This is a genomic window from Caballeronia calidae (genome assembly GCF_900044055.2).
In the GTDB taxonomy this organism is placed as follows: domain Bacteria; phylum Pseudomonadota; class Gammaproteobacteria; order Burkholderiales; family Burkholderiaceae; genus Caballeronia; species Caballeronia calidae.
The window spans coordinates 1-57,671 of the sequence record NZ_FCOX02000005.1 but is presented as its reverse complement, the minus strand read 5'-3'; the positions used below and the strand labels follow the sequence as shown (position 1 = coordinate 57,671).

Annotated in this window: 44 protein-coding genes, 1 tRNA gene, 1 pseudogene and 1 CRISPR repeat array (1 of these 47 running past the window's edge); of the genes and pseudogenes, 20 read left to right on the top strand and 26 right to left on the bottom strand. The window is 64.6% G+C overall.

The genetic code is table 11. From position 1 onward, the window contains the following. Positions 1-230 (top strand): annotated as a pseudogene (locus AWB78_RS07020) (tyrosine-type recombinase/integrase) (its annotated part extends 211 nt beyond the left edge of the window); the annotation flags it as partial. A gap of 112 nt (positions 231-342) precedes the next feature. Beyond that, positions 343-1,752: direct repeats of the CRISPR family, unit length 28 nt; unit sequence TTTCTAAGCTGCCTACGCGGCAGCGAAC. 443 nt (positions 1,753-2,195) lie between these two features. On the opposite strand, the gene AWB78_RS07015 reads toward AWB78_RS07020, so the two are convergent. From AWB78_RS07015 to AWB78_RS06995, 5 genes are all read right to left on the bottom strand, one after another. Next, positions 2,196-2,272, bottom strand: a tRNA-Ile gene (locus AWB78_RS07015). Positions 2,273-2,408: 136 nt separating this feature from the next. Next, positions 2,409-4,466, bottom strand: coding sequence for an RNA polymerase sigma factor RpoD (rpoD, locus tag AWB78_RS07010; protein WP_074173405.1), 2,058 nt, complete (start codon positions 4,464-4,466; stop codon positions 2,409-2,411). 457 nt (positions 4,467-4,923) lie between these two features. Next, positions 4,924-6,804, bottom strand: coding sequence for a DNA primase (gene dnaG / locus AWB78_RS07005; RefSeq protein ID WP_062603609.1), 1,881 nt, complete (start codon positions 6,802-6,804; stop codon positions 4,924-4,926). Positions 6,805-6,824: 20 nt separating this feature from the next. Then, complete coding sequence (locus AWB78_RS07000) at positions 6,825-7,271, bottom strand: GatB/YqeY domain-containing protein (protein WP_062603606.1); 447 nt, start codon at positions 7,269-7,271, stop codon at positions 6,825-6,827. A gap of 259 nt (positions 7,272-7,530) precedes the next feature. After that, positions 7,531-8,757 carry a BaiN/RdsA family NAD(P)/FAD-dependent oxidoreductase gene (locus AWB78_RS06995; RefSeq protein WP_062603605.1) on the bottom strand — a complete coding sequence of 409 codons (1,227 nt, stop codon included), beginning with the start codon at positions 8,755-8,757 and terminating at the stop codon, positions 7,531-7,533. Positions 8,758-8,833: 76 nt separating this feature from the next. Here AWB78_RS06995 and tsaD point away from each other — a divergent pair, with 76 nt between their 5' ends. Further along, on the top strand, positions 8,834-9,862 hold the full coding sequence (tsaD, locus tag AWB78_RS06990) for a tRNA (adenosine(37)-N6)-threonylcarbamoyltransferase complex transferase subunit TsaD (RefSeq protein ID WP_062603603.1): 1,029 nt from the start codon (positions 8,834-8,836) through the stop codon (positions 9,860-9,862). A gap of 16 nt (positions 9,863-9,878) precedes the next feature. Here tsaD and AWB78_RS06985 read toward each other — a convergent pair whose 3' ends face one another. Together AWB78_RS06985 and AWB78_RS06980 are read right to left on the bottom strand one after the other, a co-directional pair. Further along, complete coding sequence (locus AWB78_RS06985) at positions 9,879-10,505, bottom strand: glutathione S-transferase family protein (RefSeq protein WP_062603602.1); 627 nt, start codon at positions 10,503-10,505, stop codon at positions 9,879-9,881. A 37-nt stretch (positions 10,506-10,542) separates the two neighbouring features. Further along, positions 10,543-11,772: an MFS transporter gene (locus AWB78_RS06980; protein ID WP_062603600.1), complete on the bottom strand. Its 1,230-nt coding sequence runs from the start codon at positions 11,770-11,772 to the stop codon at positions 10,543-10,545. A 105-nt stretch (positions 11,773-11,877) separates the two neighbouring features. On the opposite strand from AWB78_RS06980, the gene AWB78_RS06975 reads away from it, so the two are divergent. Beyond that, complete coding sequence (locus AWB78_RS06975) at positions 11,878-12,795, top strand: LysR substrate-binding domain-containing protein (protein WP_062603598.1); 918 nt, start codon at positions 11,878-11,880, stop codon at positions 12,793-12,795. A gap of 7 nt (positions 12,796-12,802) precedes the next feature. Here the strand turns inward: AWB78_RS06975 and folE2 are convergent, their stop codons facing one another. The 4 genes from folE2 to AWB78_RS06955 all read right to left on the bottom strand — a co-directional run bounded on the left by folE2 (position 12,803) and on the right by AWB78_RS06955 (position 16,984). Next, positions 12,803-13,609 (bottom strand): GTP cyclohydrolase FolE2, encoded by an 807-nt coding sequence (gene folE2, locus AWB78_RS06970; RefSeq protein ID WP_062603597.1) that lies wholly within the window; start codon positions 13,607-13,609, stop codon positions 12,803-12,805. A gap of 150 nt (positions 13,610-13,759) precedes the next feature. Beyond that, on the bottom strand, positions 13,760-15,676 hold the full coding sequence (gene dxs / locus AWB78_RS06965; protein ID WP_062603591.1) for a 1-deoxy-D-xylulose-5-phosphate synthase: 1,917 nt from the start codon (positions 15,674-15,676) through the stop codon (positions 13,760-13,762). Between the two features lie 88 nt (positions 15,677-15,764). After that, the gene (locus tag AWB78_RS06960; RefSeq protein WP_062603589.1) at positions 15,765-16,652 is read right to left on the bottom strand and encodes a polyprenyl synthetase family protein; all 888 of its coding nucleotides are present in this window, start codon (positions 16,650-16,652) and stop codon (positions 15,765-15,767) included. Continuing rightward, a complete protein-coding gene (locus AWB78_RS06955; RefSeq protein ID WP_062603588.1) occupies positions 16,649-16,984 on the bottom strand; it encodes an exodeoxyribonuclease VII small subunit in 336 nt (111 codons plus the stop codon). The genes AWB78_RS06960 and AWB78_RS06955 overlap by 4 nt, the downstream gene beginning before the upstream one ends. A 311-nt stretch (positions 16,985-17,295) precedes the next feature. Here AWB78_RS06955 and AWB78_RS06950 point away from each other — a divergent pair, with 311 nt between their 5' ends. Then, positions 17,296-18,402, top strand: coding sequence for an aromatic ring-hydroxylating oxygenase subunit alpha (locus AWB78_RS06950; RefSeq protein WP_062603585.1), 1,107 nt, complete (start codon positions 17,296-17,298; stop codon positions 18,400-18,402). Between the two features lie 99 nt (positions 18,403-18,501). After that, a complete protein-coding gene (locus AWB78_RS06945; RefSeq protein ID WP_062603584.1) occupies positions 18,502-19,371 on the top strand; it encodes a sulfurtransferase in 870 nt (289 codons plus the stop codon). Between the two features lie 15 nt (positions 19,372-19,386). Here the strand turns inward: AWB78_RS06945 and AWB78_RS06940 are convergent, their stop codons facing one another. The 3 genes from AWB78_RS06940 to polA form a co-directional block, all read right to left on the bottom strand. Next, positions 19,387-20,262, bottom strand: coding sequence for a dienelactone hydrolase family protein (locus tag AWB78_RS06940; protein ID WP_062603582.1), 876 nt, complete (start codon positions 20,260-20,262; stop codon positions 19,387-19,389). Between the two features lie 206 nt (positions 20,263-20,468). Beyond that, positions 20,469-21,842, bottom strand: coding sequence for an NAD(P)/FAD-dependent oxidoreductase (locus AWB78_RS06935; protein WP_062603580.1), 1,374 nt, complete (start codon positions 21,840-21,842; stop codon positions 20,469-20,471). A gap of 163 nt (positions 21,843-22,005) precedes the next feature. Next, positions 22,006-24,744 carry a DNA polymerase I gene (polA, locus tag AWB78_RS06930; protein WP_062603577.1) on the bottom strand — a complete coding sequence of 913 codons (2,739 nt, stop codon included), beginning with the start codon at positions 24,742-24,744 and terminating at the stop codon, positions 22,006-22,008. Between the two features lies 1 nt (position 24,745). Here polA and AWB78_RS06925 point away from each other — a divergent pair, with 1 nt between their 5' ends. Further along, a complete protein-coding gene (locus AWB78_RS06925; RefSeq protein ID WP_062603575.1) occupies positions 24,746-25,495 on the top strand; it encodes an LOG family protein in 750 nt (249 codons plus the stop codon). A 252-nt stretch (positions 25,496-25,747) separates the two neighbouring features. Here AWB78_RS06925 and AWB78_RS06920 read toward each other — a convergent pair whose 3' ends face one another. Beyond that, on the bottom strand, positions 25,748-27,274 hold the full coding sequence (locus AWB78_RS06920; RefSeq protein ID WP_062603964.1) for an AMP nucleosidase: 1,527 nt from the start codon (positions 27,272-27,274) through the stop codon (positions 25,748-25,750). Positions 27,275-27,504: 230 nt separating this feature from the next. Between AWB78_RS06920 and AWB78_RS06915 the strand changes: the two genes are divergently transcribed. From AWB78_RS06915 to AWB78_RS06905, 3 genes are all read left to right on the top strand, one after another. Then, the gene (locus tag AWB78_RS06915) at positions 27,505-27,906 is read left to right on the top strand and encodes a hypothetical protein (RefSeq protein ID WP_062603573.1); all 402 of its coding nucleotides are present in this window, start codon (positions 27,505-27,507) and stop codon (positions 27,904-27,906) included. Between the two features lie 125 nt (positions 27,907-28,031). After that, positions 28,032-29,018 carry a homoserine kinase gene (locus AWB78_RS06910; RefSeq protein ID WP_062603572.1) on the top strand — a complete coding sequence of 329 codons (987 nt, stop codon included), beginning with the start codon at positions 28,032-28,034 and terminating at the stop codon, positions 29,016-29,018. Beyond that, positions 29,009-29,830: a BPSS1780 family membrane protein gene (locus tag AWB78_RS06905; protein WP_062603571.1), complete on the top strand. Its 822-nt coding sequence runs from the start codon at positions 29,009-29,011 to the stop codon at positions 29,828-29,830. Before AWB78_RS06910 ends, AWB78_RS06905 begins: the two co-directional genes overlap by 10 nt. 199 nt (positions 29,831-30,029) lie before the next feature. Here AWB78_RS06905 and AWB78_RS43145 read toward each other — a convergent pair whose 3' ends face one another. Both AWB78_RS43145 and AWB78_RS06900 read right to left on the bottom strand, forming a co-directional pair. Next, complete coding sequence (locus tag AWB78_RS43145; RefSeq protein WP_064506645.1) at positions 30,030-30,203, bottom strand: DUF3563 family protein; 174 nt, start codon at positions 30,201-30,203, stop codon at positions 30,030-30,032. 137 nt (positions 30,204-30,340) lie between these two features. Further along, on the bottom strand, positions 30,341-31,501 hold the full coding sequence (locus AWB78_RS06900) for an extracellular catalytic domain type 1 short-chain-length polyhydroxyalkanoate depolymerase (RefSeq protein ID WP_062603570.1): 1,161 nt from the start codon (positions 31,499-31,501) through the stop codon (positions 30,341-30,343). A gap of 330 nt (positions 31,502-31,831) precedes the next feature. On the opposite strand from AWB78_RS06900, the gene AWB78_RS06895 reads away from it, so the two are divergent. After that, positions 31,832-32,527, top strand: coding sequence for a phosphatase PAP2 family protein (locus AWB78_RS06895; protein ID WP_062603569.1), 696 nt, complete (start codon positions 31,832-31,834; stop codon positions 32,525-32,527). 31 nt (positions 32,528-32,558) lie between these two features. Here AWB78_RS06895 and AWB78_RS06890 read toward each other — a convergent pair whose 3' ends face one another. Together AWB78_RS06890 and AWB78_RS06885 are read right to left on the bottom strand one after the other, a co-directional pair. Next, positions 32,559-33,383, bottom strand: a complete 825-nt coding sequence (locus tag AWB78_RS06890; protein WP_062603568.1) for a TOBE domain-containing protein — start codon at positions 33,381-33,383, stop codon at positions 32,559-32,561. Positions 33,384-33,426: 43 nt separating this feature from the next. Further along, on the bottom strand, positions 33,427-34,953 hold the full coding sequence (locus tag AWB78_RS06885) for a CHAD domain-containing protein (protein WP_062603960.1): 1,527 nt from the start codon (positions 34,951-34,953) through the stop codon (positions 33,427-33,429). 179 nt (positions 34,954-35,132) lie between these two features. Here AWB78_RS06885 and AWB78_RS06880 point away from each other — a divergent pair, with 179 nt between their 5' ends. Together AWB78_RS06880 and AWB78_RS43140 are read left to right on the top strand one after the other, a co-directional pair. Next, positions 35,133-36,719, top strand: a complete 1,587-nt coding sequence (locus AWB78_RS06880) for an inorganic phosphate transporter (RefSeq protein ID WP_062603958.1) — start codon at positions 35,133-35,135, stop codon at positions 36,717-36,719. Positions 36,720-37,051: 332 nt separating this feature from the next. Beyond that, on the top strand, positions 37,052-37,210 hold the full coding sequence (locus tag AWB78_RS43140; RefSeq protein ID WP_064506474.1) for a DUF3309 family protein: 159 nt from the start codon (positions 37,052-37,054) through the stop codon (positions 37,208-37,210). A gap of 88 nt (positions 37,211-37,298) precedes the next feature. On the opposite strand, the gene AWB78_RS06875 is transcribed toward AWB78_RS43140, so the two are convergent. Then, positions 37,299-37,607, bottom strand: a complete 309-nt coding sequence (locus tag AWB78_RS06875; RefSeq protein WP_062603567.1) for a hypothetical protein — start codon at positions 37,605-37,607, stop codon at positions 37,299-37,301. Between the two features lie 17 nt (positions 37,608-37,624). Further along, positions 37,625-37,849, bottom strand: a complete 225-nt coding sequence (locus AWB78_RS06870; RefSeq protein ID WP_062603566.1) for a hypothetical protein — start codon at positions 37,847-37,849, stop codon at positions 37,625-37,627. A gap of 277 nt (positions 37,850-38,126) precedes the next feature. On the opposite strand from AWB78_RS06870, the gene AWB78_RS06865 reads away from it, so the two are divergent. The 3 genes from AWB78_RS06865 (at position 38,127) to AWB78_RS06855 (ending at position 39,661) form a co-directional block, all read left to right on the top strand. Then, positions 38,127-38,399: a DUF2866 domain-containing protein gene (locus AWB78_RS06865; protein WP_062603564.1), complete on the top strand. Its 273-nt coding sequence runs from the start codon at positions 38,127-38,129 to the stop codon at positions 38,397-38,399. 93 nt (positions 38,400-38,492) lie between these two features. After that, positions 38,493-38,930, top strand: a complete 438-nt coding sequence (locus AWB78_RS06860; protein ID WP_062603562.1) for an MbcA/ParS/Xre antitoxin family protein — start codon at positions 38,493-38,495, stop codon at positions 38,928-38,930. Positions 38,931-38,935: 5 nt separating this feature from the next. Next, positions 38,936-39,661, top strand: coding sequence for an RES family NAD+ phosphorylase (locus tag AWB78_RS06855; RefSeq protein WP_062603955.1), 726 nt, complete (start codon positions 38,936-38,938; stop codon positions 39,659-39,661). Positions 39,662-39,718: 57 nt separating this feature from the next. On the opposite strand, the gene AWB78_RS06850 is transcribed toward AWB78_RS06855, so the two are convergent. From AWB78_RS06850 to AWB78_RS06830, 5 genes are all read right to left on the bottom strand, one after another. After that, positions 39,719-41,047 carry a DNA topoisomerase IB gene (locus AWB78_RS06850; RefSeq protein WP_062603560.1) on the bottom strand — a complete coding sequence of 443 codons (1,329 nt, stop codon included), beginning with the start codon at positions 41,045-41,047 and terminating at the stop codon, positions 39,719-39,721. A gap of 92 nt (positions 41,048-41,139) precedes the next feature. After that, positions 41,140-41,877, bottom strand: a complete 738-nt coding sequence (locus tag AWB78_RS06845) for a metallophosphoesterase (protein WP_062603559.1) — start codon at positions 41,875-41,877, stop codon at positions 41,140-41,142. A 153-nt stretch (positions 41,878-42,030) separates the two neighbouring features. Continuing rightward, a complete protein-coding gene (locus AWB78_RS06840; RefSeq protein WP_062603557.1) occupies positions 42,031-43,272 on the bottom strand; it encodes a cytochrome c in 1,242 nt (413 codons plus the stop codon). Next, on the bottom strand, positions 43,269-44,864 hold the full coding sequence (locus AWB78_RS06835) for a GMC family oxidoreductase (protein ID WP_062603556.1): 1,596 nt from the start codon (positions 44,862-44,864) through the stop codon (positions 43,269-43,271). The genes AWB78_RS06840 and AWB78_RS06835 overlap by 4 nt, the downstream gene beginning before the upstream one ends. 51 nt (positions 44,865-44,915) lie before the next feature. Then, a complete protein-coding gene (locus tag AWB78_RS06830) occupies positions 44,916-45,413 on the bottom strand; it encodes a sugar dehydrogenase complex small subunit (RefSeq protein ID WP_062603553.1) in 498 nt (165 codons plus the stop codon). Positions 45,414-45,497: 84 nt separating this feature from the next. On the opposite strand from AWB78_RS06830, the gene AWB78_RS06825 reads away from it, so the two are divergent. The 5 genes from AWB78_RS06825 to glgB all read left to right on the top strand — a co-directional run bounded on the left by AWB78_RS06825 (position 45,498) and on the right by glgB (position 57,569). Next, positions 45,498-46,154, top strand: coding sequence for a DUF1345 domain-containing protein (locus AWB78_RS06825; RefSeq protein WP_062603552.1), 657 nt, complete (start codon positions 45,498-45,500; stop codon positions 46,152-46,154). Between the two features lie 308 nt (positions 46,155-46,462). Continuing rightward, entirely contained in the window at positions 46,463-48,124 is a 1,662-nt protein-coding gene (gene glgA / locus AWB78_RS06820) for a glycogen synthase GlgA (protein WP_082883259.1), read from the top strand. A 365-nt stretch (positions 48,125-48,489) separates the two neighbouring features. Beyond that, positions 48,490-51,891: a maltotransferase domain-containing protein gene (locus AWB78_RS06815; protein ID WP_063958950.1), complete on the top strand. Its 3,402-nt coding sequence runs from the start codon at positions 48,490-48,492 to the stop codon at positions 51,889-51,891. A gap of 79 nt (positions 51,892-51,970) precedes the next feature. Next, positions 51,971-55,357 (top strand): maltose alpha-D-glucosyltransferase, encoded by a 3,387-nt coding sequence (gene treS, locus AWB78_RS06810; protein ID WP_062603548.1) that lies wholly within the window; start codon positions 51,971-51,973, stop codon positions 55,355-55,357. Then, on the top strand, positions 55,344-57,569 hold the full coding sequence (glgB, locus tag AWB78_RS06805; RefSeq protein WP_062603546.1) for a 1,4-alpha-glucan branching protein GlgB: 2,226 nt from the start codon (positions 55,344-55,346) through the stop codon (positions 57,567-57,569). Before treS ends, glgB begins: the two co-directional genes overlap by 14 nt. Positions 57,570-57,671: the final 102 nt, after the last annotated feature.

The following is a 57,671-nucleotide window of genomic DNA, read 5'->3' as shown; positions in this document are numbered from 1 at the left end:
TCACACAGGTGGCGGGCGGGCGCGTGTTTCAGGACCCGCGTACCGGTAAGCCCTGGCACAGCGAGGAGGCGTTTCAACGGGTCTATTGGAAGCGCATCTTGAAGCGCCTCGGACTGCGCTACCGCCGCCCCTACAACATGCGCCACAGCTATGCGACCAGCATGCTCATGGCCGGCATGACGCCGGCTTTCTGCGCACGCCAGCTCGGCCACACCGTCGAGATGTTCCTGCGTACCTACGCCAAGTGGATCGACGGCAGTCAGAACGACCTGGAGATGGCAAGACTCGAGAATGCGCTCACGGGTAACGAGGCCGCGTCGAATAGCGCAACTCCAGTTTCCGGTTTTTAGCTGCCTATGCGGCAGCGAACTTTATCGAGCTTCTTCGGCCCGAAACGATCATTTTCTAAGCTGCCTATGCGGCAGCGAACCTCGCAACAGACGATCGGCTCGCGGCGCGTTCCTTCTAAGCTGCCTATGCGGCAGCGAACTTCACGGTCAATCGGCGACATGTCAGCGTGTCTTTCTAAGCTGCCTACGCGGCAGCGAACCGATGGGTCAGCGAGTGGCGCACGTCATAACATTTCTAAGCTGCCTACGCGGCAGCGAACACGATCAAGTTGTCATGCTTTGCGAAACCGATTTTCTAAGCTGCCTACGCGGCAGCGAACATCGTAAAACGGCCCGGTCAATCGACGCGGATTTTCTAAGCTGCCTACGCGGCAGCGAACTTGATGGTTCTCTGGTGGTTCTGATGGTTCTTTTTCTAAGCTGCCTACGCGGCAGCGAACGTACTTGATCAGGAAGGCGCGCACCTCGGCGTTTTCTAAGCTGCCTACGCGGCAGCGAACGTGCGCGGCGAGCATCGCGGCGATATCTCGCGTTTCTAAGCTGCCTACGCGGCAGCGAACCGTCGAATGAAAGCCCGACGAGCGCACTCATCTTTCTAAGCTGCCTACGCGGCAGCGAACCCTTGCGGCTCCCCCACCATGTTCCGCCCATATTTCTAAGCTGCCTACGCGGCAGCGAACGGCTGGATTCGTTCGCGTCGGGGAGCTTCAAATTTCTAAGCTGCCTATGCGGCAGCGAACTCGCCTACCCGGCTCTCGCGTCTGGCGCGTCTTTTCTAAGCTGCCTATGCGGCAGCGAACCCGAAGCGCAGCGCGCCGTTCGTGGCGTGCTCTTTCTAAGCTGCCTATGCGGCAGCGAACTCGCGCATCGTGCCTGGCGTTCACAAGATGAATTTCTAAGCTGCCTACGCGGCAGCGAACGCGCAGTCTCCCGAGCCGAGCTATCTGAAGAATTTCTAAGCTGCCTACGCGGCAGCGAACGATTGAAAGTCCGACCTGCTTGTCCGACGCGCTTTCTAAGCTGCCTACGCGGCAGCGAACCGTATCCGCTTTCACCTGCGTCATGCCGTGCTCTTTCTAAGCTGCCTACGCGGCAGCGAACAACTCGATCAAGGCGGCGCACAACCGCACCGCTTTCTAAGCTGCCTACGCGGCAGCGAACGCTCGAAATGCGCCCCGGCGGTGTATTGTCGGCTTTCTAAGCTGCCTACGCGGCAGCGAACGTTCGTGATCAACGCCGACCGCTTCTCGGTCTTTTCTAAGCTGCCTACGCGGCAGCGAACGCGGCGATGGACGAAATACGCGAGGGAGACAATTTCTAAGCTGCCTACGCGGCAGCGAACTAGAACGTCTGGTCATCCACGTTCACCCAGATTTTCTAAGCTGCCTACGCGGCAGCGAACTAGGCGAATCAGTCACCATCCTCTTGATTCATCGAGAGAATAACGCCTTTTTCGCCCAAGCACCCAAATTTCCGCCCCGCCGCTAAGCCATTGATTTTTCAAGCGCCAACAAAATGGCCAGAAAAAGGGGTAAGGCGGTGCCCCGCTCTCCGTCGGTTGGCCACCAAGTTCGGCCTTGCGCCGGGCTGCGTTCTGACGCCCAAGCGTCATAAATTAAAGCGCCGTCGTGGCCTTCACCCACTAGGGGGCCGACGAACAGAAAAAAAAGGGGGTAGCTGACGACCCATATACGCCGCAAAGCCGCGAGGGTAAAGGACGTGGCTTGAGCGGCCCTAGTGGGTAACGTGACCCACATGGTCCCCACAACTGTCCCCGGACTGTCCCTGAAAGGCGATTGTCAGGGGCGGCATCGCGCTAAGTATTTGACTTTAAAATCAAAGACTTGGTGGGCCGGGTGGGACTCGAACCCACTATCGGTCGATTATGAGTCGACAGCTTATACCAGTTAAGCTTCCGGCCCTTCGTGACAAGCGAGGGCAAAAAGAAAGCGCCGTTAGCGGGCGCTTTCTGTCACTTCCGAACATTGCGCTGGGCGGCTCTCGAGGGATAGCGAGTTTGCCTCACAACGCCTCTCAATACAAGCCCGAACCGCCTTGTCAGTTCCCTTCGAGGAACGATTTGAGCTTGTCCGACCGGCTCGGATGACGTAGCTTGCGCAGCGCCTTCGCCTCGATCTGGCGAATCCGCTCACGCGTGACGTCGAACTGCTTGCCGACCTCCTCCAGCGTGTGATCCGTACTCATCTCGATGCCGAAGCGCATCCGCAACACCTTCGCCTCGCGCGGCGTCAGCGAGTCGAGCACGTCCTTCACGACATCGCGCATGCTGGCATGCAAGGCCGCATCCGACGGCGCCACCGTGTTCGTATCCTCGATGAAATCGCCGAGATGCGAGTCGTCGTCGTCGCCGATCGGCGTTTCCATGGAGATCGGCTCCTTCGCGATCTTCATGATCTTGCGGATCTTGTCCTCCGGCATTTCCATCTTCTCGGCGAGCGTCGCCGGATCCGGCTCGAGGCCGGTTTCCTGCAAAATCTGCCGCGAGATGCGGTTCATCTTGTTGATCGTTTCGATCATGTGAACCGGAATGCGGATCGTGCGCGCCTGGTCCGCGATCGAACGCGTGATGGCCTGACGGATCCACCACGTCGCATATGTCGAAAACTTGTAACCGCGGCGATATTCGAACTTGTCCACCGCCTTCATCAGACCGATGTTGCCTTCCTGGATCAAATCGAGGAACTGCAGGCCGCGGTTCGTGTACTTCTTCGCGATCGAGATCACGAGGCGCAGGTTCGCCTCGGTCATCTCGCGCTTCGCCTGACGGGCCTTCAGCTCGCCCGCCGCCATCTGCCGGTTGGTTTCCTTCAGATCCTTCAGCGGCAGCACGACGCGCGCCTGCAGATCCAGCAGACGCTGTTGCTGCTCGCGGATCGCCGGAATATTGCGCTCCAGCACCGCGCTGTACTCGTGCCCTTCCGCGACAACCTTGTCGGCCCATTCGAGGTCCGTTTCGCTGCCCGGGAAGCGCGTGATGAATTCGGCACGCGGCATGCCGCATTTGTCGACGACCGTATGCAGAATCTGGCGCTCGACCTGGCGCACCTCATCCACCTGCGCACGCAACGTGTCGCACAGACGCTCGACGGTGCGCGCCGTAAAGCGGATGTTCATCAACTCCGTCTGGATGGCTTCCTGCGCCTTCAGATACGCCTTCGACTTGTAGCCTTCCTTCTCATAGGCACGGCGCATCTTCTCGAACCACTCGCTGATGAGCGAGAACTTCTCGAGCGACTGGAGCTTGAGGGCTTCGAGCTGTGCGGCGTTCGCGCTGGCTTGCGCGCTGCCGTCGTCCTCTTCTTCCTCTTCCTCGTCGCCTTCTTCCTCGGCTTCCTCGTTCTCCGACTCGATCGCCTCGGCCTCCTGCTCCGAGAAGCCGTCCGTGTCCTCGGCGTTCGGATCGATCAGGCCGTCGACGAGCTCATCGACGCGCACTTCCTCGTTCTGCACGCGCTCGGCCATCGCGAGGATATCCGCGATGGTCGTCGGGCAGGCGGAGATCGCCATGACCATGTGCTTGAGGCCGTCTTCGATGCGCTTCGCGATCTCGATCTCGCCCTCGCGCGTCAAGAGCTCGACCGTGCCCATCTCGCGCATGTACATGCGCACCGGGTCGGTCGTGCGGCCGAATTCGGAATCGACGGTGGAAAGGGCGACTTCGGCTTCCTCCTCGACTTCGTCGTCGGAGGAGGCGTTCGGCGCGTTGTCGTTCAGCAGCAGCGTTTCGGCATCGGGCGCCTGCTCGTACACCGCCACGCCCATGTCATTGAACGTGCTGATGATGCCTTCGATCGCCTCGGTTTCCGTGAAGTTGTCCGGAAGGTGATCGTTGATTTCGCCATAGGTGAGAAAGCCGCGCTCCTTGCCGAGCTTGATGAGCGCGCGCAGCTTGCCGCGCCGCTCTTCGAGTTCCTCGACGGTGCCGGGCGCGCTCGATGAAAACGCGTCCTTCAGAAGCGCCTTCTCCTTCGCGCGGCGATCGCGAGCCCTGGCCTTTTCGACCTTCGCCGCGGGAGCGGCGCCAGACTCTGCGTTTTGCGTTGCGTCGTCTTCGACGGATACATCGTTCAGCTTTTTCGTCATGGAGTTCGCCATACCGGCTCTAGTCTCGACTCGCGGCTGCTGGACAACAGCCGATGGAACCGTGAATACCCAATACGCGCACGCTGCTTCGTCCTGCGTGCCCTGCCCGGGGCGCCATTGCGGTTCGGACGAGTGTGAATCGCCTCTCCTCGCCTACCCTCAATAGCAGCCGCTTCCCTTGCGCCCGTCTGTTCGTCGGCGTGCTTAACCGTCCGTTTCGTGTGATATATGCGGCATGCGCCACGTAGAACCGCATCGCGCCACATCACGGACAGCCGATTCAGCCTGGCCTTTCTGCTCCCCCAACCGGCCAACGCGCCGGCTTTACTGCATGACTGCTTCGAATGCTCGTTGCCAAATGATCTTTGCCAACTGCTCGACGCCTCGTTCGCCTCTAAATCGAAAGGCAGGAAAAACGTTCAAACAGTTGACAAAAAGCAATTCATTTTGAACTTTTTATTATAGCAGTTCACCTTCCGCCAGCCGGGCTTGCGCCCCGCCCGGCCTTGATCTGCGCGACTTTCGCCGACAGCTCCGAAAACTCCGCGACCTCCTCCGCCGACAGGCTCGACTGCCGCGCCAATTGGTCCAGCCGCGCCCGATAGCTGTCGTGCCGCAGCTTGACGACGGTCGCCTGCAATTCCTCGGCGAGCAGGCGCCGCTGCTCCTCGACTCGCTGCGCGGCGTCCTCGTCGGCCGGGTCGCGCATCAGCAAATCGCGAACGTTTTCATCATAGGCGAGAATTTCCTGGAAGATATCGTCGTACGTGGGCGCGTTTGCTGCATTTCTCAAGATCTCCGACAGCAACTGAAATTCCGCTGCGTTCCCCAGTTCGCGAGCGTGCGAGATCACTTCGCTGAACAGTTCGCCGTGCTCGGTCATCGTGACGAGGGTGCGCTCGCTGTCCTGATCGAGCGATACCGCGATGCCCGGATACATCACCAGATTGCGCAACGCGCGCTGCTCCTGCCCCGTCACGCGACGGCGCTCGCTCTTCGGCACGTTCGCGCGCGCAACGGCCGCCGCGCGCGAATCGATGTCGCACAACGCGGCGATCTCGGTGAACGGCGTGTCGAGCCGATCCGCGAGCATATGCAGGATCTGCACCCGCAGCGCGTTCGCGGGCAGCGCCTGAAGCAGCGGCTTCGCGTCGAAGAGTGCTTTCGCGCGGCCTTCGGGCTGCTCCAGCTCCTTGTCGTTCAGCACCTCGTTCAGAAGAAACTGCGACAAGGGCATCGCGCGATCGACCTGCTCGCCGAAACCGTCCGTGCCGAATTCGCGCACGTAGCTGTCCGGATCGTGCTCTTTCGGCAGAAAGAGAAATTTGATCGTCCGGTTGTCCGCCGCGTGCGGCAACGCCGCCTCCAGCGCGCGACGCGCGGCGCGGCGGCCGGCCGAATCGCCGTCGAAGCTGAAGACGACGGTATCCGTCTGGCGAAAGAGCTTTTGCACGTGGACCGGCGTGCAAGCCGTGCCGAGCGTCGCCACGGCGTTCGCAAAGCCGAGTTGCGCGAGCGCGACGACATCCATATACCCTTCGACGACGAGCACGTAGCCCAGTTCGCGAATCGCGAGGCGCGCCTCGAACAGCCCGTATAACTCGCTGCCCTTGCTGAAGAGCGGCGTTTCCGGCGAGTTCAGATACTTGGGCTCGCCGCCGTCGAGCACGCGCCCGCCGAAGCCGATCACGTTCCCTTTCACGTTACGGATCGGGAACATCACCCGCTCGCGGAAACGATCGTAGCGGCGCGCCTGGCCCTGCGAATCGGTTTTCTCGCTGACGATCACGAGACCCGATTCCACCAGGTTGTCATCCCGATAATCGGGAAATGCAGCTTCGAGGTTCTGCCAGCCGTCCGGTGCGTAGCCGAGCCCGAAGCGCGCGGCGACCTCGCCGGTCAATCCGCGTTTCTTGAGATAAGCGACGGCGTTCGCCGCACCGCGCAATTGCTTGCGATAGAAATCGCACGCGGTCTGCATCACGTCGGTGAGCGCGACGCTGACCGCCTTGCTCGGTGCGCTCTCGCCGCCGGCGCCGCCGCGGAACGAATTCGAAGGTTCCTGCGGCACGGTCAAACCCGCGCCCTGCGCGAGTTCCTTCACGGCCTCGGGAAACGTGAGACCGGTGTGCTCCATCAAAAATCCGATCGCGGTGCCATGCGCGCCACACCCGAAGCAGTGATAGAACTGTTTCGTCGGGCTGACGGTGAACGACGGGCTCTTCTCGTTGTGAAACGGGCAAAGGCCCATGAAGTTCGCGCCGCCCTTTTTCAACTGGACGTAACGGCCCACCACGTCGACGATATCGACGCGGTTGAGCAAATCCTGCAGGAATGCGTGCGGAATCACCGATCAATAAGCCGCGGAGGTTACTTGGCGAGTGCTGCCTTCACCTGCGCCGAGACGGCGGTCATGTCGGCTTTGCCGGCCAGCTTCGGCTTCAGCACGCCCATCACCTTGCCCATGTCCTGCGGGCCGGCGGCACCCGTCGCGGCGATGGCGGCCTGCACTTCGGCGGCGATCGCATCGGCGGAAAGCTGTTCCGGCATGTACGCCGACAGCACCGCGAGCTCCGCCTTTTCCTTGTCGGCGAGATCGGTGCGGCCCGCGGCCTCGAACTGGCTGATCGAATCCTTGCGCTGCTTGATCATCTTGTCGATGACGGCGGTGATGCCCGCGTCGTCGAGCGTGACGCGATCGTCGACTTCACGCTGCTTGATTGCCGCGAGCAGCAGGCGAATCGTGCCGAGGCGCTCGGTTTCCTTCGCGCGCATGGCAGTCTTCATGTCGTCGTTGATCTGGTCTTTGAGGCTCATCGTTCACCCGGTGCAATTGCGAAAGTTTGAATTCCGGCGGGCGCCGACCGTGCCGCGAAAGCAAAAACCCGCTTGGGAAACGCCTCCTCAAGCGGGATTGTTTGCGAGCCGTTTTGAGCCGCGGCGAACCATGCATCCATGCCTTGCCGCGATAACCGTCCGAGCGCCAGCCAGAGCGGAGAGAATCCTCCGATGACCGACTGAGTATAGCAAACGGGTACGCATTTCGAGACTCGCCAAAACCCCCGCGAGTGCGCGCTCAGCCGGCCGTCGCCGCGCCGCGCGCGAACTCGGCGGCGGCCTTGCCCGCCGCGACGCCCGACGCCCACGCCCACTGGAAGTTGTAGCCGCCGAGCCAGCCGGTGACATCCACCGCCTCGCCGATGAAATAGAGCCCGGCGACGCGCTCGCTCATCATCGTCGCCGACGAAAGCTCGCGGGTATCGACACCGCCGCGCGTCACTTCCGCCTTGCGATAGCCTTCGGTGCCGCTCGGCATCAGCGTCCAGTTCGACAGCGACGCGCCGATGGCGCGCAAAGTGCGGTCGGGCAGATCGGCGAGGCGCGCATCGACGGACACGCGCTGCGCTTCGAGCCAGGCGTGCGCGAGACGCGCGGGGACGTGCTCGCCGAGGAAGTTGCCGATCTGCTTCTTCGAGCCCGCTTTCGCTTCGATCAGCATTTCGGCGGCGTCGGCGTCGGGGAGCAGATCGACGTGGATCGGCTCCGACGTGTTCCAGTAGCTCGATATCTGCAGCACGCCCGGCCCCGACACGCCGCGATGCGTGAGCAGCAGATCCTCGTCGAACTCGCCGCGCGCTTTGCCCTTGCCTGTGCCGATGCGCACCGGCAGCGAAAGCCCCGAGAGCGCGGCGAACGGCGCCCAGTCGGCGGACGTGAACGTCAGCGGAACCAGCGCGGGACGCGTATCGACGAGCTTGTGGCCGAACTGCTTCGCGACGCGATAACCGAAGTCCGTCGCGCCGATCTTCGGAATCGACAGGCCGCCCGTCGCGATGATGAGCGCCGCCGCGCCGATCGCGCCCGCGGTCGTGTCGAGCGCAAAGCGCGCGCCGTCGTGACGGATCTCATGCACGCTGACCGGACGCCGCCACGCGACGCCGCCCGCATCGCACTCGCTTTTCAGCACGTCGATGACCGTATCGCTGGAGTCGTCGCAAAAAAGCTGGCCCTTGTGCTTCTCGTGCCACTTCACGCGGTATTGCTTGAGCAGCGCGAGAAAATCGCGCGGCGTGTAACGCGCAAGCGCGGAGCGGCAGAAATGCGGATTCGCCGATAAAAAATTGGCCGGCTGAGCATTGATGTTGGTGAAGTTGCAACGCCCGCCGCCGGAGATGCGGATTTTTTCGGCGAGACGCTCGGCGTGGTCGATGAGCACGACGCGGCGCCCGGATTGAGCGGCCACGGCCGCGCACATCATGCCGGCCGCGCCCGCGCCGATGACGGCGATATCGAAGGATTCCATGGCGCGCATTTTACCTGCGGGACGCGATTTACCCGCCGCTGCTATACTTTTCTGTTACCTCTGACGCTTTGAATCCATGCTCGTTCTAGGCATCGAAAGCTCCTGCGACGAAACCGGCCTCGCCCTCTACGACACCGAGCGCGGCCTGCTTTCGCACGCTCTCCACTCGCAAATCGCGATGCATCGCGATTACGGCGGCGTCGTGCCGGAACTCGCTTCGCGCGATCACATCCGGCGCGCGCTGCCGCTGCTCGAGGAAGTACTGGAGAAGTCCGGCGCGAGGCGCGGCGATATCGACGCCATCGCGTTCACGCAGGGGCCGGGTCTCGCGGGCGCGCTGCTCGTGGGCGCGAGCATCGCCAATTCGCTCGCGATGGCGTGGGACAAGCCGACCGTCGGCATCCATCATCTCGAAGGGCATCTGCTGTCGCCGCTGCTCGTTGCCGAACCGCCGCCCTTTCCGTTCGTCGCGCTGCTGGTGTCGGGCGGGCACACGCAGCTGATGCGCGTCACCGATGTCGGCGTGTACGAGACGCTCGGCGAAACCCTCGACGATGCCGCCGGCGAAGCCTTCGACAAAACCGCGAAGCTGCTCGGCCTCGGCTATCCGGGCGGGCCGGAAGTGTCGCGGCTCGCGGAGTTCGGCACGCCGGGCGCGGTCACGCTGCCGCGTCCGATGCTCCATTCCGGCGATCTCGACTTCAGCTTCAGCGGCCTGAAAACCGCCGTGCTCACGCAAAGCCGCAAGCTCGGCAACAACGTATGCGAGCAGGCGAAGGCCGATCTCGCGCGCGGTTTCGTCGATGCGGCGGTGGACGTGCTCGTCGCCAAATCGCTGGCCGCGCTGAAGAAGACGGGCTTGAAGCGGCTCGTCGTGGCGGGCGGTGTCGGCGCGAACCGGCAGTTGCGCGAGGCGCTGTCGGCGGCGGCGAAGAAGCGCCGCTTCGACGTGCATTATCCCGACCTCTCGCTGTGCACCGACAACGGCGCGATGATCGCGCTCGCGGGCGCGCTGCGGCTTGCGCGCTGGCCCGAGCAGGCCGTGCGCGACTACGCGTTCACCGTGAAGCCGCGCTGGGACCTGACATCGCTCGCGCGCGCGTGAGCCTGAAGCCGAGCGTTTAGCGCGGCGGATTGAACGGCTGCACGATCGCCTTGAAGACCGCCAGCATCTCGCAGCGGTCGCTATGGCCGATGAGCGTCGGCCAGCGCGTCGAACTGAAAATCTCCGGATGCGCCTCGCGCGCGAAGCGCAGTGCACAGGCCACGGCGATATCCGCGTGGCCGATGGCATCGCCGAACCAGTAAGGCGTCGCGCGCGCGGCGCGGTCCGCTTCCAGCGCATTGAGCACGCGCTCGACCTGCCCCGCGCAGCGATCGAGCCACGCCTGCGATTTCTCCTTGTGCAGCACGCGTTCGTAGACGAGCGCGACGGCCTTGTCGGCGAGGCCCGTTGCCAAGGCGCAGACCTTCAGCGCCTGACGCCGTTGCTCGCCGCGCGATGCGACCAGCGCGCGCGCATCGCCCGCCTGTTCATCGAGGTAATCGAGGATCATCGTGCTCTCGATGAGCGCATCGCCGGAATCGAGCACGAGCGTCGGCACGCGGCACAGCGGGTTGTACGGCGCGATCTTGTCGGCATCCCCGAAGGTCGACCACGGGCGATGCTCGTACGCCATGCCGTAAAGATTCAGCGCGATGGCAACGCGCCGCACGAACGGGGAATCGTATTGGCCGATGAGAATCACGATGCGCTCCGCGTGGTCGATTTCTCGGACGGACAGTTTAAGGTCGCTCGGGCCGGGGAAACAACAGCAGCGCAAACGACGCGCACACGCCCGCCGCGAGCCATACGACCGTCCACGATCCCGCCGCGAGCACCTGCGGAATGACGAGCGGCGTCAGGAAGAAGCCGGCGTAGACGGCCGTATTCGCCATGCCGAGCGCGGTGCCCGCACGTTCGGTGCCGGCGAGCGTCGCCAGTTCCGTGTACGCGACGCCGTGCCACGCCGAGACGCAGATGCCGGCGAAGACAAGAATCGACGCGAGCAGCACGGGCGCATGCGCGGCGCCGCTCGCGGTCGCCGCCGCCAGCACGACGAACGACGCCGACGCCACGATCACCGACACGCGCATGTACGCACGCCGGTTGCCGTGCCGGTCCGTGTGACGGCCGCTCCAGACGCGCATCGCCATCGCGCCGAGCTGGATCGCGCCCATCGTCGCGCTGATCGCGGTCACGCCGAAATGACCGGCATCGTGCAGAAACACGGTCGCGAACGTCAGCACCGCGAACTGCGGCACGCACAGGATGCCGATGCCGAGCACGACGCGCCAGACCAGCGCGTTCGTCAGCGGTGCCGCGCTCTTGTTCGCGGCCGCGCGATGCGTCGCGTCAGGCGGCTCGTGCAGCCAGCGCCAGGCCAAGGCACCCGAGACCGCGCACATCGCCGCCAGCGCGCCGAACACCGCCGCAAAGCCATGCGACGACGCGAGCCACGGCAACAGCGCCGCGCCGATGCCGCCGCCGAGCGGCACCGCCGTCTGCCGGATGCTCATCGCGAGGCCGCGCTCGCCTTCCGCGAACCACGCCATCACCGCGCGTCCGCTCGATCCGTTCACGCTGCCGCCCAACAGACCGAGCGCGCACATCGCGAAGACGAGCCAGCCGAGCGTGGCCGACGACGGCAGCGCGAAGAAGCTCATCGCGACGAGCACCGCGGCGGTGGACAGCAGGCCTGTCAGCAGAACCGGACGGTCGCCCCAGCGATCCGTCAATACGCCCCAAGGCAATTCAGAAAGCGCGACGCCCAGTCCGAGCGCACCGAGCACGAGTCCCAGTTCGCCGTTGCTCAGGTGATAGCCGCTGCGCATCCACACGGCCGTGGTCGGAATGCCGGCCGCAGCCGCCGAGAAACTCGCGTTCGCCGCGACGCCGACACCGAGCACCTTCCAGCGATGCCCGCCGCCGAGCGCGGGCGCATTTTTCGATTTCAGTACGAGAGGAGTGGCCATCGTGCAGTCCATGTCGAATTTGACTGCGGCCAGTTTGAGGGCTTAGGATCGTCCTTAAAATCACAAAGTTCTTCATCGATCATTCGAAAAATCAGGACGATTGCCATGAGCCAGACGACATTCGATCTCGCGGTGCTGCGCAGCTTCGTCGCGGGCATGGACCTGGGCAGCTTCGCGAAGGCGGCGGACCGCGTCGGACGCTCGACATCGGCGGTGAGTGCGCAGCTTCGCAAGCTGGAGGAACAGGCGGGCGCGGCGCTCTTTCGCAAGTCCGGGCGCGGGCTCGCGCTCACGGACGCGGGCGAAGTGATGCTCGGCTACGCCCGGCGGCTCGTCGAACTGAACGACGAAGCCGCCGTCGCCATTCGAGGCGTCGATCTGGAAGGCTGGATCCGGCTCGGCTTGCAGGAAGATTTCGGCGAAGTCGTGCTGCCCGACGTGCTCGGCCGCTTCGCGCGGGCGCATCCGAAGGTGCGGATCGAAGCGCGTGTGGCGCGCAATACCGAGCTGCTGGAGCGCATCGATACGGGGCAACTCGATCTCGCGCTCGTGTGGGGCACGGGCGGCGTCACCGGCGACAGCAACGCCGCGATGATCGCCGAGCCGATCGCCGCGCCGCCGATGCGCTGGATCGCGTCATCGACGGTTCCCTGGCAATACGATCCCGACGAGCCCTTGCCGCTCATCGCGTTCGATCGGCCGTGTCTGTTTCACAGCGCGGCGGCGGCGGCGCTCGACCGCGCGGGCATCAAATGGCGGGTGGCGTTCACGAGCCCGAGCCTGTCGGGCTTGTGGGCCGCGGCGGCGGCCGGTCTCGGCGTAACGGTGCGCACGCGCTACGGATTGCCGTCGACGGTGCGCGCGCTCGATGCCGGCGACTGCGGCCTGCCCGCGTTGCCGTCGATTCCGCTGGCGTTGCATCGCGCGCCGGGAAGCGCATCGCCGCCGGTCGAGCGGCTGGCGTCGCTGGTGATGGCTTCGGTGCGGGAAGCGCACGTTTCATCGGAAACGGCGCTCGCCTGACGCCGACTCAGGCGTCGCGGCGCTTGTCCCGCTCGATCACCGCAAACGCGCTGTGATTGTGGATCGACTCGAAGTTCTCCGCTTCGAGCACATACGCGACGATGCGCTCGTCCGCGTTCAGGCGCGTCGCGACATCGCGCACGAGGTCTTCGACGAACTTCGGGTTCTCATACGCGCGCTCGGTCACGAACTTCTCGTCGGGGCGCTTCAGCAAGCCCCACAGTTCGCACGACGCCTCTTCTTCCGCGATGCGGATCAGATCCTCGACCGCGACGTCGCCCGCGAGCTCCGCCGTGATCGTCACGTGCGAGCGCTGGTTATGCGCGCCGTATTGCGAGATTTTCTTCGAGCACGGGCACAGGCTCGTCACGGGCACGAGCACTTTCATCGACAGGCGGGTTTCGTCATCGCGCCGCTCGGCGATGAAGGTCGCTTCGTAGTCGAGCAGGCTTTGCACGCCGGAGACGGGCGCCGTCTTCATCACGAAGTACGGCAGGCTCACTTCGATACGCCCCGAATGCGCTTCGAGCTTGGTCAGCATCGCGGCGAGCAGCGTGCGCAGCGCGGCCTGATCGAGCGGTTCGCCATTCTCTTCCAGCAGCGCGACGAAGCGCGACATGTGCGTGCCCTTCTGGTCGGCGGGCAGATGCACATCGAGATTCCACACGCCGACGCTCGGCTGCACGCCGTTCGCCGTGCGCACCGACAACGGATGCCGCACGCCCTTCACGCCGACGCGCTGAATCGCGATCTGGCGCACGTCGGGGGTGCTTTGAACATCGGGCATCACGAAGGCGGGATTCATCTGATTCATTTGTTTTGTCCTTATGCGCCGCGCGTCATGAAGACGCGAGCGGATCGAAACGTTGAAGCGCACACGGCGCGGGACAGTGCCCGCGCCGTGTGTCGAAGCGTTGATGCGTTGATGCGCGGCGCGCCCCGAGCGCGCCGTTCCAGCGATGCGTCAGGCGACGCGCTTGGTCAGCTTGCCTGCGTGCGCGCTTTCGACGGCGTCGATGAAGCGTTCGCGAATCGACTTGACGATGCCGGCCGCATCCAGCCCGACGCTCGAAAGCAGCTTGGCCGGATCGCCGTGATCGATGAAGGCATCCGGCAGGCCGAGTTGCAGCACGGGCTTCAAGATGGAGCTTGCGAGCAGCGCCTCGACGCACGCCGAGCCCGCGCCGCCCATGATCGCGCCTTCCTCGATCGTCACGATCGCGTCGTGCGTCGCGGCGAGCTCGCGCAGCAGATCGGCATCGACCGGCTTCACGAAGCGCATGTTGGCCACCGTCAGATCGAGTTGCTCGGCGGCGGCGATCGACGGCGCGACCATCGTGCCGAACGCGCAGATCGCGATGCGCTTGCCCGAGCCGAGCTTCTGCGACGACTCGCGGCGAATCTCGCCCTTGCCGACGGGAATCGCGCTCATCTGCTTGACGGTCGCGACACCGGTGCCCGCGCCGCGCGGATAGCGCACGGCCGTCGGGTTCGGCTGCTGGAGCGCCGTGTAGAGCATCTGGCGGCACTCGTTTTCGTCCGATGCGGCCATCACCGTCATGTTCGGGATGCAGCGCAGGAACGCGAGGTCGTAGTTGCCCGCGTGCGTCGCACCGTCCGCGCCGACGAGCCCCGCGCGGTCGATCGCGAACACGACAGGCAGGTTTTGCAGCGCGACGTCGTGGATCAGCTGGTCGTACGCGCGTTGCAGGAAGGTCGAATAGATCGCGACGACGGGCTTCATGCCGTCCGCCGCGAGACCGCCCGCGAACGTCACGGCGTGCTGCTCCGCGATGCCGACATCGAAATAACGGTCCGGAAAGCGCTTCTCGAACTCGACCATGCCGGAGCCTTCGCGCATGGCCGGCGTGATGCCGACCACGCGCGAATCCTGCGCCGCGGCGTCGCACAGCCATTCGCCGAACACTTGCGTGTAGGTCTTCTTCGATGGCGCCGTCGACGGCTTGATGCCTTCGGCCGGATTGAACTTGCCCGGGCCGTGATAGAGCACCGGATCGGCTTCGGCGAGCTTGTAGCCCTGGCCTTTCTTCGTCACGACGTGCAGGAATTGCGGGCCGCGCAGTTCCTTGATGTTCTGCAACGTCGGGATCAGCGAATCGAGATCGTGGCCGTCGATCGGTCCGATGTAGTTGAAACCGAACTCTTCGAACAGCGTGGCCGGCACGATCATGCCCTTCGCGTGCTCTTCGAGCTTGCGGGCGAGATCGAGCATGGGCGGCGCCGCGCGCAGCACGCGCTCGACGCCCGCGCGCGCGGCTGCGTAGAAGCGGCCCGACATCAGTCGCGCGAGATGGCGATTCAGCGCGCCGACCGGCGGCGAAATCGACATGTCGTTGTCGTTCAGGATGACGAGCAGCGGCAGATCGTCGGCGACGCCCGCGTTGTTCATCGCCTCGAAGGCCATGCCCGCGGTCATCGCGCCGTCGCCGATCACGGCGATCGAATAGCGGTTGTCGCCCTGCAGCTTGTTGGCGATCGCCATGCCGAGCGCCGCCGATATCGACGTGCTCGAATGCGCGGTGCCGAAGGTGTCGTACTCGGACTCGGCGCGTCGCGGGAAGCCGGAAATGCCGCCCAGCTGGCGCAGGCCCGGCATCTGATCGCGGCGGCCGGTCAGGATCTTGTGTGGATACGTCTGATGACCGACGTCCCAGACGATGCGGTCATTAGGCGTATCGAACACATAGTGCAACGCAATCGTCAGCTCGACCGTGCCCAGATTGGACGACAGATGGCCGCCCGTCTGCGACACGCTGTCGAGCACGTAGGCTCGCAGCTCGTCGGCCAGCGGTTGCAGTTGGCGGCGATCGAGGGCGCGCAAATCGGCCGGATCGTCGATGGTTTTCAGCAAGTCGTACATCGTCGTCCCATTTTAGGAAAACTGGCGTGATTCGTTCGGCGCGATTGTTTCATGCCTCGCGCCGTGGGGTTCGTCACGCGTTCAACAATCAATTCACCCGGTTCACGACCAGGTCGGCAAGTTCGGCGAGACGCTGGCCGCGCGCACCGAACGGCTGGATCGCGGCGTGCGCGTCGCGGCCGAGCTGTGCGGCGAGCTCGCGCGACGCGTCGAGCCCGATGATCGATACATAAGTGGGTTTGTCGTGCTGCGCATCCTTGCCGGCGGTCTTGCCGAGCGTCGCGGAATCGGCGGTGACGTCGAGGATGTCGTCGACCACCTGGAACGCAAGGCCAATCGCGGCGGCGTACTGGTCCAGCGCCATGAGCGCGTCCGCGCCAGGATGCGCGCCCGCGAGCGCGCCCATGCGTACCGACGCGCGCAGCAGCGCACCCGTTTTCTTGCGATGCATCGTCTCGAGCTCGGGCCGCGACAGCTTGCGCCCGACGCTTTCGAGGTCGATGGCCTGTCCGCCCGCCATGCCGAGCGAGCCGCTCGCGACCGCGAGCTCGCGCACGAGCGCGGCTTGCTGGCCATCGTTCAGACCGTTGCCTTCGGCGGTCAGCGCGACGAACGCCTGCGATTGCAGCGCGTCGCCGACGAGCAGTGCCGTCGCTTCGTCATATTGGATGTGTACCGTGGGCTTACCCCGGCGCAATGCGTCGTCGTCCATGGCGGGCATGTCGTCATGCACCAGCGAATAGACGTGAATCATCTCGAGCGCGGCGCTCGCCGCTTCCACGGCTTGCGCGCTCGCGCCGGTCAGCTCGCCCGCCGCATGAACGAGCAGCGGTCTCACCCGCTTGCCGCCGCCCAGCACGGCATAGCGCATCGCTTCGTGCAGGCGCGCGGGCGCGACGTCCGTGCCCGGAAGATAGTGTTCGAGTGCGGTCTCGACGCGGTCGAGCGTCGCGCGCATCCATTGTTCGAAGGTCATAGGTCGTCGTCCCCGTTGTCGTTCAAGGCTCCCGCACCCTGGGTCGCACGCTGTACCTCGGCGGGCAGCGGCTTGAGCGTCTCGCCGTCGAGAACGCGCACCTGCTGCTCGACTTTTTCGAGCTGTTGTTGGCAAAAGCCCACAAGCGCCGCGCCGCGGCGATACGCCGCAAGCGATTCTTCGAGACTCAGCGCGCCCTCTTCCATGCGCGCGACGAGCGATTCGAGCTCTGCCAGCGCCGCCTCATAATTTTCCGGAAGCTGCGCGGCGTCCGCGCTCTGCGCGTCGGCGCCGGTTTTATCGCCTGTTTCCTGGACAGCGGTTTTCGCCATGAATCGTGGATGTGCAATTGAATTTTTGGAACCAAGTCGCACATTCTACGGCAAAAGCCAATTTTTCGACCCGCATCCCGTCCGCAGCCAAGGCTGGTCACCGCCTTCCGGCATTTTCGCCCGAACCTTGCGGGCCATGCCATCCGCACTCGTCCACGGGGCGATTGTGAGGAACTCTCGCGACAATTTATACCCAAATCAAGACCTTATGCGCCCCTTCGTGGCGAATTTCGGTATAATCGCGGGCTCCCTAAATCGAATCTTCGATGGTTGGGTTGTTCACTGCTTTCACGTTTTCATCGGGAGTGGGAATGTCCAATCTGAGCAATGCATTGCAGCTGAACGCCATTCACAGTCAGCTGCCAGTCACGGCTTACTTTGACGAAGCGCTTCTTACGCGCGAACTCGACACACTTTTCAAGCAGGGTCCACGCTACATCGGGCACGAACTCATGGTTCCCGAAGCGGGAAACTATTTCGCGCTTCCCGGCGAGGGCGAAGGGCGCGTGCTCGTCCGCAACCAGCAGAACAATATCGAGCTGCTGTCGAACGTGTGCCGCCACCGTCAGGCGATCATGCTCAACGGCCGCGGCAGCGCGGACAACATCGTCTGCCCGCTGCATCGCTGGACCTACGATCTCGACGGTCAACTGCTCGGCGCGCCGCACTTCGCGGACAAGCCCTGCCTGAACCTCGGCAAGACTTCATTGCAGAACTGGCAAGGCCTGCTCTTCGAATCGGAGGGCCGCAACGTCGCTGCGGATCTCGCGAGGCTCGGCACGGCGAAGCATTTCGACTTCTCGGGCTTCATGTTCGATCACGTCGAAGTGCACGAGTGCAACTACAACTGGAAGACCTTCATCGAGGTCTATCTCGAGGACTATCACGTCGCGCCGTTCCATCCGGGCCTCGGCAGCTTCGTGTCGTGCGACAACCTCGAGTGGGAGTTCGGCGACTGGTACAGCGTGCAGACCGTCGGCGTCCACAAGAATCTGGAGAAGCCGGGCAGCCCGACGTACCGCAAATGGCACGACCAGGTCCTGCGCTTCCGCAACGGCGCGCCGCCCGAATTCGGCGCGATCTGGATGGTCTACTACCCCGGTCTGATGATCGAGTGGTATCCGCACGTGCTGGTCGTGTCGTGGCTCATTCCGCACGGCACGCAAAAGACGACGAACATCGTCGAGTTCTATTACCCCGAGGAAATCGCGCTGTTCGAGCGTGAGTTCATCGAGGCGGAACGCGCCGCGTACCTGGAAACCGCGCGCGAGGACGATGAAATCGCCGAGCGCATGGATGCGGGCCGCCGCGCGCTGATGTCGCGTGGCGAGAACCAGGTCGGGCCGTATCAGAGCCCGATGGAATCCGGCATGCAGCACTTCCACGAGTTCTTGCGGCATCAACTCGGCGCCATTTGACGGCGATGCGGTCATCAGGAAAAGACGGGCTTTCGGGCCCGTTTTTTCTTTTAGACTATTGATTCATCCCGCATCACAAGCGCCGCTTCAGGAGCCGTCATGCCGCACACCCACTACACCACGCTCATCTCGGCGACGAATCTCGCCGAACGGCTCGCCGCCGCGCCCGGCAGCATCCTCGTGTTCGACTGCCGCTTCGATCTCGCCGCGCCCGATTCGGGCGAAGCGGCTTACGCGCAAGGGCATATTCCCGGCGCGCACTATCTTCATCTGGATCGCGATCTGTCCGGCGTGAAGACGGGCACGAACGGACGCCATCCGTTGCCGGAACGCGCCGCGCTCGTTGCGAAGCTGGCGAGCTTCGGCCTGAATGAAGGCCAGCAGGTGGTCGCCTACGACGCGCACGGCGGCATGTACGCCGCGCGTCTCTGGTGGCTGTTGCGCTGGCTCGGGCACGATTCCGTCGCGCTGCTCGACGGCGGCCTGCAGGCGTGGGAAGCGGCGGGCAATCCGCTCGAGACCGCCCCGCCGCCGAAGACGCAGGGCACGTTCAAGGCCGCCGCGCCGCTGCAGGTGACCATCGACGCGCAGGCGATCGAGCGCAGCATCGGCACGCGCGATCATCTGCTAATCGATGCGCGCGCCGCCGACCGTTATCGCGGCGAGAACGAGACGATCGATCCCGTCGGCGGGCATATTCCCGGCGCGCTCAATCACTTCTTCAAGAACAACCTGACGGCCGAAGGCCGCTTCAAGACCGCGCACGAACTGCGTGAGGCGTTCGGCACGCTGATCGGCGCGACGCCGGCGGACCGCATCGTGCTGCAATGCGGCTCGGGCGTGACGGCGTGCCACAACGTGCTCGCGATGGAAATCGCCGGCCTGCACGGCGCGGCGCTCTATCCCGGATCATGGAGCGAGTGGAGCGCCGATCCGGGCCGGCCGGTCGCGACCGGGCCGAACCCCTGACCGGCGCGATGCGCGCTATTTGACGCCGTGCTCGCGGAACCACGCGAGCGTGCGCTTCCAGCCGTCCTCGGCGTCCGCCTTGCGATAGCTCGGACGATAATCCGCGAAGAACGCATGCCCCGCGTCGTCGTACACGACGAACTGCGAGTTCTTCGCGGGCGGCGGATCGTCCGCGAGCGCCTGTTTCATCTGCTCGAGGGTGTCCTGCGGGATGCTCTGATCCTGCCGTCCGTACAGGCCGAGCACAGGCACCTTGAGCTGGCTGGCGAGATCGAGCGGATTATTCGGCGTCATCGCGGTCTTGTTGCCGACGAGCCGCCCGTAGAACGCGACCGCCGCCTTGAGATTCGGGTTGTGCTCCGCATACAGCCACGAAATGCGCCCGCCCCAGCAGAATCCGACGATGCCCGCGCGCTTCGGATCGCCGCCATGCTCGCCGGCCCATTTGATGGCCTGATCGATGTCGGAGATCACCTGCGAATCCGGCACTTTCGATACGACCTGCTCGTTGAGTTGCTGAATCGACGGATACGCCTTCGGATCGCCCTGACGCGTGAAGAACTCCGGCGCAATGGCCAGATAACCCTGCTTCGCGAAGCGCCGGCACACGTCGGCGATATGCTCGTGAACCCCGAAGATCTCGTGAACCACGATGACGACCGGCAGATGCGTCTTGCCCTTCGGTTGCGCGCGATAAGCGGGAACGAGCGTGCCGTCCGCGCCGCGAATGCCGATGGCGCCGGCTTCGAGGCCGTTGTCATCGGTATGGATGGTTTGCGCCGACACCGGCAGCACCGCGGCCGCGAAGCCCGTGCCGATGGTTGCCTTGATGAAGGTGCGTCGGTCGAACGGGACGTGCGGAATGAGGCTGTCGACTTCAGGGTCTAGCATGTGTCGCTCCCGCGGCAAGGCCGTCGCGGCGAGTGCTCCCTTGCGCGAACGGCACGGATCGTTGAAAACCGCGCGACGTGTTCAAGGCGTCACGAGGCGCGGCGCTGCACGACAGTGAACCGGCGAACCAGCGAAATGCTTCGCCTTCTCACGCGCCGCCCATTCTAAACAGCTTTCAACGAATGACGCAGGCGTTCTATTCCGCGTCAGTGCAACTTCACGCGAGGCGCGGTGGAGCGGCGCAGCCAGTGCGCGACGGTGTCGAGCACCATGCGCGCGTAGCCGTGCAGCGCGGCGACGTGCAGCCGGTAGAGCGACATGTACATGAAGCGCGCGAAGAGCCCTTCGATCAGCATATTGCCGCCGATCAGCCCGCCCATCAGATTGCCGACCGCGCTGTAATGCCCGAGCGACACCAGCGAGCCGAAGTCGCGATAGGTGTACTCGGGCAGCGGTTTGCCCTGCAAAAGCCGCTCGAGCGACTTGAACAGAAAGCTCGCCTGCTGATGCGCGGCCTGCGCGCGCGGCGGCACGTTGCGCTCGTTGCCGGGCCACGGGCACGCGGCGCAATCGCCGAGCGCGAAGACGTTGTCGTCGACTTCCGTCTGCAGCGTGCGGCGCACGAGGAGTTGGCCGAGGCGGTTGGTCGGCAGACCGTCGAGATTGGAGAGGATAGCCGGCGCCTTGATGCCCGCCGCCCAGACCGTGAGATCCGCGCGGATCGTCTTGCCGCCCGCGGTGCGGATCGAATCTTTCGACACTTCCGCGACCGTCTCGCCCGTCATCAGCTTCACGCCGAGCTTGGTGAGCAATTCCGCGGTCGCGCTGGACACGCGCTCCTGCAGCGCGGGAAGAATGCGCGGCCCCGCTTCGATCAGCACGATGCCGATATCGTGCTTCGGATGGAGTTTGTGCAGCCCATAGGCCGACAGCACTTGCGCGGTGTTGCGCAGTTCCGCCGACAATTCGACGCCCGTTGCGCCCGCGCCGACGATCGCGACCTGGATGCGCGGCGCGTCTTCGACGACCGGTTCGGCGGATTCGATCTCGCCGTTCGCGACTACCGCCGCGACGGGCTCCGGCGCGAAATGCTCGGCACGCATGCATGCCGCGATCAGGCGCTTGCGGAAGAGCTCGGCCTGACCGACGGTATCGAGCGCGATCGAGTTCTGCTGCGCGCCTTCGACGCCGAAGAAATGCGTCGTGCTGCCGATCGCGATGACGAGCGTGTCGTACTCGAGTTCGCGCTCGGGCAAGAGCTCGCCTGCTTCTTCATCGCGCAGCGCGCCGATCGTGATGCGCCTTGCCGCGCGATCGAGCCCGACGAGCTCGCCCTGCTGGAATTCGAAGCCATGCCACAAGGCCTGCGCGGCGTATTCGAGCTCCTGCGTGAACGGGTCCATGCTGCCCGCCGCGACTTCATGCAGGAGCGGCTTCCAGATATGCGTCGGGTTGCGGTCGACGAGCGTGACTTGCGCTTTCGGCGGTGTCTTTTCGTCCGTCGACCCGAAACGGTCGCCGAGGCGAGTCGCGAGTTCGAGGCCGCCAGCCCCTCCGCCGACGATGATGAAGCGATGCATGGCACTCTCCCTATGCTTTTATATTCGATCGACCTTCGTGCTTGACTTCCTCGTCTGACTTGATTGTGCGTGAGCTTCGATGACAGTCACAAGCGCGTCACCAACATGTCGGACATATGCGACATGTGCCGCATATGCCTTGCGCAAAGTATTTCAGTGCGCCTCAGTGCGCTTCTTCCCAGTTGTTGCCGACGCCCACTTCCGCGATGAGCGGCACCTTCAGCTTCGCGACGCCGCACATCAGTTCAGGTAAGCGCTTCCTGACCTCGGGAAGTGCTTCCTCGGGCACTTCGAGCACGAGTTCATCGTGCACCTGCATGATCATCTTCGCGCCGATGCCCGAGCTTTCGAGCCAGTCCTGCACGGCGATCATCGACAGCTTGATGAGATCGGCGGCGGTGCCCTGCATCGGCGCGTTGATCGCGGCGCGCTCGGCGGCCTGACGACGCGGCCCGCTGCCGCCGTTGATCTCGGGCAGCCACAAACGCCGGCCGAACACGGTCTCGACGAAACCGTTCGCCTTCGCGCTCAGGCGCGTGTTCTCCATATACGCCGCGACGCCAGGATAACGCGCGAAATAGCGGTCGATATAAAGCTTCGCCGCATCGCGCGTGATGCCGAGATTCGACGCGAGCCCGAACGAGCTCATGCCGTAGATCAGGCCGAAGTTGATGACCTTCGCGATGCGCCGCTGATCGTTGTCGACTTCGAGCGGCGTGACGCTGAACACTTCGGACGCGGTTGCGCGATGCACGTCCTCGCCTTCCTTGAACGCGCGCATCAACGATTCGTCGCCGGAAATATGCGCCATGATGCGCAGCTCGATCTGCGAGTAATCCGCCGATACGATCTTGCTGCCCGGCGGCGCGATGAACGCTTCGCGAATGCGCCGGCCTTCGCCCGTGCGCACCGGGATGTTCTGCAGGTTCGGCTCGTTCGACGACAGGCGCCCCGTCACCGCGACGGCCTGCGCATAGTTCGTATGCACGCGCCCCGTCGACGCGTTCACCATGCGCGGCAGCTTGTCCGTGTAAGTGGACTTGAGCTTCGACAGCCCGCGATGTTCGAGCAGCACTTTCGGCAGCGGATAGTCTTCGGCGAGCTTTTGCAGCACTTCTTCATCGGTGGAAGGCGCGCCGCTCGGCGTTTTCTTCACGACCGGCAATTCCAGCTTCTCGAAGAAGATCTGCCCGATCTGCTTCGGCGAGCCGAGATTGAATTCGCCGCCTGCGAGCTCATACGCCTGCGCCTGAAGATCGATGAGACGCTTCGCGATCTCGTTGCTTTGTGCATCGAGCCTCTGGCGATCGATCAGCACACCGTTGCGTTCCATCTTGCGCAGCACGCGCGACGTGGGCATTTCGATGTCGCGATACACACGCAGCAGGCCTTCTTCCTGCGCCACTTGCGGATACAGTGCGTGATGCAGACGCAGCGTGATATCGGCATCTTCGGCGGCGTATGCGGATGCCTTGTCGAGCGGCACTTCATCGAAGCCGATCTGCGATGCGCCCTTGCCCGCGACGTCCTCGTACTTGATCGTCTTCACACCGAGATGACGCAGCGCGAGGTTATCCATGTCGTGCGGACGATGCGATTCGAGCACGTACGATTGCAGGAGCGTGTCATGCTCGACGCCGCGCATCTCGATGCCGTAGCTGGCAAGCACCTGCTCGTCGTACTTCAGGTGTTGACCGACTTTTTTCTTCGACGCATCCTCGAGCCAGGGCTTGAGCTTCGCGAGCACTTCATCGCGCGGCAATTGCTCGGGCGCGTCCGGCCCGCGATGCGCGACCGGAATATAGGCCGCATGTCCCGGCTCGGTCGACACCGACATGCCGACGATCTGCGCGGTCATCGGATCGAGCGAGGTGGTCTCGCTGTCGAACGACGTGATCTCCGCTTCGTTGATGCGCCTGAGCCATTCATTGAAGTGGTCCCACGTCTGCACCGTCTCGTAGTGGTGCTCGATTTCGGTGACTTCGGCAGGCGGCGTGTCGGTCGGGCCTTCGACCGCATCGGCGATTTCGATTTCGCGCAGCCAGGTCTTGAAGCCGTGACGCAGGAACACGTCGCGCAGTTCGTCGCGGGATTCGGGACGGCTCACGAGCGTGCTGTCGATCGACTCGATCTGCGAAGTGAGATCGCATTCCGTGTGCACCGTGACGAGCTTTCTCGCCATTGGCAGGAAGTCCAGAGCCTTGCGCAGATTGTCTCCTACCGCACCTTTGATCTCATTCGCATGTTCTACGATGCCATCAAGGGTTTCGTATTGCGTGAGCCATTTGAGCGCTGTCTTGGGACCGCACTTCTCGACGCCCGGCACGTTGTCGACGGTATCGCCGATGAGCGACAGATAGTCCACGATGCGCTCCGGCGGCACGCCGAACTTCGTCTGCACGCCGGCGCGGTCGAGCGTTTCGTTGGTCATCGTATTGATGAGGGTGACATGATCCGTCACGAGTTGAGCCAGATCCTTGTCGCCCGTCGAGACGATCACCTTCATGCCGCGCTTCTCGGCTTCGACTGCAAGCGTGCCGATGACGTCGTCCGCCTCGACGCGCTCGATCATGACCAGCGGCCAGCCGAGCGCGCGCACCGCGACGTGGATGGGCTCGATCTGCCTGGAGAGGTCGTCGGGCATCGAGGGCCGGTTGGCCTTGTATTCGGCGTACCAGTCGTCGCGGAAAGTCTTGCCTTTGGCATCAAATACGCACGCGCTATACTCAGCATTGATTTCGCGCCGCAAGCGCCGCAGCATGTTGACCATTCCATACAGAGCGCCGGTAGGCCCGCCGTCGGGGCCTCGCAAGTCCGGCATCGCATGGTAGGCCCGGTACAAGTAACTAGAACCGTCGACCAATAGCAGGGTCTTACCTTCAAGACTTAGTTCTTCAGGCATTATGAACAAGAGAAAAGTGATTCCGAGTCTGCGATCGCTCGCAGATCAAGAGCGCGCGACGGCCAAGAAGGCTCGCGCATCGTGGCAGATGTTCACGATTATGGCAGAGTTTATCGAGGCGACCGAGTACCTCTCGGAGATCCGCCCTGCCATCAGCATCTATGGTTCGGCCCGTCTGAAACCGGAGTCGCCGTACTATCAGCGCACGATCGAAATCGCGCAGAAATTCTCCGACGCGGGCTTCGCCGTCATTTCGGGCGGTGGCCCGGGCATCATGGAAGCCGCCAATAAAGGCGCGCATGCGGGCAAGTCGCCTTCGGTGGGCTTGAATATCGAACTGCCGCACGAGCAATCGGGCAATCAGTGGCAGGACATCTCGCTGCGTTTCCGTCACTTCTTCACGCGCAAGGTCACGTTCGTGAAGAACTCGGACGCGGTCGTGGTGATGCCGGGCGGCTTCGGCACGCTGGATGAACTTGCCGAAGTGCTGACGCTCATTCAGACGAAGAAGTCGCGCCATGTGCCGATCGTGCTCGTCGGCGCGGAGTTCTGGGCGGGGCTGCTCGACTGGTTCAAGAACACGCTTTTGACCAACGCCGTGATCAGCCCGAAGGATCTGGATCTGATGCAGGTCATCGACGATCCGGATCAGGTGCTGGATGCCGTGCTGCGGTTCTATGAAGATCGTGAGGAATCGGTCGAGCAGCCGGCGGAAAGCAAGTCGGATGAGGATCGGATGTTCTATTTGTAAGGCGTTCGTTTCGAGCGAGCAGAGTGTCGTGCCTTGCGCACGGCACTCGCTTCCCGCATCGCGCCGCTACCCGGCATCCCATGCCGCGGTATCACAGCCATCCTCAAAATTCTGTCATCCGAAACGTTTGCCAGCGCCCGTCGGGTACATTTTCTGCCCGAGCCCTGACGCTGGCGTCGAATCGCGGATGCCGTTCCGGGCGCGGCGCACTCACGAATAAGCGCGCGCGAATTCCCCGCCACGGCGCGGGCATCACTGAAACGCCACCTCCGCGAAGCTGCGCAACTTCCGGCTATGCAACTTCGACAGCCCGTTCATGCGCAGCAGCTCCATCGCTTTCACACCGATCTGCAAATGCTGATCCACTTGCGCGCGATAGAACTGGTCGGCCATGCCGGGCAGCTTCAATTCCCCATGCAGCGGCTTATCCGACACGCATAACAACGTCCCATACGGCACGCGGAATCGAAACCCGTTCGCCGCGATCGTCGCGCTTTCCATATCGAGCGCGACCGCCCGGCTTTGCGACAGCCGTCGCACCGGCTCGCGATGATCGCGCAGCTCCCAGTTGCGGTTATCGACGCTCGCGACCGTTCCCGTGCGCATCACGCGCTTCAGATCGACGCCTTCGAGCTGCGTCACCTGGGCAACCGCGCGCTCCAGCGCCACCTGCACTTCCGCCAGCGCCGGCACCGGCACCCAAAGCGGCAGATCGTCGTCGAGCACGTGATCTTCCCGCACATAACCATGCGCGAGCACGTAATCGCCCAGACGCTGTGTGTTGCGCAAGCCCGCGCAGTGCCCGAGCATGATCCACGCATGCGGACGCAGCACCGCGATGTGATCCGTGATCGTCTTCGCGTTCGACGGCCCCACGCCGATGTTCACCATCGTGATGCCGCTGCCGTCCGCGCGCTTCAGGTGATACGCGGGCATCTGCGGCAGGCGCGCGGGCGGCGTGCCCTCTTCCGGCTGCTCGCCGAGATTGGCGTTATACGTGACGACATCGCCCGGCTCGACGAACGACGAGTATTCGCTGCGATACGCGCGCGCTTCCTCATTGTCGGCGCGCGACATCATCGTGCGGCCGAGCTTCACGAACTCATCGATATAAAACTGGTAGTTCGTGTACAGCACGTAGTTCTGAAAGTGCGTGGGCGAAGTCGCCGTGTAGTGCCTCAGCCGATGCAGCGAGAAATCCACGCGCGCCGCCGTGAAAAGCGCGAGCGGATGCGGCTCGCCCGGGCCCGGCTCGTAGGTGCCGTTGACGATGCGGTCGTCGAGCAGCGCGAGGTCGGGCGTATCGAAGATATTGCGCATCGCGAGCAGCCGGTCGCGATCGAGATCGCCTTCGAGATGAATACCCTCGGCAAACGCGAAGTGAATCGGAATGGGATGCGCCGACACGCCCACTTCGAGGCCCACGTGATGATTCTTCGCGAGCAGCCGCAATTGCTCGCGATAGTAATCGCCGAAAAGATCGGGACGCGTGAGCGTCGTTTCATAGATGCCGGGACCCGCCACGAAACCGTACGAGCGCCGCGAGTCGATCTGCGTGTTCAGCTCGGTGCGCACACGCACGAACGGATAGCACGCGCGCACGCGATGTGTGAACTGCTCGTTGCGGCGATAGCGCGCGAACGCATCGCGCAGAAACGCGGTATTCGCTTCATAGATGGCAGAAAGACGCGTGACGGCGGCGACAGGGTCCTCGAAGGATTCGGTCGGGAAATCGTTGGCGGGCGTGCCCTGCGTGCTTTGAGTTCGGTCGTTTGTCATGATCTTGTGTCTTTTTTCGATGCCCTCGTAATGAATCGACATTAACACGGAAGAATGTGCGAACCATGAAGTCCCTCTTCGCGCGAGTGCGTGCGATCACACCTCGCAACACCTTTTTGGCGAAGCCGTCAAAATTCGCGAAACCGGCGCAAAATAAGGCGTTGGCCCTGCGCTCGTCACTGAGCCCGCAACCGTTTTGTTAGAATCCGGCCATCGCCTGGAGAACCATCATGAAGCCGCACCTTTGCGCCGCCGCCGCGGCAGTCCTCGCCGCAGCAAGCATCGGCGCATATGCACAGCCGGCCGCTCAGCCGGCGCCGCAACCGGCGGCCCAGAAAATGTCGCCGGAAGAAGCCGCTGGCCTTCCCGACCTGAAAGCCATCAATCGGCCGCCCGCCAATGTCAGCTCGAAAGTCGAAATCTCGCCGCCGCGCACGCCGAGCTTTCATGAACTGAGCACCAACGGCACCGAAATCACCGAATATCGCGACAAGGGCAAGCCCGTCGAAATCGACGTGCGTTCGAATTTCGGCACGCGCTATCAGATGAGCGCGCCCGCCGACACCTCGCCGCAAGTGCGCGACAACGGCAAGGCGAGCACGCGCCTGCCGTCGATCAACCTGCACTACTGATCACGTAAGATTGCTTCGGACCCGCTCTTCGCGAGCGGGTCTGTCCCGCGGCGCGGCGGCTTCCTGCCTCGCGCCGCCGTTCACAGGCCCGCCGCGGGCCGTCCACCCTGACCGACGTTTCCTGCATGGCCGTTTTCACCCCCGTCACCAACGCCGAGCTCGGCGACTGGCTGCAAGACTACGATCTCGGCGATGTCGTCGAATTTCGCGGCATTCAGTCGGGCATCGAGAACAGCAACTTCTTTCTCACGACGACGCACGGCGAGTACGTGCTGACGATCTTCGAGAACCTCACCGCGACGCAACTGCCGTTCTATCTCGATCTGATGCGCCATCTGGCGTCGCATCGCGTGCCGGTGCCCGATCCGATGCCGCGCCGCGACGGCTCGCTCTTCGGCATGCTGCACGGCAAGCCCGCGAGCGTCGTGACGAAGCTCGAAGGCGCACCCGAGCTCGCGCCGACGCCCGCGCACTGCATCGAAGTCGGCCAGATGCTCGCGCGCCTGCATCTCGCGGGACGCGATTTCGCGCGGCATCAGCCGAATCTGCGCAGCCTGTCGTGGTGGCAGGAAAAGGCGCCGTCGATCCTCGAATTCCTGAGCGGCGAGCAACGCGAGCTCTTCGAAAGCGAGCTCGCGCATCAGGCGGCGTTCTTCGGCTCGGCGGATTACGCGTCGTTGCCCGACGGCCCGTGCCATTGCGATCTCTTCCGCGACAACGTGCTGTTCGCGCACGGCCGCGAGCATGCGCGTCTGGGCGGCTTCTTCGATTTCTACTTCGCGGGCGTCGACAAATGGCTGTTCGACGTCGCCGTGACCGTGAACGACTGGTGCATCGACCTCGCGACAGGCGCGCTCGATCCCGCGCGCGTCGACGCGATGCTGCGCGCGTATCAGACCGTGCGCCCGTTTACGCCCGCCGAAGAGCGCCACTGGAACGACATGCTGCGCGCCGGCGCGATGCGCTTCTGGGTCTCGCGCCTTTTCGACTTCTATCGCCCGCGCGAAGCGCAGATGCTCAAAGCGCACGATCCCGGCCATTTCGAACGCATTCTGCGCGAACGCGTCAAAGCCGCTTCCCCGTCTACCGATAACCCTGCGACATGCGACTGATCGAAGTTCCCGCCAAGACCGGCTACGTGTGGTTCCGGCAGGGCATCTGGCTGTTCCGGCGTAACCCGTTCGCGTTTCTCACGGTGTTCTTCGCCTATCTGTTCGTGATGACGCTGATCTCGCGCGTGCCGCTCATCGGCCCGCTGCTGCCGCTGCTGTTCATTCCGGGCGTCGCGGTCGGCTTCATGGCAGCGTGCCGCAACACGATCGCGGGCAAGCCCGTCTGGCCGACCGTTCTCGTCGACGGCTTCCGTTCGTACGGCAGCGTCGTCGCGCGACGGCTGCTCGCGCTGGGCGCGCTGTATATCGTCGCGATGATGGCGATTTTCACGGCGTCGGCACTCGTCGACGGCGGTACGCTGCTCAGCATCATGATGGGCAACGGCCCGAGCGGCGATCCGGAAACCGTCGCCGCGAGCTTCAGCCCGTTGGCCGTCCTCGTCGCGATGGGCTGCTACATCCCGATCGCGATGCTCTTCTGGTTCGCGCCGATTCTCGTCGCGTGGCACGACGTGCCGCCCGCGAAGGCGCTGTTCTTCAGCCTCGTGTCGTGCTGGCGCAATCGCGGCGCGTTCATCTACTACGGCGTGCTGTGGATCGTCATCGCGCTGGCGGTGTCGTTCGGCCTCACCGCGCTGATGCAGGCGCTCGGCGCGGGACAGGAAATGGCGCTCGCGGTGTTGATGCCGGCATCGATCATCGTCACGACTGCGCTGTATTGCTCGTTCTACGCGACCTATCGCGGCTGCTTCGGCGTGCAGTCTCCGGACACGCCCGACATTCCAAACGCGTCGGATACCCCCAACGTCTGACCGGATTCCGCGCTCTTCGAACGCGCGCGGCGATGCTCCGTGCACCTGCGCGCGTCCCTCGATGCCGTCGACATGCGTGTGAAGTCCATCTGAGCCGAGCGAGCAAAAACGAAAAATGCCGGCTCGCTGGCCGGCATTTCACGTTTGCATCGATGAAAGACGCCGGACAATAAACCGGCGCTTCCTCAAGCGCAGAGACTTAGTTGGACATCCACGACGGATGGCGAGTCGCCGCGCGCCGGTCCAGCTTCTTCATACGATATTCGAGATCGTAGATGTCCGTGGCTTCGGCGAGATAGGCGTCGTCACGCGCACGATCGCGCTGGTCGGCGGACTTGGTCAGGAACAGGAAAATGCGGCTGAGCAGGAACATTGTGGGCCTCGCTTGAATACTGGGGTTACTACCTATGAATGCGATTATAGGGTAATCCCTGAGTCAACACCAGCCCAAAACGCTACAACGCTGATACGAAAGACTAATTTGCAACACTCGAAATATTGAACGCGGACTCAGGCGACGTACGCATCCCGCGCGGCGACGCCAGGACGCCGCTGGTGCTTGAAGAATTCCCACATCACCGCCGATGAATCCGGCCCCTTCGACGAGTGAAACGCCACGGTATCGTCGCCGCCCGCCCACGAATGACCGAGGCCGCGCACGATCGACGTCTTCACCACACGCCGCCCGTTCTTGAAGTAATCGGTCACGACGCCGTCGGAGTGCTTTTCCTCTCGCGCCTCGCCCGCGCGGCGATTGCCCGCCGCGTCGACGAAGCCATTCAGCCGCAGGAATTGCTTCGCCAGTTGCTCGGCGTTGGCGGCGGTCACCACCGAATCCAGCTCGCCATGCAGGATGATGGCGGGCATGCCCGGATACTCGTGCACGTCGACGGCCGCGTCGATCAGCGCGACGGGATCGCTGCGGGTGCCGCGACGCATCACGTCCATCGCGCTGATGGCCGAGCGCGCATCGCCGAACACCACGCCCGAGTGCAGGCCGACGGCCGCGAACACATGCGGATAGCGCACCGCGAGCAGCGCCGCGAGCCCGGCGCCCGCCGACATGCCCGCGAGATACACCCGCTCCGGATCCAGATCGTGCTGCTCGATCATCGCGCTCACCAGCGACACGACCGACGCGGCCTCGCCACCGCCGCCGCTGCCCGAATCGTCATACCAGCGCCAACAGCGATGCGCGTGATCGTGCTTCGATTGTTCGGGATACAGCACCGCGAACCCGTACCGGTCGGCTAGCAGATTGATGCGCGTGCCTTGCGCAAACTCATCGGCGTTCTGCTTGCAGCCGTGCAGCATGACGACGAGCGGCATCGGCTCGTGACTTGTCTTCGGCGGCATGTAGAGCGCGTAGGACATGTGATTCACGAAGCGGCCGGCTGTAGGCGGCGCGGAGTGATACGACCGCGCCCATTTCCCGCGCGCCCACGCCGACGCACGTGGACGCACGCGCGATTCGCGCATCGCCGGGCGCGCCCCGGCGTGCGGCGCGCTTGCCGCCTTGGCGGCCGCGCCCGATTTCAGTGTCGGTTTGACGGTTTTCGCGCGCGCGGGCTTGGCCGCCGCGCGCGGCTTCGGCGCACGAATCGCTTCGACTGGGTTGGCGACCAGGCGTCTCAAGCCGCGCAACCAGAGCTTGGTAAGGCTTTTCGACATTCGGCTGGGTCCTTTACAAATATGCGTGTGATGGCGCGACAAAAATCCGCACCGGTTGTGCATTGCACAATAGCATCAAATCGGCTCGCAAGCGCGGTGCCATAACTCACATATCGGGATAAGTTAGCGGCAATTCAACGAAAAAGGAAAATTTAAACAGAAGTTACGCGCTGTAACGTCAGACCGGTTTAGGGAATGTCGCATAATTCAGTATCTTCCCAAGCGATATACTGCTCACATTTTGCGGCGGCGCTTCGTCGACAATTTCGACGGTGCCCCTTACCGCTGCGGCTGCCGCACTGCAGCAACCTCCATTCCCAAAAATAACCAATGAACATGGACTTACCCGTGTCAACCTGGATATCCGTGACCGCCCTCGGCAGCGTGGGCGTCATGGGACCCGTGGCGCTCATCGTGGCCGCATGGCTCGCGCTTGGCTATCGCTGGAAGTATGCGGGCGCGTGGCTCGCGCTACTCGGCGCGGCGAGCGGCCTCGTCGCGTTGAGCAAGATCGCCTTCATCGGCTGGGGAATCGGCGTGCGCCACCTGGATTTCACCGGCATCAGCGGGCACGCACTGATGTCCACCGCGGTGCTACCGGTCGCGATTTTCGTCGCGCTTCTGCCCGCGCGTGGTGCGCGTAGTGCAATGCGCGCCGCCGGCGTCGCGGTGGGCCTGCTGCTGGGCGTGTGGGTCGGCGTGTCGCGCGTCGTGCTCGACGCGCATTCGGTCTCGGAAGTGGTGGCGGGCTGTGCGCTCGGCGCGGTGGTCGCGCTCGCGTTCGTGTGCATCGCGTGGCGGGCCGAGCCCGGCAAGCTCTCGCCGACGCCCGTCGCCGCCAGTCTCGCGGCGGTCGTCGTGGCCTTGCATGGCGTGCCCGTGCCGACGCAGCACTGGATCACCGAAATCGCGCTCGAGCTGTCGGGCCACGAGCGCCCTTACGTGCGGGCGAGCTGGAAGGCGAAGAGCTATCGCGCGCCGGACCGCCGCACCGACTCGCCGCCGCCGAAGCGGCTGGCCGCCTGACGCAGCCGCCGTTCTTGCCCGGGGTGAAGCTTCAGTCGTTCACGCCGATGATCACGCTCGACGCCTTGATCACCGCCACGGCCTTCTGACCTTGCGCCAGACCTAACGTATCGGCGCTCTGGTTGGTGATGATCGCGGTGACGGTCGTCGAATCGTCGAGTGAAAGCGTCACTTCGGCGTTCACCGCGCCCTTTGTCACGCTGGCAACGGTGCCGCGCAACTGATTGCGTGCTGACAGCTTCGCGCTGGTGTCCACCATCAGCATCACCCACGACGCCTTGATGAGCGCGAATGCGTCGCTGCCTTCCTTCAGCCCGAGCGCTTCCGTGCTTTCGTGCGTGACGACTGCGACGATCGTCTGGCCACCCGGCAAGCCGAGTTCGATTTCATCGTTCACAGCGCCGCGCGTGACTTTCGTCACCTTGCCGGCCAGTTGATTGCGCGCGCTTGTTTTCATCCCCAGTCTCCCGATCAGTTGCCAGTCATGGGCGAAGCCTTCGATGGCCGCGCCCGCCCGTTCCAGAAATTTTCGATGCTCGCGCTCGACCGCCCGATACGTGTCGATGAGGCGCAACGCCGCGGGCGTGAGCGTCGTGCCGCCGCCGCCCCGGCCGCCGGTCGCGCTCGTCACGAGCGGCTGGCCGGCGAGGTTGTTCATCGTATCGACCGCATCCCACGCGGCCTTGTAGCTCATGCCGACGGCCTTCGCCGCCGCGGTGATCGATCCTGAATCGCGAATCGCGGCCAGGAGCGCGATGCGCGCCGAGCCGCCGAGCGTCTCCGTGCCGCTTTTCAGCCACACGGAGCCGCCGAGTTCCAGCGGATCGCGCACCTTGGCCGGTGCTGTTTTGGTCATGATCGCCTCTGTGATCGTGCTGAAACGTAAACGTTTGTTGCAATTATATCGGTACCTTCACGCGCGGACGACGCATCGAGCGAAGCAGCCGCTCGCCTTCCTGCGCATCTTTTTGCGCCGCTGCGGCGCCCCACGCGCGCGCGAAGCCGCGCTGATAATCGCTGGCTTCGGGAATGGATGCGAGGCGGTCCGCGGCGACGGCCGCATCGTTCGCCTCGCCGAGCACCGTCTGAAGCTCGCCGAGGCGCTTCGCGGTGTCGTCGCGCGTGCGCCGCGACGTGACCGAGCGGAAGAATTCGAGCGCATAGCGCAGGCGCTTCGCGTGGATGCGCACGCGATGCCGCTCATGCGGCTCGAGCGAGACGAGATCGGGCACGCGCGCGATGCGCCGGTAATCCTTGCGGATGCGCTTCTCCGCGTAGCTCACGAAGCGCGCCGGCGACTCATCGTCGTGCGAGGCGAAGCGGGCAAGCCATTCGACGAACGCGAGCGTGAGACGCGCGTAGCGCTTCGACGCGAGCGCGTCGCGCACCTTGTCCCGCGCGACGCGGCGCTTCACGTCGGCGGCGGCGATGAGCGTCTGCCAGCGCTCGGCGCTGTCGTCGGCATCGGCGTAAGCGGTGAGCGTCTTGTCGGTGAAGACGTCCCAGTCGCGCGCGTCGCCGAGCAGGTCGCCGAACCACTTCAGATCGGGCGCGATGTGCGTATGCCACGCATCGTCGATGTAATCGCGAAAAAGCTTCAGCAGCGTCTTCAGGCGCCGCTGAGCGACGCGCAACTGATGCACGTGCTCATCGCCGAGGCCGGCCCGCGATGCCGCGGCATTGCCGAACCACTGTTCCGCCACGGATGCCGCGATCGCCGCGAACGCCTCGCGGCGTGTCGCTTTGCTCGGCAGATCGAGCTTTTGCGCGTGCACGGCTTCCGTCTCCGATTCATGCGTTTCGTCCGGTGCGATGAAAAACGGCGCCGCATCGATGACTTCGCCCGCGACGCGGAACACGGCGTCGAGCGCGCCGTTCACCGATGGCGCAGCGAGCCGCAGTGCCGGGAGTTCCTCTTCGGAGGTTTCGAGCGTCGCGAGGATGTCCGCGCCGCCCGTGTCGATGCGCCATTCGATGCGCTCGATCTCGCGCCCGGGCGGAGGCTCAGGCGCGGCCACGTCGACCGTTTCGCCGTCGCCGCCTTCGGGGGTCACGCCGGTCTCCGGTCCGACATGGCGATACGCCTTGGCCAGCGGTCCGCGCAACGCGTCATCGGACTGCGCAAATTCGATCAGCGACGCCGCGAGATCCTCGCCCGCCGATCGCGCGAAAGTCCGATAGCGCGTGAAACCGGGCATCGGAATGCCTTCCTCCTGCACGGCGCAAAGCGTTCTGCCGCCGTCGAGCGTATCGACCGACAGACGCCATCGCGGCACCTTCAGCGGAATGTCCCGTGTCGTGATGCGCATGCCGACGCCCGGCATGTCCGCGAACGCGGCAATGCGCTGCAACTGGCCCGCGAGCGCGCCGATCGAGCCGTCTTCCGATCGATGCGATTGCAGCGTCACCTCGACCCAGACCGTCATGAAGTCTCCCAGGAGCGGTCTCGCGCCGCCCGTCAATTCATACGAAAGCCCGTATTTGCCCGTTTCATGAAACCGACACACCGCCCGGGAAACATGGCCATTTGCGTTCCGAAACGCTTCTCGTCTGGCTTTTCGACTTCCGATACGACCTCGCGCAGCATCCGCCCCAAGGACGCGACATGAACCAGATTGCCTATCCCCGATCCCGAGAAGGCCGCACGCCCGGGCAGCGGCTCGCGCTGCTGCTCTTCCTGCTCGCGATCTTCGCGGGCGCCGTGTATTGCATCATGCACTTGCTCGACGATCTCGCACCGGTGCGCGAATCGTCGGCGTTTCCGTACATCCTGCTCGGCATCGCGCTGCTGATCGCGCTCGGCTTCGAGTTCGTCAACGGCTTTCACGACACCGCGAACGCCGTCGCAACCGTAATTTACACGCACTCGTTGACGCCAAACTTAGCGGTTGTCTGGTCGGGCGCATGGAATTTCATCGGCGTGCTGATTTCGAGCGGCGCCGTCGCGTTCGGCATTCTGCAACTGCTGCCGGTCGAGCTGATCATCGGCGTGGGCAGCTCGCAAGGCTTCGCGATGGTATTCGCACTGCTGATCGCGGCGATCATCTGGAATCTCGGCACCTGGGCGCTCGGCCTTCCATCTTCGAGCTCGCATACGCTGATCGGTTCGGTGATCGGCGTCGGCCTGATGAACCAGATGCTGCACGGCACGAACGGCACGTCGGGCGTCGACTGGAGTCAGGCGATGTCGGTCGGCAAGTCGCTGCTGTTTTCGCCGATCGTCGGCTTCATCCTCGCCGGTTTTTTGCTCTATGTGCTCAAGCTCGTCGTGCGCGTGCCCGCGCTCTACAAGGAGCCGGAGAAGAACGCGCCGCCGCCGTTCTGGATCCGCTGCCTGCTGATTCTCACGTGCACGGGCGTATCGTTCGCGCACGGCTCCAACGACGGCCAGAAGGGCATGGGCCTCATCATGCTGATCCTGATCGGCACGGTGCCGACCGCCTACGCGCTCAACAAGGCCGTCACGGCGAACGAGATGCAGACCTTCATCGCGGTGAGCCACAGCGCCGCCGACGTGCTGCAGCGCTACGGCAACGGCGCGGCGCCCGCCGCCGACGCGCGCGGCCAGGTCGAAAAGTACGTGCAGACGAAGACGCTCGCGCCGGACACGATCGCGTCGCTGAAGAGCGTGGTCGATTCGATCGAGTCGCAGATCCGCCCGAGCCCGACGATGGCCGCCGTGCCGCAAGGCAATGTCCGCAACGTGCGCAACGAGATGTACATCGCGTCGGAAGCGCTGCGCATCATGGAAAAGCAGAAGGCGCCCGCGTTCTCGAAAGACGACGACGCCGTGCTGGGCAACTACAAGACGCAGCTCGATCACGCGACGAAATTCATCCCGACGTGGGTGAAGGTGGCAGTCGCCGTCGCGCTCGGCCTCGGCACGATGGTCGGCTGGAAGCGCATCGTCGTGACGGTGGGCGAGCGCATCGGCAAGACGCATCTGACGTATGGGCAAGGCGCGTCGGCGGAGCTGGTTGCGATGCTGACCATCGGCGCCGCCGATGTCTACGGCCTGCCGGTCAGCACCACGCACGTGCTGTCATCGGGCGTCGCGGGCACGATGGCCGCGAACGGCTCCGGCCTGCAATGGCGCACGGTGCGCAGCCTCGCGCTCGCGTGGATCCTGACGCTGCCGGTATCGATCGCGCTCGCGGGCCTGTTGTTCTGGGTGTTCCGCAGCATCTTCTGAGCGATTTTCCGACGCGGAGAAACGGCGCGCGAAAGACTTTTCGAACTGCTTTCCGCGCCATGCAAGTTTTGCCCGCACCGGCTCGTTTCGCCGCTCCTTTTCGACAATCGCGGCCTTGCGCGCCCGTTCCGCCAGACATGGAACGCCTTGCCACACGGGCTTTTCAGGCTCACTGGCACGGTCATTGCTCGACTCCTCTCGTCGATCGCATCAACTGATCGTGCCGGCGGCCACGCGCCGCCGTCTTCCCCGGCGTATGACTGTCGATGACAGTCGGGAGGCCGCGCCGGGCGCCGATCCGTCACGCGATCATTTCAACAAGGAGAAGTCGAATGACGATCGGAACCATACTGCTGATCATCCTGATCCTGCTCTTGATCGGCGCGATTCCTTCCTGGCCGCACAGCCGCAGCTGGGGCTACGGGCCGAGCGGGATCGTCGGCGTCGTGCTGGTCGTGGTGATCGTTCTGTTGCTGATGGGTCGCTTGTGACGTCTCGCGGCCGCGTTCAGCCGTAAAACGAAAAAAAGGGGCGCTCCGGCGGGGCGCCCCTTTTCGATGCTCGTGCCGAACCTTGTCTTCAGACTCGCATGACCTGCCCGTTCGGCTCGATCTTTCGCGGAATGAACGGCTCCGTCTGCTTTGGCGACGATGCCTTCGGACGCGGCGTCGCGGCCGGCTGCTCGATGGCGGCCTTGTCGGCGACCTGCTTCACCGCCGTCGCGCTCTTGCGCTTCTTCTTGGCCGTGGTCTGCGTGGCGGCGTGCGGCTTGGTCTTGCCCTTGACGGCCTTTGCTTCGGGAGGATTCCAGACTTCGGTGTAACGCTCGGCCGCAAAAAGCGACGGCGAGCCGATCAGAAGAACGACGATCAGAAATACGCGCTTCAAGAGATTCGCTCCAACGGTTAGTGGCCCGCTCTGCGCGAGAGGATGGCGTCGAGCGACTGCTCGGATGTCTCCAGCTCGCGCAACGCGGCGTCGAGACGCTCGAGCGAGCGCGCGACGGATTGCCCGTCTCGCTCGAAATCGGGCTCGCCTCGCGTGGCGTCGAACGCTGCGTTGACCGCGCGCGTCGCGCGCATGAAACGTTCGAGCGCGGCGGCTTCGAGCGGATCGTTGCGTGGGTTCATCGGCAAGCTCCTGTGCAGGCAAGCTGTACGAATATACAGTAAGCCGCCGCCGTGGCAAACAGGCCGCGCTCGGCGTGGCGAAAATGCCGAAGCGCCTCTTGACCTGCCCGCCCGCGATGCTTTTCCTCACGCGCGGGCGGCATTTCGCCGCGCCTCCTGCGAACGCTCGCGCGATTAAGTCGCGCTTAATTCTCGCCCGACACACTCGACTCGCGATCCGGCTCCCGTGCCGCCGTCCGCACCGGACGGCCCGAGCCATCACTGTGAGGAACGTCCGATGTCCGCCAATACCGCCGCGCGGCGAAGCTTCGCCAATCTCGCGCCGACGATGCGCAAGCAGTATGCGCTCACCCTGCGCGAATGCCGTCTGTCCTTGCCGGTCGAGCCGCCGTGGGGTGCGGCGTATCGAATGCTCGAATGGGTGTTGAAGACCGATCCGCGCGTGCAGCGCCGCGTGTTTCCCGCCGATTGCACGGCGTCGCAGATCGCCGATGCGCTCCGGTCGCACGTGCCGGGCCGCCGCTACGGCCCGCGCGATGACGACGACTGATCCGTCGCTCCGAGCAAAAAAACGCATGACATGCTTGCATTAATCCATATGTGGACTAATATTTCATGAAAGTTCCTTTGGAGACTTAACGACATGCCTCACGCCGCACGCGCCCCTTCGGCGTCGGCCGGCCACCCGGTGCCTCGCCCGGCGCTGGATTCGAGCGATCTCTCTGCCGCCGGCCTGCGCGCCTTCTTCAATATTGCCCACGACTGGGCGCTCTCCGCCGAAGAGCAGATCACGCTGCTCGGCTCGCCGGGACGCTCCACCTACTTCAAGTGGAAGAACAATCCGGAGTCCGCGCGGCTCGGTCGCGACACATTGGAGCGCCTCTCGCTGATTCTCGGCATCTATAAGGCGCTGCAAATCCTCCTGCCCGATCCGAAAGCCGCCGATACCTGGATTCGCCGCCCGAACGCCGCGCCGCCCTTCGGCGGACGTCCGGCGCTCGATCGCCTGCTGGCGGGCAATATCAGCGATCTCGTCGCCGTGCGCCAATACCTCGATGCGATGCGAGGCGGCTGGGCGTGATGGGGATGACATTCAGCAAGAACACCGCTCACTGGCGCGAACAATGGCCGCATGGCCTCATCGACTGGTCGCCCGCCTATCGTGTGATTCCCACGCGCTTTCCCGCCGTCAATCTGTTCGACCGGGTGGCGTCACCGCAGGATTTCGAAGCGCTCTACGCGCTCGAGGCAATGACCAACGATCGCCTGCGCACCGAGCTCGGCGAACTGGATCTCGTGCCGCCCGAGGAACGCTGCTTCGGACCGGGCTGCGGGCCGATCATGGCCGCGTTCACGCATCTGAATCCGAACGGCAGCCGCTTTTCGGACGGCAGCTACGGCGTGTTCTATTGCGGCCGCGAGCGGCGCACAGCGATTGCGGAGACGCGCTATCACTCGGGCCTCTTTCTCGCCGCGACGAACGAAGCGCCGCTGCGCCAGCAGATGCGTCTCTACACGGTGATCGCGCATGGCGAAGTCGTCGATTTGCGCGGCGACGCGATCACGCAGGCCGGGCTCGATCCGCGCATCCTCGCGCCCGACGATTACGGTCCAGGCAAGGCGCTCGGGCGCGCGGTGCGCACGGCGGGCGCGTCGGGGATCGCGTATCCGTCGGTGCGCGATCCGGAAGGCGAATGCCTCGCCGCATTGCGCACGACGATGCTGCGCGATTGCCGTCACGCGGCCTATCTCGAGTACAACTGGAACGGCGAGACGATCGATTACGTCTTCGAGCTAAATCAGGTCGGCTGAGCGGGCAAACGTTTCAATCGCTTCAGCCCGGGTTTCAGTCGGGTTTCAGCCCGGGTCTCAGCTGATCGCCACCGCTGTTTCGGTCCGCATGCGCGCGAGCTTCTTCGACGCCGGGCGCGCGGCCTTCCTCGCCGGCTTCTTGGCCACATGCTCCAGCGCCTGCGACGCCGCGCTCTTGCCGCTCGCCTTCAGCGCGCCCGCGCGTGCCTTGCGGCTCGAATCCTCGAGCAGTCTCGTGAGGCGCGCATCGCTCGGATCGGCGCCCTTGCGATTCTTGCGCGCCGCCTCGCGCGTGCGTCGTTTCGCATCCTTTTCGAGGAAAATCGCGAGCGCGGACTCGTCGGTCCTGAGCCCGTGGCGGCGCGACGCGGGCATCGTCTCGGCGAGCTCGCCGGCCTCGAAAGCCTCGATCACCGCCGGATGCACATAACACTTGCGGCACACGGCGGGCGTGTTGCGCAGCAATTGCGCCACTTCCTTCACCGTGCCGACGACATGCTTTCGCGCCTCCGTCACCGTCTCCCATTTGAGCCGCCTGAGCGCCGCGAGCGCGAACACGCTGCCCGCCCACGTGCGATAGTCCTTCGCGGTGAAATCCGCGCCGGTGATCTCGCGCAGATAGTCGTTGATATCCGATGAACTCACCGCATGACGCGCGCCGTCCGCGTCGAGATACTGAAACAGATCCTGCCCCGGCAAATCCATGCAGCGTCTGACGATGCGCGCGACCCGCACATCGCTCACCGCGACATCGTGCTCGATGCCGCTCTTGCCACGAAACCTGAATCTCAGCGTTCCCGCCGACACCTTCAGATGACGCTTTCGCAGCGTCGTCAGCCCGTACGAGCGGTTTTCGCGCGCGTACTCTTCGCTGCCGACGCGGATCAGCGTCGTGTCGAGCAGGCGCACGACGGTGGCGAGCACCTTGTCGCGCGGCATGCCTTCGAGCGACAGATCGCGCGCGACGCGGCCGCGCAGCTTCGGCAGCACCGCGGAGAACGCGAGCATGCGCTCGTACTTGTTGGCGTCGCGCGTCTCGCGCCATTGCGGGTGATAGCGATATTGCTTGCGTCCGCGTGCATCGCGGCCGGTGGCCTGAAGATGGCCGCGCGCGTCGGGGCAGATCCAGACATCGGTGTAGGCGGGCGGAATCGCGAGCGCGTTGATGCGGCGAATCTCGGCTTCGTCGTCGATGCGTTTGCCCTGCGTGTTGAAGTACGCGAACGCGCCGTCGATCCATTCGCGCGTGTAGCCGCGCCGCGAGTCGTCCACGTAGCGCAGGCCCTGCGGCAGATCGTCGGGGCAGCCCTGCACGCCGCCCGCGAAGCTGTCGCCGGCCCCGCCGCCCGTTTCGCCGCCTTGTCCGTTTCGTCCGATTCTGGCCACCGTGCGCCTCGCTGGTACGCATTCGCTTTCATGGCGAAGCATCGAGCAACGCGCGTGCCGGATTGCCCGGCCGCGTGTTCAGGTGCGCAAAGTCAGGGCAGCGCGAGCGCGCGGGCGCCTTCGGACGCGGCCCAGCGCTCCTTCACGGACCAGCGCTCGTCGGTGCCGGGCTGGACGATCGTGAGCCGTCCTTCCGACGCGAACGCCGCCGTATCGATGAAAATCTGCGAGCCGATCTGCTTCACCGTGCGCGTCGGCGTATGGCCGCAGTACGTGGGCGAGAGGCCGAACTGCAGGCCCGGGTCCGCCTGACCGAGCGCGAGGCCGCGTCCCCACAGGATTTGACTGCGCACGTCGTCGGGGAAATCGCCGGTGTCGAGCTCGGCGTCGCAGCCGAAGAACTCCGCGTGCAGCACATTGAAACGCCGCTCGCCCTCGCCGACGATGCGCACGAGCGGCAGCCGCTCCAGCCGCACCGCCAGCGCGGCGAGCTCGTCGTCGCTGAGCGTTTCGGCCCATGCGCCGCCGATCGCGTACCACGACTGCCGCCGCATCGTGCCGGCCGCGACCGCGATCAGCGAATCCTCGTGATTGCCGAGCACGGGATAGAACCACGGCTTGTCGATGAGGTCGATCGCCGCGAGCGAATCCGAGCCGCGATCGACCAGATCGCCGACGGAGAACAGCCTGTCCCGCGCACCATCGAAGCCGATTTCGTGCAGCAGATAGCGCAGCGCATCGACGCAGCCATGCAGATCGCCGACCACGAAATCGCGGCCGATATCATTGGCTGGATGCCTGCAGACGATAGGATAGGTAGGACCATTCATGCGCTGATGATAGCGCTGCTCAATGACGCCGTGTGCGAGTTGGGTCGCTTTTGCAAGCGTTTTGGAAGCTGCTTCTACACGCGTTACACCGGCGTTACCGGCGTGACCGATTTGCGAGTAAGAGTTGCTTCCTTCGCCACCCCGAACGCGCATTTATTGCGGCAGCGAGCGAAGCTTCGCGACGGCTTTCGCATCGGTCGTCGCGCGCGGATCGCCGAACTGGCGCGTCACGTAGTTCGCGAGTTCGGCGATCTGCTCGTCCGACATGTGCGTGCCGAAAGCGGGCATCAGCACGTGGGCGTCGCGCGTCCTGCGGTTCACGCCGTGCAGGATCACGAGCACGAGATTGTTCGTCGACGCGATGCCCATCGCGCCCGTCACGCCGTCGCGCACGAGCGACGGAAACGGCTTGCCGCCCTCGCCCGTGATGCCGTGGCAAGTCGCGCACGCGGCCGCATAAAGCCGCGCGCCGGGTGTATCGGACGCCGTGATATCCGTGCGCGCCGCCTGACCGAAGCGCGTGCGCTCGCGCGCGTCCTTCACGGCGACCGGCGGCACGGCGCGCAGATACGCGATCATCGCGCGCAGATCGGCGGGCGTCAGATATTGCGTGTTCCCGGCGACGACTTCGGCCATCGGTCCGAGCGCATACGCGCGGCCGGGCGCGGCACCCGTCGACAGAAAGCGCAGCAGTTCATCATCGCGCCACGCGCCGATGCCCGCCCCGCGCTCCGGCGTGAGATTGCCCGCGTGCCAGCCCGCGACCGTCGCGCCGGACAATTGCTCCACGTCTTTCAGTCCGCCGAGCCGGTTGCGCGGCGTATGGCATTCGCCGCAATGCCCGAGCCCTTCGACGAGATACGCGCCGCGATTCCACTCCGCGCTCTTTGATGCATCGGGCACGAAGCGCCCCGGCGAGAAGTTGACGAGATTCCACAGCGCCATCAGCCAGCGCTGATCGAACGGGAACGTGAGCGCATTGCGCGGCGTGACGGCGCGCACGGGCGGCACGGTCGCGAGATAGGCGCGCATCGCGAGGAGATCGCCGTCGGAAAGCAGCGTGTAGGCCGTGTACGGAAACGCGGGATAGAGCCGCTCGCCATGTCTTCCGATGCCCTCGCGCATCGAGCGGATGAACTGCGCGTCGGTCCATGCGCCGATGCCCGTCTCGCGGTCGCTCGTGATGTTCGGCGCGAACACGTTGCCGAACGGCGTCGGAATCGGTCTGCCGCCGGCGAACGGCCGCGCGGGATCGACGGTATGGCAACTCATGCAGCCGCCCGCGCGCACGAGATATTCGCCTTGCGTCACGCTCTGCGTTTGCGCCATCGCGCGACCGAAACAGCACGCGAGCACGATGAGCACGCCCGTGACGAGCGACCGCCGCGCGCTCATTTCAGCGACGCTTCGATCGTGCCGGCGAGCCGCAGCGACAGCGCCGCGATCGTCAGCGTGCAGTTGACGGAGCCGCCCGCGGGCATTACCGCGCTTCCCGCGATGAACAGGTTCGGATGCCCGTGCGCGCGGCACTCGGCATCGACGACGGAATCGCGCGGATCGCGGCCCATGATCGCCGTGCCCATGATGTGGCTGCTCGCGCCGAGCGTGTCGTCGTATTCGAGCTCGGTGCCTCCGAAAAAGCCCGCGATGCGCGCGAACTGAGCGCGCGTGTCGGCGGCGCCGCGGCGCGTGTAGTCGTCGATGCCGTAAGCGATTTCCGGGCGCGGCAAGCCGAGCGCGTCCTTCTGCGCCGACAACGTCACGCGGTTCGCACCCGACGGCAATTGCTCGTGGAAGCTGCCGAACGTGAGCGTGCGCGCGCATCGTTCGCGGATCTGCCGGTCGAGTTCGCCGCCGGTCAGCCCTTTGGCGAGCAGATTCCAGGTGACGGCGAGCGTCGGCGCGGCGTTCGACAGATGCAGCTTCTTCGCCGCCTGCTGCGCGCGAAACGGCCCGTCGCGGAAATCGACGATCGAACTCATCTCGACCGGCCCGCGCCCCGGCCACAGCGCCTCGTTGGCGAGGAAGCTCACGCTCGTGCCGGGATGATCCATCAAGTTGCGCCCGACCTGATCCGAGCCGTTCGCGATGCCCTTCGGAAACCGAGCCGATGTCGACATCAGCAGCAGCCTGGGCGTCTCGATGCCGTTCGCCGCGATCACGAAGCGCCTGCCCGTCACGCGCGTGCTCTGGCCGTTCGGGTCCTTGCAGTGGATCGCGGCGATCTCCCCGCGATCGTTCGCCTCGATGCGGTACGCGACCGCCTGCGCGATCAGCGTCGCGCCCGCGCGCTCGGCCTTGTCGGCGTGCGTCGCGGCGTGATACAGCGCGCCGATCGGGCAGACCGGCATGCAGTTGTTGTTGCCGCAGCACGCGGGGCGCGCGTCGTACGGGCGGCTGTTGCGCGCCATCGGCTCGGGCACCACGCGAAACGACTGCGCGCCGAGCACGTCGGCGACGCGCCGGTCCATCCACGAAAGCGGCAGCGCGTCCATCGGATAAGGCGTCGAGCGCGGCGAGCCGAGATCGAGGTTCGGGCCGGCCACGCCCAGCTCCGCTTCGGCCTGACCGTACCAGGGCTCGAGCGTCTCGTAGGCGAACGGCCAGTCGCGCCCGACGCCATAGAGCGCCCTCACGCGAAAATCCGCCGGCAACAGACGCCAGGCCGCGCCGGCCCAATGCCACGTCGTGCCGCCGACGAGCCGCAGATATTGCGGCCGGTACGGCGTCTCGCCGCGATCGATCAGATACGCGCCGGGATTCATCGGCTCGGGACGGGGCGCATGAGGCAGGAGCGGATACGGCGCGCACAGATCGCGCTTGTCGGCGGCGCGCCGGAAGTTGTCGACGATCTGCCAGCGCGCGAGACGCGGCCCGGCTTCGAGCAGGATCACCGACGCGCCCGCCCGCGCCAGCCGATACGCGACGAGACTGCCCGCCACGCCCGAGCCGACGACCACCACGTCCGCCGAAGTGGAACCCGCCATCCGCGTGCCTTGTCCTTGTGGTTCTGCCGTCCGGCGTTTCCGGTGCGATGCTCAGGGCTTCTTCGCCCAGTCGGCCGGCTCGCCGCGGCAGTATGAGGGAATCGTGAGCATGTCGCCGACGGGATCGAACATCAGTGCGCGTTCGTACGCAACGACCTCGGCATGCGGCGGCTCCCCGACGACGCCGAGATACCACGCGCGCATCACGCTGCCGACGGTTTTCGCGAGATCGGGGCGCGTGGCCTCGAGCGCGGCGGTGATGATGTCGGTCGGCGTGCCGCCGTGCGTCGCGATCCATTGGTGGAGCGCGGCGATCTTCGCCGTGAAGGCGGTGTCGTGTCGCGCGAGCGCCGCATGCACGCGCTCGGCGAAAAGCGGATCGAAGCTCGTGCGGCCCGTGAGCTTCATCGACACGGCGAGGAAGACGTCGATCCCGGACGTCCGCGCGCCTCGAACGCCCGCGGGCATGAACGTCGCCGCGACGGACGCGCATGCGCCCGCCACGATGCTCCGCCGCATCACGAACGACACCCGCTCAGGCGCTCTCATGCGCTTCCCTCAGGTTAGTGAAAGGCGTAGGGGGAATAATCGCAGGCATCGAGCGAACCTGCCTCTCATGCGGATAACAACGAAATGAAGCATTTCCTCCCGCCCGTCCTGCGCAACCGGCCGCGCGCGCTGATCGGCCTTCTGGTTGGTTGCGTCGTGGCCGCTTTGGTTCCGGCGCACGTGCGGCCGGCCGCGCGCGCGCTGATCGGCTGGGACGCAGCCGTATGGCTCTATCTCGCGCTGATCTGGCTGCGGATGGCGACCGCGCATCAGAGCGACGTGCAGGCGCTCGCCGAACGCGAGGACGAAAACGCCGCGACCGTGCTGATGATCGTGAGTGTCGCGGCGATCGCGAGCATCGTGGCGATCGTCGTCGAGCTGGCGACCGCGAAGAGTCTCGGCCCGGCGGCGTTCACGCACTATCTGCTCACCGGCGCGACGATGCTCGGCGCCTGGTTCCTGATCCCGACGATGTTCACGCTGCACTACGCGCGGCATTACTATCAGTCGCCCGACAACGATCCCGCGCTCAGGTTTCCCGACAAGCATCTGAAACCCGATTACTGGGACTTCCTCTACTTCTCCTTCACTATCGCGGTCGCGTCGCAGACCGCCGATGTCGCGCTCGGCTCGACGGCCGCGCGCCGCACCGTGCTCGCGCAATCGGTGATGTCGTTCTTCTTCAATCTCGCGGTGCTCGGGCTCTCGATCAACATCGCCGCGAGCATGGTCGGCGGCTGACGCGGCTTCGCATCACGCCGCTGTCACGCGCGTTCCATAAGCTCATCGAACGCGCCGTGTAAAAACGCGGCGCGTGCCGCTGTCAGTTTTACACGCGGCACGGCCGTGCCTTTTCATGCGCCGGCTGGCGGGCGCGTCGACGGTCTCTTCACGCCATGGGCGGATGCAAACGTGTCGTAACGCACACACGTTTCGCTCTGTGGCACACCGATTGCTGCATTGCGCCAGCCCATTCACACGAAACCCCGATCAGCACTCGCATGCGCGGCTCGTCGTCCGCGCGTTTTCCTCTCGCACCGGAGCCCATTTTGCCCTTGAACGTTCTGCTGGTCGCCTCCGAAGCCGTCCCGCTCGCCAAGACCGGCGGACTCGGCGATATGGTCAGCGCCTACGCTGCCGCGCTCCGCGAAGCCGGCGTCGATGCCACGATCCTGCTTCCCGCCTACCCGAACGCGATCGCCCAGGCGCAAGGCCTGAGCAAGGTATGCACGCTGACGGGCCTGCCCGGCGGCGATGCGTCGCTGTTGCGCGGACGCATGCCCGATAGCGGCGTGCCGGTGCTGCTGCTGCGCTGCGACACGCTCTTTGCGCGCACGGGCCTGTACCAGGACGCGCAGGGCCGCGACTATACGGACAACGCGATCCGCTTCGCGACGCTCTCGGCGGCGGCGGTGAAAATCGCCGAAGGTGTGCGCGGCGTGAAGAAGCCCGACATCGTTCATGCACACGACTGGCATACGGGCCTCACGCCGCTCCTGATGAAGCACGCGGGCGTGCACGCAAAGAGCGTATTCACGATCCACAATCTCGCATTCCAGGGCAACTACGCGCTCTCGCTTGGTGCGTCGCTCGGCGTGCCGGAGAAATGGCTCGTGCATGCGTTCAGCGATCCGAAGAGCATCGAGTTCTACGGCGCGTTGAGTCTGATGAAAGCGGGCATCGTCCATGCCGATCATGTAACGACCGTTTCCGAAACCTATGCGCGCGAAATTCTGACGCCGCGCTTCGGTCATCTGATGGAAGGCGTGTTGCAAAGCTGCGCGGACAAGCTGTCGGGCGTGGTGAACGGCATCGATGCAGCAACGTGGAATCCCGCCGCCGATCCGCTCATCGAACGCAATTATTCGTTCGATGATATGCGCGGCAAGCACGCCTGCAAGCGCGCTTTGCAACGCAAGTTCGGCTTGCCCGTCGATCCGTTCGCGCCGGTGATGGCGATCGGCAGCCGCATGACCGGTCAGAAGCTCGCCGATGTCGCGCTCGACGCGTTGCCGCGCCTGCTCGCGAAACATCCGCGCCTGCAACTCGCGGTGATCGGCAAGGGCGAGGCGTATATCGAGGCGGGCTTCAGGAAGCTCGCGCAGGAATGGCCGGATCGCGTGGGCGTGTATATCGGATATGACGAGCGCCGCGCGCACGCATTGCACGCGGGCGCGGACATCCTTCTGCACGGCAGCCGCTTCGAGCCCTGCGGCCTCACGCAGATGTACGCGATGCGCTACGGCACGCTGCCCGTCGCGTCGCGCGTGGGCGGCCTCGCCGACACGATCGTCGATGCGGCGCAAAACGCCGTTCACGCCGGTCGCAACGTGCTGCGCCCGGCCGTGGTTCTGCGCGACGGCACGCACGATGCGCCCATCGCGTCGATGCCCGTGCAGCGTGGCGCGCACGCCCCCACCGGCTTTCTCTTCGACGGCGAACGGGCCGACGATATCGTCGGCGCCGCGAGCCGCGCGCTCGATGCCTACATGCGCCCGCAAGTATGGCGCGCGCTGCAGCGCAACGCGATGTCCTGCGATTTCGGATGGAACGAAGCCGTCGCGACGATGGTCGCACTGTACGTCGGCCTCACCGACGCGCGTCCGAGCCGCACGGCCCTGCGCGCGCGCCGCGTGCCCGACGTCATGCAGGCGCCCGCGCAGATGCCCGCGCAGGCGCACGACGCGCATTCGCTTGCGCGCACTGCCTGAGCGCATCCGCCTTAGTTGCTCCATAGTAGTGCCTTGATGTAGAGCTGAGCCGGGCGCGGCACGCAATGTGCTGCCCCGCCCGTGCGTTGACGGAAGCGAATCCCTTCAGGGATGACGGAAAGAAATCACTTGGGGACCGTGGCGCCCACCGTGAGCGTGAACAGCGCTCGATGCACGGTGCATCGCGAGACGCGGCCAGGCAGGCGTCGATTCGAGGGGCGCCAGGGTGTAATCTGAGTTCCGCCTGAGAGTCCGCGCGATTCACGATGTGCGGACCGGCTCTTCAGCCAGTTTGGCCCGTGAGCGTGATCGCGATTGATGCCCGCATCCCCGCCACCGCAGGACGACTCTGGAAAAGACGAACGATGGAAAACCATCAAGCTCATCATGCGTACGCGCCGCGTATCTACTTCATCGATCCCCTGCTCGTCGGCCCGCTCGCGAACTGGCCCGCCCAGTTCGAGCACGCGGCCTCGCTCGGCTTCGATCACGTCCTGATCGGCTCGCCGTTCGTGCCCGGCAGCAACGGGCATCGCGAGGCGGTCGCGGATCATCATCGGCTGCACCCCGTCTTCGAATCCGATACGAGCGCATCCGACGGCCTGCGCCAGCTCGCCGACGCCGCGAAGAAGCACGGGCTCACGCTGCTCGTCGATATCGTGATCGACCGCGTGAGCGCGGAGGGCGGTCTCTATCAGGACAACAAGCAATGGTTCCAGCCCTTCGAGAGCGCCGATGCGCGCCTCGATCCGCGCAAGCCGCCGCGTCAGCGCGATGTCGCCTGGGCCAACTTCGCCAATGGCGAGGCCGCGCATCATCTGACCGAATGGTGGGCGCGCGAGCTGAACCTGCTCGCCGATGCGGGCGTCGGCGGCTTTCGCTTCGATGCGCCGCATGCGGTGCCCGCGCACGTGTGGCGCAGGCTCGGCGCGGCGGTGCGCGAGAAACATCCCGAGACACGCTGGCTCGCGTGGACCATCGACGTCACGCGCCATGATCTGCATGGTCTCGTCGATGCCGCGTTCGATGCCGTGTTCGCGTCGACGCGCTGGTGGGACTTCAAAAGCGCGTGGCTCTTCGACGAACACGCGGCGCTCACGCGCATCGCATCGCCGATCGCGTTCCCCGAAGATCCGTTCGGCGCGCGCCTCATCAGCGATCTTTCGGATACGAGCGACACCGCGCTCGTCGAACGCGCGTACGCGCGCGTCCTCGACACGGCCGCCGCGCTCGGCACCGGCATCATGGTGCCGATGGGCTTCGAGTACGGCGTCGGCCTGCCGATGTCGCCGCAATACGGCATCGCGGCGGAGTATCAGCGCGCGAGGAACGAGAAGCGCATCGATCTCACGGCGCGCATCAGGCGCGCGAACGACCTGCAGCGCAATATCGGCACGCTGTCGAGTGTCGGCGAACTGCGCTCGCTGACGGGCGCGGGCACGCCCTACGCCGCGCTCATCCGCGCCGATGGCGGCGATCTGCGTCACAGCGAAGACGCCGTGCTCGCGATCGTCAATCCCGATCTCGTCGCGCCCGTGCATGTCGATACGCTGCATCTGCTCGAATCGGTGCCGGGCAACTACACGCGGTTCGCGCTCATCGACGACGCCATGGGCAAGCCCGAGCGCCTCGCGCCGTTCACGCTGAAGCCGGGCGAAGTGCGCCTCTTCCGCGCGGAAGCCGAGCCGTTCATCCTGCTCGCGCAGCCGCAGGTGAAGCGCGGCGCGAAGGCCGCCGACAAGAAGTCGGTGACCGAAGCGATCGCCGCGCCGCGCGTGTCGATCGAAAGCGTGACGCCGTCCGTCGATCATGGACGCTTCCCGGCGAAGCGCATCGTCGGCGAGGCGGTCGAGATTCAGGCCGCGATCTTCGCGGAAGGCCACGACAAGATCGCCGCCTCGGTGCAATGGCGCGCCGCCGACGAAACCGACTGGCACGAAGCGCCGATGCACGCCGTGCAGCCCGCGGGCCTCGATCTGTGGACCACGCGCATTCCGCTCGAACGCGTGGGCCGGCATGAATTCGTCGTGATGGCATGGCGCGACGATTACGCGTCGCTCGTCGATCACATGCAGAAGAAGCTGAAGGCGAACCAGCCCGTCGATCTCGAAGTCGAGGAAGCGAAGCATCTCTTCGCGCTGATTCTCGCGGAAGTGAAGACCGCCGACGACGCCGATGCCGACGCCGCCCCGCTCGACGCCATCGTCAAGGAGTTCACGAAGGCCAACGACGCGCGCAAGCTCGAGCTCGTGCTCGCGCCGGCCACCGCGAAGGCCGTCGCGGCGGCAAGGCACCGGCCGTTTCTGTCGCGCGATCCGGTGGTGTATCGCATCGATTCGGAACGCGCCGCCGCGCGCTTCGCGAGCTGGTACGAGATCTTCCCGCGTTCGATGAGCGACGACGTGAACCGTCACGGCACCTTCATCGACGTGATCGGCAAGCTGCCGCGCATCCGCGAGATGGGCTTCGACGTGCTCTACTTCCCGCCCATTCATCCGATCGGCATTGCGAACCGCAAGGGCAAGAACAACACGCTCACCGCCGAGCCGGGCGATGTCGGCAGCCCGTATGCGATCGGCGGCAAGGAAGGCGGGCACGATACGTTGCATCCCGAGCTCGGCAATCTCGACGACTTCAAGCGCATGCTCGAAGCCGCGCATGAACATGGTCTCGAGATCGCGCTCGACTTCGCGGTGCAATGCTCGCCGGATCATCCATGGCTGAAGGAGCATCCGACATGGTTCGCATGGCGTCCCGACGGCACGCTGCGCTATGCGGAGAATCCGCCGAAGAAGTATCAGGACATCGTGAACCCGGACTTCTATGCGCAGGACGCGAAGCCCGATCTGTGGATCGGATTGCGCGACGTCTTCCTGCACTGGATCGCGGCGGGCGTGCGCATCTTCCGCGTCGACAATCCGCATACGAAGCCGTTTCCGTTCTGGGAATGGGTGATCGGCGACGTGCGCGCGCGCCATCCCGATGTGATCTTTCTCGCCGAAGCCTTCACGCGGCCGCGCGTGATGAACCGGCTCGCGAAGCTCGGCTTCTCGCAGTCGTACACGTACTTCACATGGCGCGAGAGCAAGCGCGATTTTCACGAGTACATGCACGATCTCACGCAGACCGACGCGAAGGATTACTTCCGGCCGAACTTCTTCGTGAACACGCCGGACATCAATCCGCGCTTCCTGCAAAGCTCGGGGCGTCCGGGCTTCGTGATTCGCGCGGCGCTGGCGGCGACGCTATCGGGGCTGTGGGGCGTGTATAGCGGCTTCGAGCTGTGCGAATCCGCCGCGCTGCCGAACAGCGAGGAGTATCTGAACTCCGAGAAGTACGAGCTGAAGGCGTGGGACTGGAACCGGCCCGGCAACATCGTGACCGAGATCACGGCACTGAACCGCATCCGCCGCGCGAATCCCGCGCTGCAGACGCATCTCGGCATCAACTTCCTGCCCGCGCATAACGATCACATCCTGTTCTTCGAGAAGGCGAACGCATCGCGCGACAACGTCGTGCTCGTCGCGATCAATCTCGATCCGTTCAACGAGCAGGGCGCGGATATCGAGCTTCCATGGCAGACGCTCGAACGCTGGGGCGTGCGCGACTGGGATGCCGTCGCGGTGGAAGATCAGGTGACGGGCGAACGCTTCGAATGGCGCGGACGGCGTCAGCACGTGCGGCTCGATCCGCATTCGCTGCCCTTCGCGATCTGGCGCATATCGCCGACGTGGGGCCTGCCGAAGCCGCAGCCGGACGATGAATGAACGACTGACCAAGGACAGCACACCATAACAAGGGCCGCAGCCAGCCCATGCATATTGGAGCGAAACCGTGGATACAAGGGTGAAGCGCAACAAGAAGGCGTCGATTCTCAGCGACGATGCGCTCTGGTACAAGGACGCGATCATCTATCAGGTTCACATCAAGTCATTCTTCGATGCGAACAACGACGGCATCGGCGATTTTCCCGGCCTGCTCGCGAAACTCGATTACATCGCGGAGCTGGGCGTCGATGCGATCTGGCTCCTGCCGTTCTATCCGTCGCCGCGCCGCGACGATGGCTATGACATCGCCGATTACCGCAACGTGCATCCGGACTACGGCACGCTCGCGGATGTGAAGCGCTTCATTCAGGAAGCGCACGCGCGCGGCATACGCGTGATCTCCGAGCTCGTCATCAATCACACGTCGGATCAGCATCCGTGGTTTCAGCGGGCGCGTCAGGCGAAGCCGGGCTCGAATCATCGCAACTACTACGTCTGGTCCGACACGGACAAGAAGTATGAAGAGACGCGCATCATCTTCATCGATACGGAGCCTTCTAACTGGACGCACGATCCCGTTGCGGGCCAGTATTACTGGCATCGCTTCTATTCGCACCAGCCGGATCTGAACTTCGACAATCCCGCCGTCCTCAAGGAAGTGCTTTCCGTGATGCGCTTCTGGCTCGACATGGGCATCGACGGTCTGCGGCTGGATGCGGTGCCGTATCTCGTCGAGCGCGAAGGCACGAACAACGAGAACCTGCCCGAAACGCACGAGATTCTGAAGAAGATTCGCGCGACGATCGACGCGGAGTATCCGAACCGCATGCTGCTCGCGGAAGCGAATCAGTGGCCGGAAGACGTGAAGGAATACTTCGGCGATGAAGACGAATGCCACATGGCGTTCCACTTTCCGCTGATGCCGCGCATCTACATGTCGATCGCGAGCGAGGACCGCTTCCCGATCACCGACATCATGCGGCAGACGCCCGAGCTCGGCACGACGAATCAATGGGCGATCTTCCTGCGCAACCACGACGAGCTCACGCTCGAAATGGTCACGGACTCCGAGCGCGATTACCTGTGGAACACGTATGCGAGCGATCGCCGCGCACGCCTGAATCTCGGCATTCGCCGCCGTCTCGCGCCGCTGATGGAGCGCGATCGGCGCCGCATCGAACTGATCAACTCGCTGCTGCTGTCGATGCCGGGCACGCCCGTCATCTATTACGGCGACGAGCTCGGCATGGGCGACAACATCCACCTCGGCGACCGCGACGGCGTGCGCACACCGATGCAATGGTCGTCCGACCGCAACGGCGGCTTCTCGCGCGCCGATCCGGAGCAGCTCGTGCTGCCGCCGGTGATGGGCTCGCTCTATGGCTATGACGCGGTGAACGTCGAATCGCAGGGCCGCGATCCGCATTCGCTTCTGAACTGGACGCGCAAGATGCTCGCGGTGCGCCGCTCGGCGCACGCGTTCGGGCGCGGCACGATCCGCTTCCTGCGGCCGGCGAACCGCAAGATCCTCGCGTATGTGCGCGAGCTCGAAGGCGAGCCGCCGATTCTCTGCGTCGCGAATCTCTCGCGCGCGCCGCAGGCGGTGGAGCTCGACCTGTCGGAATTCGAAGGCTCGGTGCCGCTCGAAATGACCGCCGATTCGCCGTTCCCGCAGATCGGCAAGCTCACCTATCTGCTGACCTTCCCGCCCTACGGCTTCCTGTGGTTCCAGCTTTGCCCCGGCAACATGCGGCCCGCGTGGGCGCAGGCGCCTTCCGAGCAATTGCCCGAGTTCGTGACGATGGTGATCCGCGCGGGCCAGACCGGACCGACGCCGGAGAACGTGCGCCTGCTCGAATCCGAAGTGCTGCCGAACTATCTGAGCAAGCGCCGCTGGTTCGCATCGAAGGATCAGAAGCTGAACGCGGTGCGCCTCGCCGCGCTGACGACGATCGAAGGCGCCGGCTTCGCGTTCACGGAAATCGAAGCCGATGTCGGCGATCATTGCGAGCGCTATGTGCTGCCGCTTTCCATTGCGTGGGGCACGGAAACGACATCGCCGCTCTATATGCAGCTCGCGTTGGCCCGCGTGCGGCGCAACCGCAACATCGGGCATCTGACCGACGCGTTCGCGGTGCCGCAGTTCACGTATGGCGTGCTGCGCAAGCTGAAGGAACGCGCGGTCGTGCCGACCGTGCAGAAGAGCGAGATCCGCTTCATCCCGACCGAGCGCCTCGACGAGCTCAACTTCTATCCCGCCGATCCGCCCGAGATCCGCTGGCTCGCGGCCGAACAGAGCAACAGCTCGCTCGTGATCGCGGACAAGATCGTGCTCAAGCTCGTGCGGCGCGTGGTGGGCGGCATTCATCCCGAAGCGGAGATGAGCCGCTATCTGACGAAGCTCGGCTATGCGAACACCGGCCCGCTCTTCGGCGAAGTGGTGCGCGTCGATCCGCAGGGCGTCCCGCATACGCTCGTGATCCTGCAGGGCTACATCGACAATCAGGGCGATGCGTGGAACTACGCGCTCGATTATCTGCGCCGCACCGTCGATGAACTCGCGGTCGCGGTCGAATCCGAAGAGCACACGCAGGAGCGCGATGCGCAGGCGGAAGGCCTCGCGGGTTACGCCAACATCGCGGGCGTGATCGGCAAGCGGCTGGGCGAATTGCACGTCGCACTCGCGTCGCCGACCGACGACGAAGCGTTCGCTCCGCAGCGCGCCACGCCCGATGACGTGAAAGGCTGGATCGACGGCACGCTGAAGCTGCTCGAATCGGCGCTCGATATCCTCGCGCAGAAGATCGGCGACTTCAACGAGCACGACCGTTTCCTCGCGCAAAGCCTGCTCGATCGCCGCGACATGCTGGTCGACGCGGTGAAGAAGCTCGTCGGGCCGGATGCCGATGCGCTGCGCATCCGCATCCACGGCGATTTCCATCTGGGCCAGGTGTTGATGGCGCAAGGCGATGCGTATCTGATCGACTTCGAAGGCGAGCCCGCGCGCGCGCTCGACGAGCGCCGCAGGAAGACGAGCCCGCTGCGCGATGTCGCGGGCCTCCTGCGTTCGCTGTCGTATGCGAGCGCGGCGGCGCAATCGACGACGGAGAACGCGCCCGCGCAGACCGCGGACCGCAAGCGCGCGCTCTTCGAGCGGCTGCGCGCGTTCGCCGAGGAGAGCTTCTTGCGGGAGTACATGGCGGCGAGCGCGTCGTCGCCCGAAACGATCGCGGCCGAAGACATGTTTCAACCGTTGCTCGATCTTTTCCTGATCGAGAAGGCCGCCTACGAAATCCGCTACGAAGCAGCGAACCGGCCGACCTGGATCGGCCTTCCGTTGCGGGGTCTCGCGTCGCTCGCGAGCCGCCTGCTGGGAGACACGGGCGAGCCGCCCGCTCCGGGCACGCGACCCGTGTTCGGAGCAACCAAGGACAATCCGGATGGAACTCACCATGAACAATCGTAGCGATCCGGCGGATACCAGGAATCCGGCGCACGGCCTCAATCCGCTCGATATCGACGCACTCGTCGAGGCCCGGCATCCCGATGCGTTCTCGATGCTCGGCCTGCATGAAACCGATCTGGGACCTGTCGTGCGCGTGTTCCTGCCGGGCGCATCGTCGGTGAACGTCATGGATGCCGGCAACGGCGAGCGGATCGGTTCGCTGGCGCGCATCCACGATGCGGGTCTGTACGCGGGCTTCGTCCAGAGGCCGACGGCGTATCGTCTGCAGATCGACTGGCATGGCACGCCGCAGGAAACGCACGACACGTATTCGTTCGGTCCGGTGCTCACCGATGAATGGCTGACGCGCCTCTCGCATGCGGACCCGTATGCGGTGCTCGAATGCCTCGGCTCGCGTCCGGTCACGCACGGCAATGTCGCGGGCGTGCGCTTCGCGGTCTGGGCGCCGAATGCGCGGCGCGTGTCCGTGGTCGGCGACTTCAACACGTGGGACGGGCGGCGTCATCCGATGCGTCTGCGTCACAACGCGGGCGTGTGGGAGCTGTTCATTCCGGGCATCGGCGCGGGCACGCGCTACAAGTACGAGATCGTCACGCGCGACGGTCACACGCTGCCGCTGAAGGCCGACCCATGCGCGATGCAGAGCGAGAAGCCGCCATCGACCGCATCGGTGGTCGCGGATGCGGATGCCATCGATCACTATGCATGGACCGATGCCGAATGGATGGCGACGCGCGGCGGGAAGCAGACGGCGCAATCGCCGATCTCCATCTACGAGGCGCATGCGGAATCGTGGCTGCGCGTGCCGGAAGAGGCGAATCGCGGCATGAACTGGCACGAGCTCGCCGAGCGCCTCATTCCTTATGCGAAGGGCATGGGCTTCACGCACCTCGAGTTCATGCCGATTGCTGAGCATCCGTTCGGCGGCTCGTGGGGCTATCAGCCGCTCGGGCAGTTCGCGCCGTCCGCGCGCTTCGGCACGCCGGAGCAGTTCGCGGAATTCGTGAACCGCGCGCACGAGGCGGGGCTCGGCGTGATCATCGACTGGGTGCCGGCGCACTTCCCGAACGATTCGCATGGTCTCGTGGAGTTCGACGGCACGCCTTTGTACGAGCACGCGGACCCGCGCGAAGGGTATCACCAGGACTGGAACACGATGATCTACAACCTCGGCCGCAACGAGGTGAGCGCGTTCCTGATCGCATCGGGGCTGGCGTGGCTGAAGCGCTATCACATCGATGGCTTGCGTGTCGATGCGGTCGCGTCGATGCTCTACCGCGACTATTCGCGCAAGGCGGGCGAATGGGTGCCGAACATTTATGGCGGGCGCGAGAATCTCGAATCGATCGCGTTCCTGAAGCGGCTGAATCATGAAGTGCGGCAGATACCCGGCGCTATTACGGTGGCCGAGGAATCGACGGCGTGGCCGGGCGTGACGGCGAGTGTCGAGAGCGGCGGCCTTGGCTTCGACTTCAAGTGGAACATGGGCTGGATGCACGACACGCTGCATTACATGCAGGAGGATCCGGTTTATCGGCAGTATCACCATCATCTCTATACGTTCGGGATGGTGTATGCGTACTCCGAGCGTTTCGTGCTGCCGCTGTCGCATGATGAAGTGGTGCATGGCAAGGGATCGCTCATCAACAAGATGCCGGGCGACCGATGGCAGAAATTTGCAAACCTGCGTGCGTATTTCGGTTTCATGTGGACGCATCCGGGCAAGAAGCTGTTGTTCATGGGCGGCGAGTTCGGTCAGTTCGCGGAGTTCAATCACGATGAATCGCCGCACTGGCATTTGCTCGACGATGCGATGCATGGCGGCTTGCAGAAGCTCGTGCGCGACCTGAACCATCTCTATACGAGCGAGCCGGCGTTGCATAAGCTCGATAGCGATTCGCGCGGCTTCGAGTGGATCGTGGGGGATGACAACGCGAACAGCGTGTATGCGTATCGGCGTACGGATGCCGAAGGGCGCGATCTCGTCGTGGTGTGCAATATGACGCCGGTGCCGCGGCTGGCTTATCGGATAGGGTTGCCGCGGCGCGGGCGGTGGGGCGAGGTGTTCAATTCGGATGCTTCCATTTATGGCGGGTCAAATATGGGGAATGGCGGGGTCATTCATACGGATGACTATCCGAGTCATGGGAGGGAGCAGTCGGCGGCGTTGACGTTACCGCCGTTGGGGACAATTGTGTTGAGGGCTGACTAGGGGTTTGCTTGTGCTCCTATGGACTTCCTGTTTTCGCGTCGGTCTATTAGCGTTGCCCCTATGCGGGGCGGCAGTCACTTTCTTTGCTGCTGCAAAGAAAGT

What these genes read in the sequence shown, in the direction of transcription:
- rpoD (WP_074173405.1), bottom strand. Translation starts at nt 4,466, where the DNA reads ATGGCGAACTCCATGACGAAAAAGCTGAACGATGTATCCGTCGAAGAC.
- folE2 (WP_062603597.1), bottom strand. Translation starts at nt 13,609, where the DNA reads ATGAATCAGATGAATCCCGCCTTCGTGATGCCCGATGTTCAAAGCACC.
- AWB78_RS06895 (WP_062603569.1), top strand. Translation starts at nt 31,832, where the DNA reads ATGAACATGGACTTACCCGTGTCAACCTGGATATCCGTGACCGCCCTC.
- AWB78_RS06825 (WP_062603552.1), top strand. Translation starts at nt 45,498, where the DNA reads ATGAAGCATTTCCTCCCGCCCGTCCTGCGCAACCGGCCGCGCGCGCTG.
- AWB78_RS06835 (WP_062603556.1), bottom strand. Translation starts at nt 44,864, where the DNA reads ATGGCGGGTTCCACTTCGGCGGACGTGGTGGTCGTCGGCTCGGGCGTG.
- dxs (WP_062603591.1), bottom strand. Translation starts at nt 15,676, where the DNA reads ATGTACGACTTGCTGAAAACCATCGACGATCCGGCCGATTTGCGCGCC.
- AWB78_RS06925 (WP_062603575.1), top strand. Translation starts at nt 24,746, where the DNA reads ATGAACAAGAGAAAAGTGATTCCGAGTCTGCGATCGCTCGCAGATCAA.
- AWB78_RS06830 (WP_062603553.1), bottom strand. Translation starts at nt 45,413, where the DNA reads ATGAGAGCGCCTGAGCGGGTGTCGTTCGTGATGCGGCGGAGCATCGTG.
- AWB78_RS06815 (WP_063958950.1), top strand. Translation starts at nt 48,490, where the DNA reads ATGGAAAACCATCAAGCTCATCATGCGTACGCGCCGCGTATCTACTTC.
- AWB78_RS06880 (WP_062603958.1), top strand. Translation starts at nt 35,133, where the DNA reads ATGAACCAGATTGCCTATCCCCGATCCCGAGAAGGCCGCACGCCCGGG.
- AWB78_RS06950 (WP_062603585.1), top strand. Translation starts at nt 17,296, where the DNA reads ATGTCCAATCTGAGCAATGCATTGCAGCTGAACGCCATTCACAGTCAG.
- AWB78_RS06920 (WP_062603964.1), bottom strand. Translation starts at nt 27,274, where the DNA reads ATGACAAACGACCGAACTCAAAGCACGCAGGGCACGCCCGCCAACGAT.
- AWB78_RS06845 (WP_062603559.1), bottom strand. Translation starts at nt 41,877, where the DNA reads ATGAATGGTCCTACCTATCCTATCGTCTGCAGGCATCCAGCCAATGAT.
- glgB (WP_062603546.1), top strand. Translation starts at nt 55,344, where the DNA reads ATGAACAATCGTAGCGATCCGGCGGATACCAGGAATCCGGCGCACGGC.
- tsaD (WP_062603603.1), top strand. Translation starts at nt 8,834, where the DNA reads ATGCTCGTTCTAGGCATCGAAAGCTCCTGCGACGAAACCGGCCTCGCC.
- AWB78_RS06915 (WP_062603573.1), top strand. Translation starts at nt 27,505, where the DNA reads ATGAAGCCGCACCTTTGCGCCGCCGCCGCGGCAGTCCTCGCCGCAGCA.
- AWB78_RS06980 (WP_062603600.1), bottom strand. Translation starts at nt 11,772, where the DNA reads ATGGCCACTCCTCTCGTACTGAAATCGAAAAATGCGCCCGCGCTCGGC.
- AWB78_RS06935 (WP_062603580.1), bottom strand. Translation starts at nt 21,842, where the DNA reads ATGCATCGCTTCATCATCGTCGGCGGAGGGGCTGGCGGCCTCGAACTC.
- AWB78_RS06870 (WP_062603566.1), bottom strand. Translation starts at nt 37,849, where the DNA reads ATGAACCCACGCAACGATCCGCTCGAAGCCGCCGCGCTCGAACGTTTC.
- AWB78_RS06865 (WP_062603564.1), top strand. Translation starts at nt 38,127, where the DNA reads ATGTCCGCCAATACCGCCGCGCGGCGAAGCTTCGCCAATCTCGCGCCG.
- AWB78_RS43140 (WP_064506474.1), top strand. Translation starts at nt 37,052, where the DNA reads ATGACGATCGGAACCATACTGCTGATCATCCTGATCCTGCTCTTGATC.
- AWB78_RS06960 (WP_062603589.1), bottom strand. Translation starts at nt 16,652, where the DNA reads ATGACCTTCGAACAATGGATGCGCGCGACGCTCGACCGCGTCGAGACC.
- AWB78_RS06910 (WP_062603572.1), top strand. Translation starts at nt 28,032, where the DNA reads ATGGCCGTTTTCACCCCCGTCACCAACGCCGAGCTCGGCGACTGGCTG.
- AWB78_RS43145 (WP_064506645.1), bottom strand. Translation starts at nt 30,203, where the DNA reads ATGTTCCTGCTCAGCCGCATTTTCCTGTTCCTGACCAAGTCCGCCGAC.
- AWB78_RS06940 (WP_062603582.1), bottom strand. Translation starts at nt 20,262, where the DNA reads ATGCTAGACCCTGAAGTCGACAGCCTCATTCCGCACGTCCCGTTCGAC.
- AWB78_RS06905 (WP_062603571.1), top strand. Translation starts at nt 29,009, where the DNA reads ATGCGACTGATCGAAGTTCCCGCCAAGACCGGCTACGTGTGGTTCCGG.
- AWB78_RS07000 (WP_062603606.1), bottom strand. Translation starts at nt 7,271, where the DNA reads ATGAGCCTCAAAGACCAGATCAACGACGACATGAAGACTGCCATGCGC.
- AWB78_RS06975 (WP_062603598.1), top strand. Translation starts at nt 11,878, where the DNA reads ATGAGCCAGACGACATTCGATCTCGCGGTGCTGCGCAGCTTCGTCGCG.
- AWB78_RS06855 (WP_062603955.1), top strand. Translation starts at nt 38,936, where the DNA reads ATGACATTCAGCAAGAACACCGCTCACTGGCGCGAACAATGGCCGCAT.
- AWB78_RS06840 (WP_062603557.1), bottom strand. Translation starts at nt 43,272, where the DNA reads ATGAGCGCGCGGCGGTCGCTCGTCACGGGCGTGCTCATCGTGCTCGCG.
- AWB78_RS06995 (WP_062603605.1), bottom strand. Translation starts at nt 8,757, where the DNA reads ATGGAATCCTTCGATATCGCCGTCATCGGCGCGGGCGCGGCCGGCATG.
- AWB78_RS06945 (WP_062603584.1), top strand. Translation starts at nt 18,502, where the DNA reads ATGCCGCACACCCACTACACCACGCTCATCTCGGCGACGAATCTCGCC.
- AWB78_RS06900 (WP_062603570.1), bottom strand. Translation starts at nt 31,501, where the DNA reads ATGTCGAAAAGCCTTACCAAGCTCTGGTTGCGCGGCTTGAGACGCCTG.
- AWB78_RS06890 (WP_062603568.1), bottom strand. Translation starts at nt 33,383, where the DNA reads ATGACCAAAACAGCACCGGCCAAGGTGCGCGATCCGCTGGAACTCGGC.
- AWB78_RS06955 (WP_062603588.1), bottom strand. Translation starts at nt 16,984, where the DNA reads ATGGCGAAAACCGCTGTCCAGGAAACAGGCGATAAAACCGGCGCCGAC.
- polA (WP_062603577.1), bottom strand. Translation starts at nt 24,744, where the DNA reads ATGCCTGAAGAACTAAGTCTTGAAGGTAAGACCCTGCTATTGGTCGAC.
- AWB78_RS06860 (WP_062603562.1), top strand. Translation starts at nt 38,493, where the DNA reads ATGCCTCACGCCGCACGCGCCCCTTCGGCGTCGGCCGGCCACCCGGTG.
- AWB78_RS06885 (WP_062603960.1), bottom strand. Translation starts at nt 34,953, where the DNA reads ATGACGGTCTGGGTCGAGGTGACGCTGCAATCGCATCGATCGGAAGAC.